49 protein-coding genes and 3 tRNA genes (1 of these 52 running past the window's edge) are annotated in these 57,671 nt (G+C 44.7%); 25 read left to right on the forward strand and 27 right to left on the reverse strand.

Features of this window, described 5'->3' with window-relative positions:
- Window positions 1-643 precede the first annotated feature (643 nt).
- The gene (locus tag B2P60_RS10860) at window positions 644-2,251 is read left to right on the forward strand and encodes an inorganic phosphate transporter (protein ID WP_193006544.1); all 1,608 of its coding nucleotides are present in this window, start codon (window positions 644-646) and stop codon (window positions 2,249-2,251) included.
- A 97-nt stretch (window positions 2,252-2,348) separates the two neighbouring features.
- On the opposite strand, the gene B2P60_RS10865 is transcribed toward B2P60_RS10860, so the two are convergent.
- On the reverse strand, window positions 2,349-3,917 hold the full coding sequence (locus tag B2P60_RS10865) for an aminotransferase class I/II-fold pyridoxal phosphate-dependent enzyme (protein WP_198334309.1): 1,569 nt from the start codon (window positions 3,915-3,917) through the stop codon (window positions 2,349-2,351).
- Window positions 3,918-4,312: 395 nt separating this feature from the next.
- Here B2P60_RS10865 and msrB point away from each other — a divergent pair, with 395 nt between their 5' ends.
- The 6 genes from msrB to B2P60_RS10895 all read left to right on the forward strand — a co-directional run bounded on the left by msrB (window position 4,313) and on the right by B2P60_RS10895 (window position 7,143).
- Window positions 4,313-4,738: a peptide-methionine (R)-S-oxide reductase MsrB gene (msrB, locus tag B2P60_RS10870; RefSeq protein ID WP_198334310.1), complete on the forward strand. Its 426-nt coding sequence runs from the start codon at window positions 4,313-4,315 to the stop codon at window positions 4,736-4,738.
- Between the two features lie 145 nt (window positions 4,739-4,883).
- Window positions 4,884-5,369 carry a glutathione peroxidase gene (locus B2P60_RS10875; protein ID WP_198334311.1) on the forward strand — a complete coding sequence of 162 codons (486 nt, stop codon included), beginning with the start codon at window positions 4,884-4,886 and terminating at the stop codon, window positions 5,367-5,369.
- Between the two features lie 224 nt (window positions 5,370-5,593).
- A tRNA-Val gene (locus tag B2P60_RS10880) sits at window positions 5,594-5,669 on the forward strand.
- 38 nt (window positions 5,670-5,707) lie between these two features.
- Window positions 5,708-5,784, forward strand: a tRNA-Asp gene (locus B2P60_RS10885).
- A gap of 208 nt (window positions 5,785-5,992) precedes the next feature.
- Window positions 5,993-6,604 (forward strand): DUF411 domain-containing protein, encoded by a 612-nt coding sequence (locus B2P60_RS10890; RefSeq protein ID WP_286741323.1) that lies wholly within the window; start codon window positions 5,993-5,995, stop codon window positions 6,602-6,604.
- A gap of 71 nt (window positions 6,605-6,675) precedes the next feature.
- Window positions 6,676-7,143: a DUF305 domain-containing protein gene (locus B2P60_RS10895; protein WP_226949494.1), complete on the forward strand. Its 468-nt coding sequence runs from the start codon at window positions 6,676-6,678 to the stop codon at window positions 7,141-7,143.
- Window positions 7,144-7,272: 129 nt separating this feature from the next.
- Here B2P60_RS10895 and B2P60_RS10900 read toward each other — a convergent pair.
- Window positions 7,273-7,348 (reverse strand) — tRNA-Asn (locus B2P60_RS10900).
- A gap of 260 nt (window positions 7,349-7,608) precedes the next feature.
- Window positions 7,609-8,811, reverse strand: a complete 1,203-nt coding sequence (locus B2P60_RS10905) for a pyridoxal phosphate-dependent aminotransferase (protein ID WP_286741325.1) — start codon at window positions 8,809-8,811, stop codon at window positions 7,609-7,611.
- 624 nt (window positions 8,812-9,435) lie between these two features.
- Here B2P60_RS10905 and B2P60_RS10910 point away from each other — a divergent pair.
- The 8 genes from B2P60_RS10910 to B2P60_RS10945 all read left to right on the forward strand — a co-directional run bounded on the left by B2P60_RS10910 (window position 9,436) and on the right by B2P60_RS10945 (window position 17,765).
- Window positions 9,436-10,173, forward strand: coding sequence for an SDR family NAD(P)-dependent oxidoreductase (locus tag B2P60_RS10910; RefSeq protein WP_198334314.1), 738 nt, complete (start codon window positions 9,436-9,438; stop codon window positions 10,171-10,173).
- A gap of 64 nt (window positions 10,174-10,237) precedes the next feature.
- Window positions 10,238-11,962, forward strand: coding sequence for an NAD(P)/FAD-dependent oxidoreductase (locus B2P60_RS10915; protein ID WP_286741328.1), 1,725 nt, complete (start codon window positions 10,238-10,240; stop codon window positions 11,960-11,962).
- Window positions 11,963-12,003: 41 nt separating this feature from the next.
- Window positions 12,004-13,002, forward strand: coding sequence for a DUF1365 domain-containing protein (locus B2P60_RS10920; RefSeq protein WP_286741330.1), 999 nt, complete (start codon window positions 12,004-12,006; stop codon window positions 13,000-13,002).
- Between the two features lie 72 nt (window positions 13,003-13,074).
- The gene (locus B2P60_RS10925; RefSeq protein ID WP_286741332.1) at window positions 13,075-14,547 is read left to right on the forward strand and encodes an SAM-dependent methyltransferase; all 1,473 of its coding nucleotides are present in this window, start codon (window positions 13,075-13,077) and stop codon (window positions 14,545-14,547) included.
- Between the two features lie 37 nt (window positions 14,548-14,584).
- The gene (locus B2P60_RS10930; RefSeq protein ID WP_230708594.1) at window positions 14,585-14,995 is read left to right on the forward strand and encodes a DUF2177 family protein; all 411 of its coding nucleotides are present in this window, start codon (window positions 14,585-14,587) and stop codon (window positions 14,993-14,995) included.
- Window positions 14,996-15,132: 137 nt separating this feature from the next.
- Complete coding sequence (locus B2P60_RS10935; RefSeq protein WP_193006244.1) at window positions 15,133-15,672, forward strand: acyl-CoA thioesterase; 540 nt, start codon at window positions 15,133-15,135, stop codon at window positions 15,670-15,672.
- Between the two features lie 220 nt (window positions 15,673-15,892).
- Window positions 15,893-16,999, forward strand: coding sequence for a cation diffusion facilitator family transporter (locus B2P60_RS10940; RefSeq protein WP_230708592.1), 1,107 nt, complete (start codon window positions 15,893-15,895; stop codon window positions 16,997-16,999).
- Window positions 17,000-17,048: 49 nt separating this feature from the next.
- On the forward strand, window positions 17,049-17,765 hold the full coding sequence (locus B2P60_RS10945; RefSeq protein WP_286741336.1) for a DUF2059 domain-containing protein: 717 nt from the start codon (window positions 17,049-17,051) through the stop codon (window positions 17,763-17,765).
- 176 nt (window positions 17,766-17,941) lie between these two features.
- On the opposite strand, the gene dps is transcribed toward B2P60_RS10945, so the two are convergent.
- Complete coding sequence (gene dps, locus B2P60_RS10950; RefSeq protein WP_193006241.1) at window positions 17,942-18,424, reverse strand: DNA starvation/stationary phase protection protein Dps; 483 nt, start codon at window positions 18,422-18,424, stop codon at window positions 17,942-17,944.
- Window positions 18,425-18,866: 442 nt separating this feature from the next.
- Between dps and uvrB the strand changes: the two genes are divergently transcribed.
- Complete coding sequence (gene uvrB / locus B2P60_RS10955) at window positions 18,867-20,978, forward strand: excinuclease ABC subunit UvrB (RefSeq protein ID WP_230708588.1); 2,112 nt, start codon at window positions 18,867-18,869, stop codon at window positions 20,976-20,978.
- Window positions 20,979-21,307: 329 nt separating this feature from the next.
- Window positions 21,308-21,679, forward strand: a complete 372-nt coding sequence (locus tag B2P60_RS10960; RefSeq protein ID WP_193006239.1) for a hypothetical protein — start codon at window positions 21,308-21,310, stop codon at window positions 21,677-21,679.
- Between the two features lie 74 nt (window positions 21,680-21,753).
- On the opposite strand, the gene B2P60_RS10965 is transcribed toward B2P60_RS10960, so the two are convergent.
- Together B2P60_RS10965 and B2P60_RS10970 are read right to left on the reverse strand one after the other, a co-directional pair.
- A complete protein-coding gene (locus B2P60_RS10965; protein WP_193006238.1) occupies window positions 21,754-22,143 on the reverse strand; it encodes a hypothetical protein in 390 nt (129 codons plus the stop codon).
- A gap of 253 nt (window positions 22,144-22,396) precedes the next feature.
- The gene (locus B2P60_RS10970) at window positions 22,397-22,912 is read right to left on the reverse strand and encodes a hypothetical protein (RefSeq protein WP_193006237.1); all 516 of its coding nucleotides are present in this window, start codon (window positions 22,910-22,912) and stop codon (window positions 22,397-22,399) included.
- A gap of 216 nt (window positions 22,913-23,128) precedes the next feature.
- Here B2P60_RS10970 and recJ point away from each other — a divergent pair, with 216 nt between their 5' ends.
- Complete coding sequence (recJ, locus tag B2P60_RS10975; protein WP_286741341.1) at window positions 23,129-24,940, forward strand: single-stranded-DNA-specific exonuclease RecJ; 1,812 nt, start codon at window positions 23,129-23,131, stop codon at window positions 24,938-24,940.
- Between the two features lie 30 nt (window positions 24,941-24,970).
- Here the strand turns inward: recJ and B2P60_RS10980 are convergent, their stop codons facing one another.
- From B2P60_RS10980 to B2P60_RS11005, 6 genes are all read right to left on the reverse strand, one after another.
- Window positions 24,971-25,636, reverse strand: coding sequence for a trimeric intracellular cation channel family protein (locus B2P60_RS10980; RefSeq protein WP_193006235.1), 666 nt, complete (start codon window positions 25,634-25,636; stop codon window positions 24,971-24,973).
- Window positions 25,637-25,722: 86 nt separating this feature from the next.
- Window positions 25,723-26,358: a trimeric intracellular cation channel family protein gene (locus B2P60_RS10985; RefSeq protein WP_286741344.1), complete on the reverse strand. Its 636-nt coding sequence runs from the start codon at window positions 26,356-26,358 to the stop codon at window positions 25,723-25,725.
- Between the two features lie 117 nt (window positions 26,359-26,475).
- Complete coding sequence (locus B2P60_RS10990) at window positions 26,476-27,630, reverse strand: multidrug resistance efflux transporter family protein (protein WP_286741345.1); 1,155 nt, start codon at window positions 27,628-27,630, stop codon at window positions 26,476-26,478.
- Between the two features lie 60 nt (window positions 27,631-27,690).
- Window positions 27,691-28,422: a 7-carboxy-7-deazaguanine synthase QueE gene (gene queE / locus B2P60_RS10995; RefSeq protein WP_286741347.1), complete on the reverse strand. Its 732-nt coding sequence runs from the start codon at window positions 28,420-28,422 to the stop codon at window positions 27,691-27,693.
- A 215-nt stretch (window positions 28,423-28,637) separates the two neighbouring features.
- Window positions 28,638-29,459, reverse strand: coding sequence for a 2,3,4,5-tetrahydropyridine-2,6-dicarboxylate N-succinyltransferase (gene dapD, locus B2P60_RS11000; protein ID WP_286741349.1), 822 nt, complete (start codon window positions 29,457-29,459; stop codon window positions 28,638-28,640).
- Window positions 29,460-29,607: 148 nt separating this feature from the next.
- On the reverse strand, window positions 29,608-30,558 hold the full coding sequence (locus B2P60_RS11005) for an alpha/beta fold hydrolase (protein WP_286741350.1): 951 nt from the start codon (window positions 30,556-30,558) through the stop codon (window positions 29,608-29,610).
- A 737-nt stretch (window positions 30,559-31,295) separates the two neighbouring features.
- On the opposite strand from B2P60_RS11005, the gene B2P60_RS11010 reads away from it, so the two are divergent.
- The 3 genes from B2P60_RS11010 to B2P60_RS11020 are packed head-to-tail and all read left to right on the forward strand — an operon-like array spanning window position 31,296 to window position 34,870.
- Window positions 31,296-32,318: a TAXI family TRAP transporter solute-binding subunit gene (locus tag B2P60_RS11010; RefSeq protein ID WP_193006230.1), complete on the forward strand. Its 1,023-nt coding sequence runs from the start codon at window positions 31,296-31,298 to the stop codon at window positions 32,316-32,318.
- Window positions 32,296-32,841, forward strand: coding sequence for a DUF1850 domain-containing protein (locus B2P60_RS11015; RefSeq protein ID WP_286741352.1), 546 nt, complete (start codon window positions 32,296-32,298; stop codon window positions 32,839-32,841). Before B2P60_RS11010 ends, B2P60_RS11015 begins: the two co-directional genes overlap by 23 nt.
- Window positions 32,813-34,870, forward strand: a complete 2,058-nt coding sequence (locus tag B2P60_RS11020) for a TRAP transporter permease (protein WP_286741353.1) — start codon at window positions 32,813-32,815, stop codon at window positions 34,868-34,870. The genes B2P60_RS11015 and B2P60_RS11020 overlap by 29 nt, the downstream gene beginning before the upstream one ends.
- A 100-nt stretch (window positions 34,871-34,970) precedes the next feature.
- On the opposite strand, the gene lipA is transcribed toward B2P60_RS11020, so the two are convergent.
- Window positions 34,971-36,014 (reverse strand): lipoyl synthase, encoded by a 1,044-nt coding sequence (lipA, locus tag B2P60_RS11025; RefSeq protein WP_286741355.1) that lies wholly within the window; start codon window positions 36,012-36,014, stop codon window positions 34,971-34,973.
- A gap of 165 nt (window positions 36,015-36,179) precedes the next feature.
- Window positions 36,180-36,590, reverse strand: coding sequence for a carboxymuconolactone decarboxylase family protein (locus tag B2P60_RS11030; protein ID WP_286741357.1), 411 nt, complete (start codon window positions 36,588-36,590; stop codon window positions 36,180-36,182).
- Between the two features lie 375 nt (window positions 36,591-36,965).
- Here B2P60_RS11030 and acnB point away from each other — a divergent pair, with 375 nt between their 5' ends.
- Complete coding sequence (acnB, locus tag B2P60_RS11035) at window positions 36,966-39,569, forward strand: bifunctional aconitate hydratase 2/2-methylisocitrate dehydratase (protein WP_286741360.1); 2,604 nt, start codon at window positions 36,966-36,968, stop codon at window positions 39,567-39,569.
- A 121-nt stretch (window positions 39,570-39,690) separates the two neighbouring features.
- Here acnB and B2P60_RS11040 read toward each other — a convergent pair whose 3' ends face one another.
- Window positions 39,691-40,488 carry an enoyl-CoA hydratase/isomerase family protein gene (locus B2P60_RS11040; RefSeq protein WP_230708571.1) on the reverse strand — a complete coding sequence of 266 codons (798 nt, stop codon included), beginning with the start codon at window positions 40,486-40,488 and terminating at the stop codon, window positions 39,691-39,693.
- Between the two features lie 287 nt (window positions 40,489-40,775).
- On the opposite strand from B2P60_RS11040, the gene B2P60_RS11045 reads away from it, so the two are divergent.
- Window positions 40,776-41,588, forward strand: a complete 813-nt coding sequence (locus B2P60_RS11045) for an alpha/beta fold hydrolase (protein ID WP_286741362.1) — start codon at window positions 40,776-40,778, stop codon at window positions 41,586-41,588.
- A gap of 122 nt (window positions 41,589-41,710) precedes the next feature.
- Here the strand turns inward: B2P60_RS11045 and B2P60_RS11050 are convergent, their stop codons facing one another.
- The 5 genes from B2P60_RS11050 to B2P60_RS11070 form a co-directional block, all read right to left on the reverse strand.
- Complete coding sequence (locus tag B2P60_RS11050) at window positions 41,711-42,787, reverse strand: HpcH/HpaI aldolase/citrate lyase family protein (protein ID WP_286741363.1); 1,077 nt, start codon at window positions 42,785-42,787, stop codon at window positions 41,711-41,713.
- Window positions 42,788-42,887: 100 nt separating this feature from the next.
- Window positions 42,888-44,087: a cysteine protease StiP domain-containing protein gene (locus B2P60_RS11055; RefSeq protein ID WP_286741365.1), complete on the reverse strand. Its 1,200-nt coding sequence runs from the start codon at window positions 44,085-44,087 to the stop codon at window positions 42,888-42,890.
- A 58-nt stretch (window positions 44,088-44,145) separates the two neighbouring features.
- Window positions 44,146-44,988 (reverse strand): HAD hydrolase family protein, encoded by an 843-nt coding sequence (locus B2P60_RS11060; RefSeq protein WP_286741367.1) that lies wholly within the window; start codon window positions 44,986-44,988, stop codon window positions 44,146-44,148.
- Between the two features lie 30 nt (window positions 44,989-45,018).
- Window positions 45,019-46,335: a phosphoribosyltransferase domain-containing protein gene (locus tag B2P60_RS11065; RefSeq protein WP_286741369.1), complete on the reverse strand. Its 1,317-nt coding sequence runs from the start codon at window positions 46,333-46,335 to the stop codon at window positions 45,019-45,021.
- Between the two features lie 158 nt (window positions 46,336-46,493).
- Window positions 46,494-47,636: an ATP-grasp domain-containing protein gene (locus tag B2P60_RS11070; protein WP_286741370.1), complete on the reverse strand. Its 1,143-nt coding sequence runs from the start codon at window positions 47,634-47,636 to the stop codon at window positions 46,494-46,496.
- Between the two features lie 337 nt (window positions 47,637-47,973).
- On the opposite strand from B2P60_RS11070, the gene B2P60_RS11075 reads away from it, so the two are divergent.
- A complete protein-coding gene (locus tag B2P60_RS11075) occupies window positions 47,974-49,254 on the forward strand; it encodes a TerD family protein (protein ID WP_286741372.1) in 1,281 nt (426 codons plus the stop codon).
- Between the two features lie 110 nt (window positions 49,255-49,364).
- On the opposite strand, the gene B2P60_RS11080 is transcribed toward B2P60_RS11075, so the two are convergent.
- The 3 genes from B2P60_RS11080 to B2P60_RS11090 all read right to left on the reverse strand — a co-directional run bounded on the left by B2P60_RS11080 (window position 49,365) and on the right by B2P60_RS11090 (window position 51,593).
- A complete protein-coding gene (locus tag B2P60_RS11080) occupies window positions 49,365-49,973 on the reverse strand; it encodes a TerD family protein (protein WP_193005139.1) in 609 nt (202 codons plus the stop codon).
- Between the two features lie 62 nt (window positions 49,974-50,035).
- Entirely contained in the window at window positions 50,036-50,788 is a 753-nt protein-coding gene (locus B2P60_RS11085; protein ID WP_193005138.1) for a TIGR00266 family protein, read from the reverse strand.
- Window positions 50,789-51,017: 229 nt separating this feature from the next.
- Window positions 51,018-51,593 carry a TerD family protein gene (locus B2P60_RS11090; RefSeq protein WP_193005137.1) on the reverse strand — a complete coding sequence of 192 codons (576 nt, stop codon included), beginning with the start codon at window positions 51,591-51,593 and terminating at the stop codon, window positions 51,018-51,020.
- Between the two features lie 327 nt (window positions 51,594-51,920).
- Here B2P60_RS11090 and B2P60_RS11095 point away from each other — a divergent pair, with 327 nt between their 5' ends.
- Complete coding sequence (locus B2P60_RS11095; RefSeq protein ID WP_193005136.1) at window positions 51,921-52,580, forward strand: 7-cyano-7-deazaguanine/7-aminomethyl-7-deazaguanine transporter; 660 nt, start codon at window positions 51,921-51,923, stop codon at window positions 52,578-52,580.
- A 446-nt stretch (window positions 52,581-53,026) separates the two neighbouring features.
- On the opposite strand, the gene B2P60_RS11100 is transcribed toward B2P60_RS11095, so the two are convergent.
- From B2P60_RS11100 to B2P60_RS11115, 4 genes are all read right to left on the reverse strand, one after another.
- The gene (locus B2P60_RS11100; protein ID WP_193005135.1) at window positions 53,027-54,091 is read right to left on the reverse strand and encodes a DUF475 domain-containing protein; all 1,065 of its coding nucleotides are present in this window, start codon (window positions 54,089-54,091) and stop codon (window positions 53,027-53,029) included.
- Window positions 54,092-54,318: 227 nt separating this feature from the next.
- Window positions 54,319-54,894, reverse strand: a complete 576-nt coding sequence (locus tag B2P60_RS11105; RefSeq protein ID WP_193005134.1) for a TerD family protein — start codon at window positions 54,892-54,894, stop codon at window positions 54,319-54,321.
- A 231-nt stretch (window positions 54,895-55,125) separates the two neighbouring features.
- Window positions 55,126-57,420, reverse strand: coding sequence for a bifunctional 23S rRNA (guanine(2069)-N(7))-methyltransferase RlmK/23S rRNA (guanine(2445)-N(2))-methyltransferase RlmL (gene rlmKL, locus B2P60_RS11110; RefSeq protein WP_286741373.1), 2,295 nt, complete (start codon window positions 57,418-57,420; stop codon window positions 55,126-55,128).
- A 114-nt stretch (window positions 57,421-57,534) separates the two neighbouring features.
- Window positions 57,535-57,671 carry the 3' end of a mechanosensitive ion channel family protein gene (locus B2P60_RS11115; protein ID WP_286741374.1) on the reverse strand. The gene runs 1,060 nt beyond the window's last position, so 137 of the gene's 1,197 nt are visible here — the last part of the coding sequence; its start codon lies off the right edge, out of view; its stop codon occupies window positions 57,535-57,537.

The raw sequence follows: 57,671 nt of genomic DNA on the forward strand, positions 1-57,671 counted from the left end.
ACTTTCGAAGTTGAGAGTGGGGTAGTGATTTATACAATTTCATAAAAAAAACGAGTAATTAACGTCCCAAGAGTCTATGCAAAAACTCTATTCCATGAGCATATCATGAAGAGTGGAGCCACGGTATTATCTGGGTCACACACGGGCAGTTACAAATATCGCAATATCATCATGCATTATGTGTTTATATTTAATATAATAGGCGCGTTATTGGCTTCTACTAAGTACTAAACCCACTTAGCAAGCAGAGTATGCTTGTCGTTAAACACGCATGTCTTAACAACTTGAACAAAGCTTGTTACAGTGCCAGTTATCAATACCAAAATTATCACTATAAAAAATCTAAGCCGCAAGATGCTGTAATCAGATGATTTGGCAATAGCACTTGCGGCTTTGTGACATGTTGAATGATGTTTTTTTACGCTATCTGCTGCCTATCAGTAAAATCAAATGTTAAAGAGTAGCTAAGAGCGCACGGGTAGGACATCAAAACAGTCGTGAGAAAAGACACTATTTAAAAAGCACGTTGCGCGTTTGCTATACGCCCTCTTAATGTCACATGCCATAATCAGCAGTATCAATAGCAACGCCATGTCATCAACCGCATATAATTTCAATCAGCTTACGCAGGACGTATCAACGTATGGGTATTAGCAGCAGTTCTACAGAGTCGACCAAATCAATCGGCTCTATGAGAGTAAATCTATTTTTTGCCATTTTACTGATTGCGATGACCGCCTACTTTTTGTGGTGGGGTCTAGATTACACAATGCGTCAACAGACGACGCTATTTATTGTAGCAACCGCTTTTGGTGTCTTTATGGCATTCAATATTGGTGGTAACGATGTCGCCAACTCTTTTGGTACGTCAGTCGGTGCAGGCACATTAACCATTCCCCAAGCATTAGGAGTGGCAGCGATATTTGAGGTATCGGGGGCCGTATTGGCAGGTGGTGAGGTGACCGACACGATTCGTAAAGGTATCGTTGATTTAGATGGTTTGTCAGTCACACCCAATCAGTTTATTTATGTCATGCTTTCAGCGCTTATTGCGGCCGCGTTTTGGCTGCTGTTTGCTACGCGCAAGGGGTTGCCGGTATCGACCACCCACTCTATTATCGGCGGGGTCGTTGGTAGTTCTATCGTTCTAGGGTTTGATTTGGGCGGGAGCGCTACAGCGTTTTCTACCGTTGATTGGGGCACCATTGGCACCATCGCTATTTCTTGGGTATTGTCGCCACTATTGGGTGGTGTATTGGCCTATGTGCTGTACGGACAAATTAAGAAAAACATCATTGAGTATAATGATAGAACAGAGGCGCATATTGGTGAGCTAAAAGCCAATAAAAAAGTCTTAAAACAAAATCATAAAGAGTTTTTGGATGGGTTGACAGAGTCAGAACAACTGGCCTATACGTCCGCCATGTTACGCGATCAAGAGATTTATAAAGACGATGACTGCGTCGTTGAAGACCTAGAAACTGACTATTATAAAAAGCTTTATGAAATCGAGAACGAGCGCACTAACCTTGATACCCTAAAAGCCCTGAAGCAATGGGTGCCTATCATTGCAGCATTGGGCGGGGCGGTCATGACTTCTCTAGTCGTATTTAAAGGGCTCAAAAACGTCAATAACAATCTGACGACGTTGCAGGGTTTTTTGATCATGGGGATGATTGCTGCGCTGGTTTGGCTGGCTACCTTTATCTACACCAAGACTATTCGTGGTAAACATAAAGAAGACCTTACTAAGGCGACTTTTATTATGTTTAGCTGGATGCAGGTCTTTACCGCCTCAGCCTTTGCGTTTAGTCATGGGTCGAATGACATTGCCAATGCCGTTGGTCCTTTTGCAGCCATTATGGACGTTATTCGTACCAATGAGATCGCTTCACAAGCTGCCGTTCCTCCCGCTGTCATGTTGACCTTTGGTGTGGCACTGATCGTCGGTCTTTGGTTCATCGGTAAAGAAGTGATTCAGACGGTGGGTACCAATCTAGCGAAGATGCACCCAGCTTCCGGCTTCTCAGCTGAACTGGCTGCTGCTGCTGTCGTTATGGGAGCGTCGACGATGGGTCTGCCAGTGTCGAGTACTCACACATTAGTTGGTGCAGTACTTGGCATCGGTATTGTTAATAGAGATACCAACTGGGCACTAATGAAGCCAATCGGCTTAGCTTGGGTGATTACGCTTCCTGCAGCCGCTACCATGTCTGCAATCAGTTATGTCGTACTCAAGCAGATCTTTTAAAAATGCAGCATCCCATAGATTTACGGGCTAACTGAATACCAGAAAAAACGCTTATTGGCATCATACCGATAAGCGTTTTTTTATGTTAGTTGTACGTTTAATCGGTACCAAATTGTTGGCGTTTTTTGGCAAAGAAGCGGTCTAAACGATCCATTGCATCTTCTAAGTCATGAAGGTTTGGTAAGAAGACCAAGCGGAAATGATCGGGCTTGTCCCAGTTAAATCCTGTGCCTTGTACCATTAAGACGTTTTCTTCAATCAGCAAATCCATCATAAAGTCCATGTCGTCTTCAATAGGGTAAACCTCAGGGTCCATCTTGGGAAAACAGTAAAACGCGCCTTGCGGCATGGTGCAAGAAATACCTTTGATGGCATTAAGTCGTGATACTGCCATTTCGCGCTGCTTATACAGGCGACCTTTTTGAGACGTTAAATCCTTCATACTTTGGTAGCCGCCCATCGCTGTTTGGATGGCATATTGACCTTGGACGTTGGAACACAGACGCATAGAGGCCAGCATATCTAAGCCCTCAATAAAGTCAGCCGCGTGTTGCTTGCGACCTGATACCATCATCCAGCCCGCGCGAAACCCAGCGATACGGTGCGATTTTGACAAACCATTGTAGGAGAGGACAAGCACATCGTCGGTTAAGGTACTCATTGGCGTGTGGGCCATATCATCATAAAGAATGCGATCGTAAATCTCATCGGCCATGATGATTAAGTCATGCTCTTTAGCGACTTCAATAATCTGTCGGAGTACGTCATCGCTATAAAGGGCACCCGTTGGATTATTGGGATTAATGACCACAATCCCCTTGGTTTTATCGGTGATTTTAGATTTGATATCTTCGATATCAGGGTGCCAGTTGTCGTCTTCATTACAGCGATAATGCACCGCTGTACCACCCGATAGATTGGCCGCTGCTGTCCAAAGCGGGTAGTCTGGCATCGGAATCAACACTTCATCACCATCGTTCATCAAAGCCTGCATGGTCATCACAATCAGCTCAGAGACCCCATTACCCAAATAAACATCACGGACATCGACCGCTGACAACAACCCCTTTGATTGGTAATACTGCAATACCGCCTTACGTGCTGAAAAAATTCCTTGCGAGTCAGAATATCCTGTGGCTTCAGACAAATTCATGGTCACATCACGCAAAATCTCATGAGGCGCTTCTAGTCCAAAGGGGGCGGGGTTACCGACGTTAAGTTTTAATATACGTTTACCTTCTGCCTCCATTCTATTAGCGGTCTGTAATAGAGGGCCGCGAATGTCATAGCAAACGTTTTGTAGTTTATCGGACTTTTTTATTGTACTCATAGAGTGACCACTCATAGGGTTGTTTTGTGAATGTTTGCGAGTATCAGAGGCTGTGTGTGCGACATTTAAATGAGGCGGGTTTTTATCATTAGATTGGTTTTGCCGCTCACCGCGTAATAGATATCCTTCGCTACAGCCCAAGATACGCGCTAGGGTTGGTAGCTTAGAGGACACAATGCCATTTGTGCCACGCTCCCAATTAGAAATCGCGCCGCGACTCACCTTGGCACCGGCTGCTGTCATCGCTTGGGCTAATTGCTCAGCCGTGAGTCCTTTTTCACGGCGCAACCGCACCAGTCGTTCCGCTTGCGTACTGTTACTATTGTCATCAGACATAGCGATCTAAGCCTTTATAATCAGTGAGTTTGTAATAGATAAGCTAAAGTACAAAATGTGCATCGTTTTATTTGAACACCAATGCAAGATATTATTGCATAATGAAGGCGATTGCAAGGCGTTATTCATTCAAAATTACTCACGAAATGCAAGTATAACTTGCATTTATAATTAGTTCATTACTGTCTCTGTCACGAGATACTGATAAAAACACAAGCTTAACGTAGCCAATCTCGCTTAAAATAGGGAAACCAAACAATATTGGCAGCACTCTTTGTGCATGTGACTTGAATAGTGAGTCGATAACCAGCAGATATACAGCATCGTTCTTATAATAAAATGACGATAAAACGGTTACAGAGATGAGATCATAAATACTCGAATAAGGATACATTATGCAAGACAATCAACTAAGCAAAGAAGAAATCAGCCAGTTAACCGAAGCTGACTGGAAAGAGCGTCTGAGCGCTGATGAGTATCATGTGATGCGCGAAAAAGGCACAGAACGTCCGTTTACAGGTGTCTATAACGATGCGACTGATGATGGTATTTACCGCTGTAAAGGCTGCGGGGCCAGTTTGTTCGACTCATCTAGTAAATTTGATGCCAGCTGCGGTTGGCCAAGTTTCGATCAAGGCATCGATAACAACGCGATTGAAGAGCATGTCGATAACTCGCTAGGTATGACTCGTACAGAAGTAACGTGTAGCAACTGCGGTGCCCATTTGGGTCACGTTTTCCCTGATGGACCGCGTGAGACCACAGGGATGCGTTATTGCATCAACTCTGTTTCTATTGATTTGGATAAGTCTGAGAAGTAGTATCGACTCTTGCAGTCAGTGACATAATGTTAGAGGGATAAAAGGGAAGCGCGTGAGGCTTCCTTTTTAGTATTATTTATACGGTGAATGAGGTATAAATGCTTAATAGACACCCCCAACAAATCAGTCAATTTAAGGATAAATGATGAGCCCTATTTATGAATTTACTGCTGAGCGCATGGATGGCACCTCACAAGCGTTTTCTGACTATCAAGGTCAGGTGTTACTCATCGTCAATACCGCGAGCAAATGTGGATTTACGCCGCAATTCGAAGGACTAGAAGCGCTGTATCAACAGTATAAAGAGCAAGGGTTGGTCATCATCGGCTTTCCTTGTAATCAGTTCGGTAACCAAGATCCCGGTAGTAATGATGAGATTGGCGCGTTTTGTCAAAAGAACTACGGTGTCAGCTTCCCAATGATGGCAAAGGTCGATGTCAATGGCGATGAGGCGCATCCACTTTTTAAGTGGCTTAAAAGTCAAAAGGGCGGTGTGCTCACCGATGGTATTAAATGGAATTTTACCAAGTTTTTGATTGGTAACGATGGGCAAGTTATCGAACGTTATGCCCCAACCACCAAGCCAGACGCGATCAAAAACGATATCGAGCAAGCACTCACCAATAAATAAGTATTGAACCTAAAAAAATATGGGTTTTTTATAAAAATATAAAATCAATAAAAACATATGCTTGCTAGAATTTTTCATAAAAATGCGTAAAATATCGCAAAAACTGGAAAATAGCGTTTGACAGCCAACTGTAAATCTATATAATACACACCCACAGCAACGGAGCTTAGTGACAAACTTAGGGCTCAGTTGATGTTGAATAAATTGCATAGCAATTGTTCGAAGGGTGATTAGCTCAGTTGGTAGAGCGTCTGCCTTACACGCAGAATGTCGGCGGTTCGAATCCGTCATCACCCACCACTTCTTAGCGAGTGGATAAATAAGCTAAGACGACCTAAGCAGCGGTAGTTCAGTTGGTTAGAATACCGGCCTGTCACGCCGGGGGTCGCGGGTTCGAGTCCCGTCCGCTGCGCCATATTTAAAACGAATTTAGACTATTAAGTTTAAGCAAGTTTCGCCTCAAACATTAGATTGTTTGAGGTTTTTTTGTGTCTGTAGATTTTATTAAGTGTTTGATTTATAATTATTTATTGTTTTTAGGCTGCTTTTGAGCTAGAAAGGAGCTTATCTCCACGTACTTTTTCTAAGGCTGTATTCCCCATTCAATGAAATGAGAAGTGTCTATGACTATTTTTACTACTATGTCTAATAGGAAGTCTTATCGCTATTTACCTACGTTTATTCAAGGGTCGGCTGTTTTTTTAGTAGCTGCTGTGTTATCAGCTTGTGGGCAGTCTGACATCGATAATTCTAATGGCAGCCCTGTTGAGGCAGAGACTACCCAAGTGGCGCAAGTGGTTGTAGAAAATCCAGCAGACAACACAGACCTGCTCAAAAATGTGTCAGCAACCATTTACAAAGATGCCAATTGCGGTTGTTGCAAAGAGTGGATAGAGCACACACAGTCGTATGGCTTACACTCGACTGTCGAGCATCCAGCAGATCTATTACTGATTAAAGATCGTTATGGCGTGCCTGCTGAGACACGCTCTTGTCACACCGCTATCACCACTGATGGCTATGTCTTTGAAGGTCACGTTCCAGCGAAGTACGTCGCTGAATTTTTGCAGAATCCACCGGCGCAAGCCATTGGACTGGCTGTACCGGGGATGCCTGTCGGTAGTCCGGGTATGGAGTATCAGGGTCAGTTTGCACCGTATCAGATCATGCAAATAAACAAAGATGGTACAAAGCAAGTATATGTTGAAGTGGAGTCGGCAGAGCAGCAGTTATAAGCTGATGTCTTCAAACCAAAAACACTTAATTGAAACTTCAATAAATTGGTAACATTGATGGAGACTGACCGATGAATCATGACGAGAAAAACCAGATGAACCCTTATGTGAAATTTACCCTCATGATTCTTACGTCTACTGTGCTGATGTATATCATGATGTATTTCAACACTTATGAATGGGATCATGTGTATTTCAGTGAGACTCGAGTTTACATGGCGCTATACATGGGGGCGGGTATGGCAGTGGTTATGCTGGCGTTTATGGCCAACATGTATAAGAAAACCAAGATTAATTTAATGATTTATGGGTTGAGTATCGTACTGTTTGCGGTAGGTATTTGGGGCGTTAGATCACAGCAAACCGTTGATCAGGTCGATTGGATGCAAGCCATGATTCCCCATCACTCGATTGCTATTTTAACCAGTGAGAGAGCGGATATAGAAGATCCTAGAGTAAGACAGCTCGCTGATCAAATCATCGAAACACAAAAACGTGAAATAAGCGAGATGCAGGCACTTATTGAAGATTTAAAATAGATGACGTGTCAGGAATAAGAGATTTGTCACAACACACCACCCATAAAAAAACCCCCATCAAAGTGATGAGGGTTTTGGCAAATGCCATAATTGAATCAAAGATGACTCAAGAAATTTACTACTAAAATGTGGCTCTCCAACCTGGGCTCGAACCAGGGACACACGGATTAACAGTCCGTTGCTCTACCAACTGAGCTATTGGAGAATAGGCTGTAAGACTTTAATTTCCTACAACGAGCCTTAGAAGTCTCTAATGAGTTCTTGCTAAGTGGGGCGTATTCTAGCAAAGATAAAAAATACGTCAAGCGTTTTTTTGCATATTTAGTAAAAATTGTCATTTTAATGATGAGATAGCAGATTTTTACTAAAAAATGGCTAAAACGTCTACAAAAAAAGACACCTTATAGAATATATAGGGTGTCTTTTTCTATAAAAAAACTTATAAGACTAAGTGTCCTTTATGACTTATTCGGCAACGTCTAAGTCAGCCACTGCTTTTTCGATACGTGATAAGGCGTCTTTTAAGGTGGCTTCATCGGTTGCGTAAGAGATACGCATGTAACCGCCAAGGCCAAATGCATCACCAGGGACAACGGCTACCCCGACTTTGTCTAATAACCATTCTGAAAACTCCGTACATGATGAGAGACCAGCGGCTTTGATCAGAGGTTTGATTTCTGGGTACACGTAAAACGCGCCATCAGGACGCAGACAAGTGATGCCTTTGATGGCGTTTAGGCCATTCACCACTAAGTCACAGCGCTGCTCAAATGCGGCTACCATCGGTGTGAGGACACTTTGGTCACCGCTGATTGCTGCTTCTGCTGCCACTTGGCTAATCGAGGTTGGGCATGAGGTGGATTGTGATTGTACCTTTTTCATGGCACCGATTAGCTTAGCAGGGCCGCCAGCATAACCGATACGCCAGCCTGTCATTGCATACGCTTTAGACACACCATTTAGAATGATCGCACGGTCTTTTAGCTCAGGTGCTGCATTTAAGATATTGTAGAACTTATCACCCGTCCAGCGGATATGTTCGTACATGTCGTCTGAGGCTACATAGACTTGTGGATGCTTTTTCAGTACTTCAGCGATGGCTTTTAGCTCATCTAACGTATAAATCATACCCGTTGGGTTAGAGGGGCTATTCAATACCAAAAGTTTGGTCTTGTTAGTAATGGCGGCTTCTAATTGCTCAGCGGTAATCTTAAAGTTTTGCTCAGCCGGGCATTTAACGATGACTGGCACGCCTTCTGCGATGATGACCATGTCAGGATAGCTGACCCAGTATGGCGCTGGGATGATGACTTCGTCGCCTGGGTTGATAAAGGCTTGGGCAAGGTTAAAGAACGACTGCTTACCACCGACCGATACTAGGATTTCGTTTGGCTCATAGCTGATGTCGTTGTCGCGCTTGAATTTCTCTATGATGGCGGTCTTTAGCTCTGGCGTACCATCGACAGCAGTATATTTAGTAAAGCCGTCATTGATCGCATCGATGGCTGCTTTTTTGATGTGTTCAGGGGTATCAAAATCAGGTTCACCAGCGCCCAAACCGATAATATCTTTACCCGCTGCTTTGAGCTCTTTGGCTTTATTGGTAATCGCTAGCGTAGGTGATGGTTTGATGTTGTTGACGCGGTCAGACAGTTGCAACTCGCTCATGAGAGATCCTTTTTACATTGGAGTGGGTTAGTGAAGACGTGTTATTGATTATATAAACTGTTAAGGGTTATTAAAACATGACGCCAGACAGCTTCACGCCTTGTCTTTTTAAGCAGTTATCCGTTCAAGGTAGTATCGTGACGCAAAAAAGTGTTTGGTTGAGGTGAGGTGTTCTCGCTTATTGTACTATTGCAGAATAGGCGTCGACATATTCCCCCCAACCGCCCTATTTTTCTTTTTAAAAGGGACGTTTTAAAAGGGACGTATTGTGATGGTAGTTAACGCTCAATAATCAGTGAGCATTCAGACCTCTACGCACTTTTGATCTTGGCATTGTAGCATGTGGTTATTGTACTGTCTTATAGGGGTCGTAACAGAAAATGACGAATTTCTTAGCAGGTTTGCCAGCGTGATGACGGACAGATTTAATAGGATGAGGGGCGAAGTGATTGCGAAACCACAACAATAAAATGGTTATTTTACGCTATTATTATTTAGATATATTACATAAAACGGAATTTATTTTAATAAAAATTAACCTGATATTCTAAGTAGAAGCACGAGTCATTAAAGCTTGGGTAAACGGTGATTTTTCCTATAAGTGTGACCAAAAGGAGGTTGATCATGACAGACTCTTCTAAAAAACTGCATATCCTTATTACTGGAGCGACCTCGGGCATTGGTAAGCAGTTAACAAAAGACTATCTCTTAGAAAACCATCACGTGTATGCCGTTGGCCGTGACGATGAGGCGTTGGCTGAACTGAAGTCGCTAGGGGCAGACACCATCGATTTAGATTTAATGAATCGAGAGAAAGTGCTCGCAGCTTTTGACAAAATCAGTGAGGTAGATTTGGCGATTTGTGGGGCGGGTATGTGTGAGTATTTGGACATGCCAAATTTTGACAGTGCGGCGTTTATGAGAGTCATGTCAGTGAATATGGGCACATTATCACATGCCGTTGAGGGCGTGTTGCCAAAGCTGATTGCCTCAAAAGGCCGCTTGGTTGGCATTGGGTCCGCATCTGCTTATGTGCCTTTTGCGCGGGCTGAAGCGTATGGCAGTTCAAAGGCCGCCATCCATTACTTGATGAAAACCCTGCAGATTAGTCTCGCTCCGTACGATGTGGCGGTCAGCTTAGTGGTGCCGGGTTTTGTCGAAACCCCTATGACCAAACAAAATGACTTTCCTATGCCGTTTATTCAGACTCCAGAGCAGGCAAGCCAAGCCATACGCGATGGTATCGAGAGTGGCCATGAGGTTATTGAGTTTCCGAAAAAACTGACTTTACCGTTAAAGGCATTGGGTACGTTGCCGGACTTGGTCTGGCAGCAAGTTAGTGAAAAGCTCAATAAAAAGTGAGGCTCTACAGTAATTTAAAGGACGACTCACCAAGACATAGCTACCCATATAGGAAGGACACTTTATGCCGTTTATTCGTTTCAAGCGTGCAAATAATCAAAAGACCGCGCAAAAACATACGCATACTGCTGAAAATTGTGATGATATCGAAACGGAAAAGCGTGTTGCTATTATCGGCTCAGGTGTCTCAGGACTGACTTGCGCCCATTATCTTGTGGCGCAGCATGATATTACGGTGTTTGAAGCCAATGATTATATCGGCGGGCATGTCAACACCATCGATGTCGCGCTACAAGATGGCAAAAAAGCAAAGAGCAGCAAAGTAGAGAGCAGTGCGATAGATACAGGATTTATTGTTTTTAATGAGCGTACGTATCCCAATTTCTTTCGTTTGCTTCATGAGTTACAAGTGCCGTTTCAGGCAACGGATATGAGCTTTTCGGTAAAGAATACGGTGCGTGCCTTTGAATATAACGGTCATACACTCAACACTTTATTGTCGCAGCGAAAGAATGTACTGAATCCAAAATTTTGGCAGTTTATAAAAGAAGTCTTACAGTTCAATAAACACATCAAGCAGCTGCGTCAAGCTTATGAAGCTGCTCGCGCGCACGGGCAAGAGGGGAGTCGTTTCACTGAACAAACTCTCGGTAGTTATCTGGTAAAAAAACGCTATGGTCATCTGTTTACGGATAACTATCTACTGCCCATGGTCTCGGCTATTTGGTCAACCAGTCTGGATGAAGTCCAAGATTTTCCACTGGTGTTTTTTGCGCAGTTCTTTGACAACCATGGTTTGCTTGATGTGGTCAATCGGCCGCAGTGGTTTACGATCAAAGGCGGCTCAAAGCAATATGTCAATAAACTGATTCCACGTTTTATCAAAGCGGGTGGCAAGGTGCGAGTCAATAGCCTAGTACAATCTGTAGTACGTGATGGCGAACAAGTGATTTTGACGGTGCAAAGTAAAGGTAATGTTGATAATCGTAGCGAAAACTTTGTGTTCGATGAAGTCATCTTTGCTTGTCATGCAGACACCGCCCTCAATATTTTAAAAGATGCCAGTACGGATGAATCTAAAGTATTAAGTCACTTCCGCTTTACCAAAAATACCGCGGTACTGCACACAGATACCAGTGTCCTACCCAAAAAACCACTAGCATGGGCAAGTTGGAACTATTTAATCGAGGAAAAATTGTCAGGCCACGTGACAGAAGAGAGGCAAGCTTCTAATATCGCCGGAAACGTGCAAATATCGAGTAAGCCCGTACTGACCTATCATATGAATATCTTGCAGCGCCTGACCAAAAAGCATAATTATTTGGTCACTTTGAATCACCAGATTGATGAGAGTCAGGTAGTCAAGCGTATCGACTATAGTCATCCAGTGTTTGATCTAGCGATGATTGAGGCTCAAACCAAATGGTCAAGTATCTCTGGCAATGGTTTGCATACGCATTTTTGCGGTGCATACTGGTTCAATGGCTTTCATGAAGATGGCGTACGCAGTGGATTACGTGTCTGTCAGGCGCTCGGTCTTGATATTGATATAAAAGTTGAAGCCGATCCATCTCATCTGCCGGATGCCGATAGCGCCCATACGCCATTTCGCTATAAGGACTTACCCGTGAAAGCAGATACAAAGCCACGCAAACTTCATAAACGTCAGGTCACGACGGCGACTACCAATCAAGAGCTGATTGAGTATGTGGCGCATTTACAGTCTGCGACCATTGATAGCGTTCAAACGAGAAGCCGAGGGTTATTTGGCCGTCGTAAAGGGCGGTAATTTTGGGGTTAAAATCAAGCAATACTATCGAAGAGAGCGTTATGTCTAGTAAAGTCCACTCGTCTAACACCTCCGTGCCCCATCAGTTGTTCCACGGCACAACATGGCACAGCAGGCTGCTGCCAAGCGTACATAAGTTTAGTTACCCTTATCGTTATTGGGGGATCAATATTAGCGCCTTAGCGGCAGGACAGGCGCTCCCTGACATCAGTACGGCAGCCATTGGTGAAAGTAAAATCCTGAAAAAATTAAGGTTAACCTCAATTCTGCCAAAGAGACTATTAGCAATACAATGGTCGTTATTTTCAGCAAAGAAAAAGGCTTTGCAGCAGTTTTGTCCTGATGACTATTTGCAGGGAATAAATAGCCTAAGTAACAATAACAATGCTGATATCAATAACCAGTTGGATCAGGTTCAAGCACTTAAGTATCGTTTACAACAAGTATTTATCGCTCAAATGGGCAGTGCGCCGTTAGGCGAGACGGTCGGACTTGTGGTTTGTCGCAATGCTGGCCTCTATTTTAGCCCAGTCAATTTTTATTTGGGTTTTGATAAGCAGCAGGTACCCACCCATTTGTTGGCTGAGGTTTCTAACACGCCATGGGATAAGCGTCATTATTATGGGTTTTTGTTAGAAGGTGAGCGTACTGAGTTTTGCCACGATAAAAACTTCCATGTGTCACCCTTTAACCCTATCGATCAGCTCTATCGTTGGCAGGTCACCATAAAGAGTACGACAAAAGACGAGGCAAAAGGGCAGCCGAACAATGGTTTGCAGGTTCGTATTGCTATTGATATCAGTGATGAGCGCGGTGACGTGTTAAAAACGGGGGTAAAGATGTCAGGTATAGCTTTGACTGATGCCTCTGTCCGTCAAAGCTTGCGACAAAACCCCCTCATGAATATAACGTCTTTATCGCGTATCTATTGGCACGCTTTTAAACTTTATGCGATCAAAAAAGTGCCGTATGTAAACTATGATGAAAAGCTGGTCAATAGCCAACAGCACCCAGCAAGCACTCAAAAAGCTGACTCTTAACGATGGAGAGCTCAAAGAGTATCAGAAATAAAACACGTGACTACAGAAGGCCTATACAAGGATGAACACACAATGCCAGCACGACCAACCGACCGCGCACCCAGCTCAGCATTAGAGAAACTGTCCGTACGGCTGAACAAAATAGCCAACGAGAGCGCTGTTTTGCGACCCATGAATGAGGGAATAAATCAATTGGCAAGAAAACTCATATTTCGAGCCCTAAAGCACATTCAGTTCGGCAGCCTTACCTTAATCGAAGCATTTGGTGAACAGGCACCTACTACAAGCCGCTTTGGTAGTGTGTCATCTAGCGTTGCTAGCACCTCAGCGGTTGGTCGTCATCCATTACACGTCACCTTGATGATTCATGACAGCGCTGTGTATCGGCAACTGTTACTGGGTGGCTCTATAGCGCTGGCAGACAGCTATATTAATGGCGAATGGGATACGGATGATTTAACGGGATTGATTCGCTTGGCAGCGCGTAACTTGGCAGTACTCAATAAACTAGAGAGTCGATTTGCTGGCGTGAGTAAAGCATTTGAGAAAGCGAAGCATCAACTGCGTAGTAATGATAAATCTGGCGCCAAATCCAATATCCTAGCGCATTATGACTTGGGTAATGATATGTATCAGCGCTTTTTAGACGATACGATGATGTATTCTGCGGCCGTGTATCGTACGCCTGAGATGACACTTAGCGATGCGCAGCAGTACAAATTGGCGCTTATATGTCAGCGTCTACAACTTACCCCTGATGATCACGTTATCGAAATTGGGACGGGTTGGGGTGGTTTTGCTATTTATGCCGCCCAGCATTATGGTTGTCACATAACAACAACGACCATCTCTGATGCGCAGTATTGTGAGGCGAAGCGCCGAGTCAAAGCCGCTGGACTGTCTGATAAAATCACACTACTTAAGCAAGACTATCGTGAGCTGACAGGGCAGTACGACAAACTGGTCAGTATTGAGATGATTGAAGCGGTCGGGCATGAATATTTACCGACTTTCTTTGCCAAGTGCAATAGCTTGCTCAAACCCACGGGACTAATGGTATTGCAAGCGATTACCTTCAATGACCAAAATTACCAAGACTACATAAAATCGGTCGATTTTATTCAGACACATATTTTTCCTGGTGGCTGTCTGTTATCCAACCAAGAGCTAAACACGCAGTTTACTGAGCAGACCGACATGGTCATCAAACAGCTACACGATTATGGCTTTGACTATGCGCACACGCTGAGGGATTGGCGTACCGCATTTATGGCGCAGCGTACAGAAATCGAAGCGCTTGGTTATGATGACGCCTTTATTCGTTTATGGAACTTTTACTTTTGCTACTGTGAAGGGGGCTTTTTAGAACGGACCATTGGCGTGGTACAAGTGACTGCAGTGAAGCCTAACAACATTGACACGATGCACTTCTCTGATGGGTCTTTCGATGACAGGGTGAGTGAGGAGCAAAGCTGTCGCCTTATGGATCAACTTATGAACGATAATGACCAAGATGCGTTCAACCAACATGCGCTACCTTTATAAGTGGTGCCGACAATAATCTTAATACAAGGATGTGGTTATGGGATACGTATTTGTCTATCTTGCTGCTGTGGTCATATTTTTGGGCGTTGATGCGGTTTGGTTAACGACTATGAAAGGGGCTTTTTATGAGGCACGTATCGGTCACTTATTGGCTGATGAGCCAAATATGGTCGCCGCAGGTGTGTTTTATATGTTTTACATATTGGCGCTTTGTATATTGATCCTGTACCCACAAATCAAAGCGGGCACTTCAATCGGTCATATTTTCTTACTCGGTGGCTTAATTGGGCTGATGGCTTATGGGACGTATGACTTTACCAGTTTGGCCCTGTATAAAGGCTTTACCTTAGACACAGCGTTAGTTGATTTTGCTTGGGGTGGTATTTTAACAGGCTCAGTTAGTGCGATGGTTGCTTGGCTTGCTTACCGCTTTCATTGGTTGACCTAAAGGGCTGTCACCACGATCAAGTTGAAAATTTACATAACTTAGACCATTAGTCGACAGATGACTGTTTGAGCTGTGTCGGACGCTACTGTATAACTGATACTCATAATAAATAAGTTTTAGACAATTTGAGGATCGTTATGCCGCAATATAATACCAGCTCGACTGCCAAAAAAGCCCCTTTAAACCATGAGCTATATATGTCGATACTCATGACACCAGATATGGCGAACTTCATCGGTAACGTCCATGGTGGGGATTTGCTAAAGATGCTTGATCAGGTCGCTTATGCCTGTGCCAGTCGCTATAGCGGTAACTACGTAGTGACCTTGTCTGTGGATCAGGTCATGTTCCGTGAGCCTATCTATGTTGGTGAGTTGGTGACTTTTGCCGCAAGTGTCAATTATGTAGGAAATACCTCAATGGAGATTGGCATTCGAGTCGAAGCAGAAGACGTCCGAGCCCGCACAGTGCGCCATACCAACAGTTGTTATTTTACGATGGTGGCTATTGATGACAATGGCAAGCCGACACCTGCGCCACCGCTTAATATTAAAAATGAGATGCAGCAGTGCCGCGCTGACGCCGCGCTGGAACGTAAAAACTTGCGTATGGAAAGCTCACATCGTCCAAGCTGCGATTTTGGAGAGGGAGATATGATCGGAGAGCGGGATCAATAAAAGCCAGTTTGCATAGAACGGCAAACAACGGCTTAACAGACAGTTTGTCCACCGCGAATCATCTAAAATTACTCCCCACACCCTAAAAATCTACTGACGCTTTATCTAAGAATACGCGAACTTTTATGTCAGGCATTGGGACCGCTAAAGTCAGTCCTACGACATAGTCAGTCTGTTTTGAAGACAGTGGTTAAACAGATGTTATTTTACTGAGGCTATTATGAGTTTGAAGCCATCAAAAGACAATTTACCTAGTCCTGCTACTCATCAATCCACGCCGCACACGAGGCGTTCTCGTGGTATAAGCCAGATCAACATTGACCGCACTTCTGCTGCTCTGACTCATTCGGACTCTAATGGTTCTTCTGAAACCGTACCAAACAAAGATAAGCAACACTCTGGCTCATTGGTGACGGTGTTGATTGCCGTTGGGGCAAACCTTATCATTGCGATTGCAAAAACCATCGCCGCATTCATGACTGGTTCTGCTTCTATGATAGCGGAGTCCGCTCACTCTTGGGCCGATGCAGGCAATGGCACATTATTAATTGTCGCTGAAAAAAAAGCCGTCAAACCGGCGGACGCAAACCATCCGCTAGGCTACGGTAAAGAATCCTACGTTTGGTCAATGATTGCCGCTTTTGGCGTTTTTATGGCAGGCTCTATTGTGTCTATTTATACGGGCATCACTGAGTGGAACGCACCAGAGAGTGAGACCAATTATACGATTGGTTTTATTATATTGGCCGTAGCTTTTGTCCTTGAAGGATTTTCTTTAGTACAAGCTTACCTCCAAAGTAAAAAGCACGGTGAAGCAATTAATATCAGCGCCATCGGTTATGTGGTCGATACGTCAAACCCAACACTACGCGGCGTATTTTTTGAAGATTTGGCTGCTGTGATTGGTTTGGTTATTGCTGCGGCAGCGATGGGCATGCATGCTTATACAGGTCAGCCGTTTTGGGATGCATTAGGTTCTATTATCGTGGGGCTACTACTAGGCGTGGTGGCTATCTTTCTGATCAGTCGTAATCGGGATTTTTTGGTGGGGTATAAAGTATCAGATAGAATACATACCTACGTATTGAGTGAGCTGCTCAATCATCCAGACATTGATAGCGTCTCGTACCTACATTTAGAATGGGTAGGTCCCAAAAAAATATTTATGGTGGCGGCAGTAGACATCGCGGGTAATCAAAAAGAAAAAGAGATCGCGCAAAAATTTGAAGACATTGAGAACCAGTTCCGTGCCAATCCCCTGTTTCAAGAGGCTATTTTAACACTCTCGGCACCCAGTGCTGACGTACTGAATTTATCTAGCCGCTAAATCACTAAAGTAAAAGCACGACTGACATGCTTAATAGCGAGAGTGTTCTATGAGATACCGTCTACAGGCAGTTATTAAAAACACGAGTATGTGTCTGCCCATCACGCAAGTATTGAGCAGGGCACTATGGATGGCGCTGATAGTAGGCAGCCTGACACAGGCGAATGCTGAACTGATTATTCATAGCGAGCCTACTCAGCAGCAAGTAGTGACTTCTGAGCAGACAGAGGCGTTTAATAGTGATGTCTTTAAAATGTGGGTGGTTAATCGGAGTCATAACATGACTGCACCGACGGATGCGTCTGTCATTAAGTTGATGCAAGTGATGCACATCGATGAGCAAATAAAATCTATCGTCAAAGGGCAAAAAGCCACTATCGAAGCCATTCACGAACAAGCCCAAAATAGAAAACATTTACCAGAAAATAAAGCGTCAAGTACGCGCCAGCGTGAGCTGCAAGAACAAATACAAAATGTTTTGGGTCAATACAGCAAAATAATGACCGAGAGTATTGGTGAAGCAGCTAATGAGCAAACATTGACCCAAGCTTACGTCAATGCGGCGAAGACTTATTACACGCAGGCAGAAGTCGATGCCCAGATCGGGTTTTACGATACGGTAATCGGTCAAAGTATTTTAGCCAAGCAGCCACAAATCACGGCAGATTTTTTAAAGCAATCACTACCTGACGATACCAGCAAAGCTGAAGGGCAGTTAGAAGCATTACTGCCGCAGATGAAACAAATTATCAAAGGTATCTTTTAGTTGAAGTCTGAAAGGTTTACACGTGATTTTCCGGAATTCGGCTAGTATCAGGCGTTAAAAGTCAGACGTTAAAAAAAAGCTCAGACGCATCTAAAAAAGGCCGCCTATTTTAGGCGACCTTTTTTGTGTTTTATCTTTTATCACGCTCAACTTTCAATAATTTAGATTATGAAAGCTTATTTCTTTGGCGCGTTGGCACCAATGAACCACGCATCTTTATCGATGATACGGCTTACTTCTGTCAGTACGTCAGCGGTATCTTCGTCTCCGGCTTCGCCTGCAGTATCGATCGCTTCGCGTAGTGAGGCGGCGATTGTTTTATAGCGGTTGGTAAGCTCACGGACATGTTGATCGACTTCGGTAATATCAGTAGGATAAGTTTCCAAAATAGAATCTTCAACCACACGCTTTGAGATCCCATTTGCTTTGCCGCCCAAGATAACAATACGTTCAGCCACAGTGTCATAACCCTCTGTCAAACGCTCATAAGTATCGTCTAATAGCTGATGCACACCGATAAAGCCTGTGCCTTGTAGGTTCCAGTGGCATTGCTTACTGTCCATGCTCAAATCAATTAGATTTGCTAAGTTAGCGTTTAGCAGATCAACCATTTTTTTGGCAGTTTCATCATTAATACCACTTGCGTAACGTTCTCTCATATTTTACTCCGTTATATCGTTATTTTATTGAATGGATGTCTAGCTTGTTTTTATTGATATTTTACGTCGGTACTGCTTGTTGATTCGTTATAAATCATACCAGCTTAAATAGGGTATGAAACCCTTAAGCGTTATGCTTTGTTAGGTGGTCGTGTAATGAGTTTGTTAACCATGAAAAGCTTTGTAAATGGAGTGGATGCTATGTGCGTTTTATATAACTATCTTAGGCACACTTAGCAGTAATGCTTTTATGGATAGTGCACTTATAAAGGGTGCTCTTATAAAGGGGGTGCTTATAATTATATAATTAAGAGTCACTTTATATGCTTAGATACGGGTTCGTATTTTCCACGGCAAGTCATAGACAAAGCTCGTAATCATCCTTTAAAAATCGATATTCAGACCCCATATTGTTATAAACTTTCAAAAGAAGTAAGCCATTATGCGAATGCCTGAACCGCGCTCGTCGCGTCAGTTAAACCAGTTGGCCACTCAGCTCCAAGGCGAGGCTGAAATTAGTGGTGTTAATGCGTCAGGGACGCAAATATCGAGTCGTGCCTTTGAGATGGTGACGGATTTTGAACCAGCAGGCGATCAGCCCCAAGCGATCAAAAAGCTCGTTGGCGGTATCAATTCTGGAATGGATGAGCAGTTGCTACTGGGTGTGACTGGTTCTGGTAAAACCTATACAATGGCGAAGGTCATCTCTGAGTGTCAACGGCCGACCATTATCATGGCGCACAACAAGACGCTCGCCGCGCAGCTATATGGCGAGTTTAAGTCATTTTTCCCCAATAATGCGGTCGAATATTTCGTCAGTTATTATGACTACTATCAGCCTGAAGCTTATGTCGCCGCTAGTGATACTTTTATCGAAAAAGACAGCGCCATTAATGATCACATTGATCAGATGCGCTTGTCAGCCACGCGTGCCTTGTTAGAGCGCCGCGATGCGATTATTGTCGCCTCGGTATCTTGTATCTATGGTTTGGGTGATCCAGAAAGCTATCTAAAAATGCTACTACATGTGGTCGTTGGTGATCAAATAGATCGTACGGCGACGATTAAACGTCTGGTCGAAATGCAATACACGCGTAACGAGCTGGACTTTGGCCGTGGTACGTATCGCTTGCGCGGTGAGCTACTCGATATCTATCCTGCTGAATCTGAGCAACTGGCTGTACGGGTGCACTTATTTGACAATGAAGTGGAAAAAATCACATGGTTTGATCCGTTAACAGGCAAGACCGTACGTAGCGTGCCCCGTATTACGATTTATCCAAAGTCACATTATGTGACACCGCGCAATAAACTAGAAGCGGCGAGTCATACGATTCGTGAAGAGTTAGAGCCGCGTTTGGAGTATTTCCGTGATAACAATAAGCTGGTTGAAGCGCAGCGCCTTAAAGAGCGTACGCAATATGATCTTGAGATGATTCAGCAGCTTGGCTACTGTAACGGTATCGAAAACTACTCGCAGCATCTGTCTGGTCGTCCATCAGGAGAAGCGCCGCCGACGTTGTTTGATTATATTCCAGAGGATGCGCTGCTATTCCTTGATGAGTCACATGTGACTGTCTCGCAGATTGGGGCGATGTATAAAGGCGATAGATCCCGTAAAGAGAACTTAGTCAATTATGGGTTTCGTCTACCAAGTGCGATGAATAACCGTCCCATGAAGTTTGAAGAATGGGAACGTATCAAACCCAAGACGATTTATGTGAGTGCGACGCCTGCGTTGTATGAGTTAGAGCATAGCGAACAAGTCGTCGAGCAAGTGGTACGTCCCACGGGCCTGATCGATCCTGAGATTGAGATACGTCCTGTGTTGACGCAGGTCGATGATGTGCTATCCGAGATTACCAAGCGCCGCGAAAAAGATGAGCGCGTACTGATTACCACTTTGACCAAACGCATGTCAGAGGACTTAACCAGTTATCTCAAAGAATATGATGTCAAAGTGGCGTATTTGCATTCAGATATCGATACGGTTGAGCGTATGCAGATTATTCATGAGCTGCGCACTGGCGTCCATGATGTCTTGGTGGGTATTAACCTATTGCGTGAAGGCTTGGATATGCCAGAGGTGTCATTGGTTGCTATATTTGATGCAGATAAAGAGGGATTTTTGCGTTCTGAGCGCTCCCTCATTCAGACCATTGGTCGTGCTGCGCGTCACTTAAATGGTAAGGCCATTCTCTATGCCGATCGCATCACACCAAGTATGCAAAAAGCGATAGATGAGACGGATCGTCGCCGTGACAAGCAGATTGCTTTTAACCTTGAGCATAACATCACGCCAAAAGGCGCGCGCCGTAGTATCACCGATAAGATTGATACAGGTGAGAGCTTGGATGCCAATGACAATCAAGCCATTCCAGTTAAGAGTAACCTGCCTGATGTCGATATTAATATCTTGCGTAGTCCGGATTTATTGGCCAAAGAGATTAAGCGTTTGGAAAAACAGATGCAGCAAATGTCGCGTGACCTAAAGTTTGAGGAAGCCGCAAAAACACGTGATAAGGTGCTTGAGCTTAAAGCGCATCTAATCTAGCCGTTTAGTTTGGATAGTATTTAGAAGTAAAAAAGGTGAGTTGCACAGTGTTTGTGACTCACTTTTTTTGTGTCAATGTTTTGTAGGGCTTAAAAGCTGGCTTGTATTTGAAACAGCACCCGATATCTATGAAGAGAACGAATATTGACAGTACATTTTTACTAACATCAAACGCAGTTTTACATATCCCACCTTAAAAAATGCCTACGTATCTTATAGGCTAAATACATAAGGCACGAGCGACAAAGCATACAGATAAATGCTAGACGTGGATTACAAAGTCAGGCGTGCTAACGTATTTTATAAATTTTTAAGTGAAGGAACGGTCTATGTTTGATATCAAATCGTTTTTTAAACGAGAAGTAGAAAAGAAGCTCATTGATGTAGATGATTATATTTTTATGCCTGAGCGCGTCGAGATGGAGCTTGAAGGTGGTCTACTAAACTGCGTGTTAAATAGTGATGGTCGTGTCGATATTTTTTATAGCAAAGAAGGGGTGACAGAAGTCAGCTCAGCATCACGTAAACATCCTTTTACCTCATTTGAGACTGAGCTGAATCATGGTGTTTATGATGATGTCATCGATGATCTGATCAAAGAAGTGAGCAAAATTATCGATGGCTCTTCCAAGTATTTTCGTCGAAATAAGGTATTACCTTCCACAGCCGCTTTACCTTCTAAGCCACCTACTGACCTATAGTATGAGCGGTATTCAAACTTGTAGAAAAAAGGGAGCGTTATATTTCACGTCTCCCTTTTTTTATTTTTAGCGGCTTATTTGGTAAAACTTGCGTAGCAGCTTTGTAGGGACTTTGCGACGACTCTCGCTACCAGCTGCGTGCGATATTGCGAGTCTATAGCCGCATTTCCCAGTTCCACAATGGTGACTTGCTGCGGTGCTTGCTCACTGACACAGCCGCAAACATTACTCTTTACCGCTTCCTCCTGCGTCTCAGTCATGGCCACACTCGCAATACGCCACGCGTTTTGTTTCTCAATTTGGCTACGGCACTGATTGTCAATGGCTGCTTTAAAGACGTTCATACCAATCTCGTTTGCTGTACCGATAGCATTACCTGTACTGTTATTAACACCACCTGTCGTGGTACAGCCAGTTAAGGCAAAAGTAGCGAGTAAGAGGGTGGAAGCAACGTATTTTTTCATAGGAAAGTCCTTTAAGTTTTTTGAGTGGAAATCAAAAGCGCGCTGTTTGAAAACGTTTGTGATTATTGCATATTTTTAACCGCGTTATTCATAACTTACACAGGAAAAACGATAGGACTTATGATGTCATCCTGATTAAGCGTCAGTCTTAGCAGTCTTAGCAGTCTTAGCAGTTTTAGCGTTAGGCAACAAAAAACCAGTTAAGACTCAACATCTTAACTGGTGAACATGATGCAGAACTGACTAACTGGGGTTAGACATTTTTACCGTGTTGCTTTTTTTGGATGTCTTTGGCCAATTTATAGCAGTCATTGATGTGGTCGTTGGCGATTTTCTTAAAGATGGTGTAACCCATCGTTGCGGCAACCAGTTGTCCGCCTAGTGGAACAAACTTCGTTACTTGTTTGGCTGCGATACGACCACCGAAAGTTTGAATGGTTTTTTTGACGAGGCCACGTGTCGCCATGAGGCCCGCAAAGTCTACCGTACGATCCTTAACCGCACGCCAGTGGACTTCTTTTGATTGTAAGTCAATCGCTGATTTGCGATCTTCAATCAAACCAAAACGTTCACTGATCTCAGGGACAAGTTGAGTAAGCATGCCCGCATCAACTGCGACATCAAAAAATGGCACCGGTACAATAGCCACCCCAGCTGACACTCTAGCACGCTTCTTTACTAATTTTTGGCATTCTTTTTTGACTTTATCAAGGTCTAGATTTGGATCAATGGTGTCTGGTAGTTTTTCAGCGAGTGGTGTCGTTTTCATAGGATTTCCTTATAAAAAATTGATTAAAATAGAGAACAAATACTTCAGATGACTCCTATTCTATGGATTTATAAGCGTCATACAATCATAGCTTTGTAGCAAAATGCAGAAAATTACGTCACTATGCACCGTTTTTGTAAGTACGAGGTGATCTTATGGACTGAGACGTTAAAAATTGTCGTTGTGAGCCTCTCGTAAAGCCAGTAGAATACGTCCATGCTAAATTTAACTCCCCGCTATATCCATACTCGCATTGACGAGTTGCCTGTCGCGTTGCAACCACTTGCTGCCCAATCATTAACGCTTGCTCGTCTGTACGCAGGCCGCGGTATCACTGAACTTACCGAGCTTGATACGGGACTATCTGGTCTGTTGCCCGCTGAGATGCTGCACGGTGTCACAGAAGCGGTACGTCTACTAGATGAGGCGATTGATGCCCAACAGCGCATCTTAATCGTTGGTGACTTTGACTGTGATGGCGCGACCAGCACGGCGCTGATGATGCGCGCGCTCACAAAAATGGGCGCGGTGGTTGATTTCTTAGTACCGGATCGCTTCAAATACGGCTATGGTTTGACACCAGAGATTGTTGAGTTGGGTATCGAAACTTATCAGCCGGACATGATAGTGACGGTAGACAACGGCATTTCTAGTCATGAGGGCGTGGCGCGCGCGCAGGCAGATGGTATAACGGTCATTATTACTGACCATCATCTAACGACGAAAGAAACACCGCCTGCAGAGGCCGTGGTCAATCCCAATCAGCTTGATTGCAGCTTTACCAGTAAGGCGCTGGTTGGGGTAGGCGTGGCCTTTTATGTGCTCGGGCGACTGGCCAAACTGCGCCGTACAGCTGGCAAGTCTACGGTACAAGTCAGTCAGTACTTAGACTTAGTGGCGCTTGGTACGATTGCTGATGTTGGTGTGCTGGATAAAAACAACCGTATCTTAGTGCATCATGGACTTGCTGCTATTCGCCAAGGACGTTGCTGCTTAGGCATCTTAGCCTTATTAGAACAAGCCGGACGTGACCCCAAGCAATTACACGCACAGGATTTTGGTTTTGTCTTAGGTCCGCGTATCAACGCTGCTGGACGTATGGATAACATGCGTATCGGGATTGAGTGTTTATTGACTGAAGATTGGGGCACTGCGCAGCGTCTAGCACAGGAGCTTGAGCAGCTAAATCGTACCCGTCGTCAAGTAGAAGGCGAGATGCGCACACAAGCTGACAGTATTGTTCAAACATTGGCTGATGGTGTTGATACTGACACTGATGAAAGTCGCGATGTTATCGTTCAGAGTAAGCCTGAGAAAAAAGCCGTCAACGATCATAAGCGTAGTATTGTTTTGTACCAAGATGACTGGCATCAAGGCGTGATTGGCATTGTCGCTGGTCGTTTAAAAGAAAGTCATTATCTACCCAGCATTGTTTTTGCGCCAGCAGACACACAGCGTACGGGCGATGACGATGCCATCAAAGGCTCAGCGCGTTCTATCGCTGGCGTGCATATTCGTGATGCGATTGAACAAGTCGCTGAGCGTTACCCCGATCTTATCAGTCACTTTGGTGGACACGCGATGGCCGCAGGCTTGACCCTTAAGCGCGGGAATTTTGAGGCATTTGTAGCAGCTTTTGATGAAGTCATGTCGCAGATGAATGATGACGTGTTTGCAGAGCAGAAATTCACCGATGGCCCATTACAAGCGAGTGACTTTAGCTTGTGGTTTGCAGAGCAGTTAGCTGATGCCAATATTTGGGGGCATGGTTTTGCGCCGCCGATATTTGATGGCGTGTTTGAAGTGTTGAGTTTTAAGGTGTTAAAAGACAAGCATCTCAAGCTATCGCTGCGTTATCCTGATGTACAGTATCCGATTGAGGCGATTTATTTTAATTTTGATAGCAGCGTTTGGGATTACCGCGCCAAACAAGTGCATGTGTTATTTCAGTTGGACATCAATGAATGGAATGGCAAACAAAGCTTGCAGCTGATGGTCAAAGACTTGGCGGTGGTAGAAAAGACCTAAGAGCTTCATTATTTTTAAAGTGAAGTGCTTTTAATACTTCCATTCCAATGTCGGAAACTGCCAATCATAGCGTATCGCGAGCATGCGTAAGGTAAAGATCGTACTCATAGTCGCGATATCCGTAACCCAAGCGGTCACACCAAGATGGTGTAGGACAAAATAGAGAATGCCGCCAGTCAATGCAGCGGTAATATAAATCTCTTGCTGTAACACCAGCGGAATCTCGTTGCAAATCATATCGCGAATGATGCCGCCCACCACAATGGTAATGACACCTAGCAGTAAGGCCACCGGAACATTTGCCCCCATGCCAACGGCAACCTTGATACCAATTAACGTAAAAGCGGACAGGCCAATGGTATCTGAGAGTTTGAGGAATTTATCGACGCGGCGAGAGTTAGGGTGAAAAAATATTTGCATCACTAAAGAAGATATAGTGATGACGGTAAGGTAGCTCATGTCTACCATCCAAAATAATGGATGACGATTTAAAATGACGTCTCGCACTGTGCCGCCACCGATAGCGGTCACAATGGACACCAGTAAGCAGCCGAACACATCAAAGTTTTTGTGCTTGGCCAGTATTGTGCCCGACACACTACAAGCGACAATGCCGATCATGTCAAACAAGTAAATCAAAGAGCGCGGGTCAAAGGTGGTGATCAGTGCTGCAGGGTCCAATGCGATAGCCAACATGCGCAAATCTCACTCATTGTGAATATTATCAAGCGGTAGGGGGAGCACTAAGCGTAAACCCATTCTACAGTGGTGTTAAAGGCCTTTTAAGCCACCAAGCGAATAGAGGGCAGATGCCAATCAAATCTAAGCGCTAGCATCCGCACTGCAAAGATAACAAATAGCATAATGAACTCATTGATACCAGCGTTGACACCGAAGGATTGTAAAAGTAAATATGTGACAGATCCTGCAATGCTGGCAGTGATATAAATCTCACGCTGTAGTACCAGCGGTATCTCATTACAGATAATGTCGCGTAGCAGACCACCGACAATGGCCGTCCAAACACCCATCATAATAGCGATGATAGGGGACATGTCCTGCGTCAATGCCACCTTAAAGCCAATCACACTAAAAGCTGCCAGTCCAATGGCGTCAAAGAGTTTAAGGGCATTATCAATTTTATGATACAGGTGAAAGAACATCTGTAGTATCAGTGATGTCACTGTAATGACGATCACATAATTGAGATCCGTCATCCAAAATAGTGGATGACGATCAAGCGCCATATCACGCAGCGTACCACCACCGATGGCATTGACCATAGAAACCAAGATGCAGCCTGAGATATCCAAACCTTTGTGTTGAGCCAGTAGCGTCCCTGCTATCGCGCAAGCAATCACGCCCACCATGTCTAACAAATATAATAGAACATCAGGAAAAATCAAATCATTAACCATGGTTATGTTGCCAAGTAGCGCCCATCAAAGTGGCTTGAGTATGTGTTTTAAATGGAACGTATATTGAAAGGTTATACCAATAGGGTAAAAAGAAGCGGCTCAGTATCAGGCCCCTGTTTACCCATCTTTTGCAAACAGTATGAGTCCTACGATAATCAGTCCGATCCCAATCAAGCCCATGGCCGATGGTATGGTGTTGTTGAGCAATAACATACCCCCAATTAAGGCGAATATCACCTCACTGGCTTGTGTTGCATCAACGCCAGCCACTTCACTTGACGTTTCTGCTTTTTCGCGAGCATACAAAAAAATACTGGTTGCTGCTACTCCGGCCAATAAAGCGACAAGTAACGTGTTGAATAGTTGGGAAGTGTCTGGCAAATCAGGGCGCACTATAATGCCTAAAACCAGCCAAAATGGCAAACTCCCAAGCGTCATTAACCACACTTTGTTAAAAGCATTTTGCAGTAAAGTGGTTTCAATCGCTGGTATGCGCGCGATAAGATGTTGTAAAAATGAGTTAGGCAAGGCTTGGTTAGAGGAGGTGAGACGTACGGGGCCGGCTACGTCTGGCATATGATCTATGTCAGTCGATAAAACAGGGGCTTCGGTGATCAGTGCGCTGGTGTGCTCGCCGATATCACTTTGCTGAATAGGCGCTTCTTTGGTAGACCGCAGCTCAGCGCTACGATGACGTGCATTATAAGAGACTTGCCAAACCAGCTGATTGCCAATGGGATAGCTAAAGGCTGCTACTAGCGCCGGTATGGCACCGTATAGTAGCATGTCTGTCATGGGCGCTGCCTGACTGTCCAATAACGAGGCAGCGTGCAGACCTTCACTAACATTCACCAGCACCACCCCGACAAACACTAACAGCGCATAGACAATGAATTTTTTATCAAAACGCTGCCCAAACGCCAGTAATACGAGTAGGCTTGCGACCACTGTAAACATAAAAGTCGCGGCAACAACCCAGCCGGCAACATGGTCAGCAGCGTAGCAAATACCCGTATAAAATATACCAAAGCCAATACTGCCAGTAATGCACCAAAATCCCCAATGTTGACGAAAAATAGCCATCAGCGCCTTGATACGACCAGCGCCATGCTGCATCCCAATAAGGGCTGTGAGAATCAACCACATAAAAGCGTAACGTAGGCTTGCAGACCAAAACCAGTGCCCACCAGCCGCACTCATAAGCTCGTTTAGGACAAACGTTGAACTAAAGAACGCACCCGCCAATAAGCCCAATAAAATGAGTTTGATCATACCTACGCCCTTATCCTTGGCTTATTATTGATTAATAGTGGCTGTTTAACTTTTAGTTTGCTATTTTCCTTTGGCGTCTGCCCAAATGATTTTGTGCAGTTGCAACTGAAAGCGTACGGGCAGGGCATCAGCCAATATCCATTCTGCAAGGTCGCGCGCCAAAACGGGCACATCGGGGCCAGTGTCTTCATTGATATCATCTGCGACATTGAACATTGGAGAAAACCACACCGTGCCCACCAATTCATTGAGCTTGTGTTCAGACAGTTTGGTTTTCGCCCAGTTATAATCCTCACGATTCATGATGACAAACTTAATCTGGTCATGCTGTGTGAGGTAGTCGAGGTTTGACCATAAGTTTTTATCAGCTTCACCTGAGCTTGGTGTTTTGAGATCCATCACTTTACTGACGGCCGCTGGTACATTTTCTACCGTGAGGGCGCCAGCTGTTTCAAGGGAGATCTCATAGCCATCGCTTAGCAAGCGTTTGATTAAGGCAATGGCGTTCGGCTGAGCCAACGGTTCGCCGCCCGTCAGACAGATACGTTTACAAGGATAGCGTTTGATCGTCGTTATAATGGTGTCCAATGATTGACGCTCGCCGCCCGTAAAGGCGTATTCGGTATCGCAATAGACACAGCGTAGCGGACAGCCAGTGAGGCGCACAAATATCGTTGGTAAGCCTGACGTTAGCGCTTCACCTTGTAATGAATAAAAGATTTCTGTTAAACGCAGACCCGCTTCAGGGTCAGTGACAGGAATGGTAGATGTGCGTAGTAGTGACTCACTCATAATATTTTCAAATACAGTTAATGTTGACAACGCGATTAAGCATTCGTCACTCTTAATAAAAGACAGTTTATAGATCGTACCGTGCTAGGTTTCAATAAAACCAAAATAAAAGGCGGATTATAACGTAATGCCTTGTATTAAGCTGCAAAAAAGATGCGGGAGTCATTCTCCAGCATCTTTTTTTGTTAAAAATAAAAATCGTACTTGGCAGGGGTTTAGTCCAAACGCAACAACTCATTGACAGCGGTTTTTGCACGGGTCTGTGCATCCACTTTTTTCACGATGATAGCGGCGTATAAGCTGTGCGTGCCATCTTCTGAAGGTAAGCTACCTGGTACCACAACTGAGCCTGCTGGTACGCGGCCACGATGAATCTCACCCGTTTCGCGGTCATAGATGCGCGTAGATTGACCGATATAGACGCCCATAGAAATAACAGCGCCTTCTTCTACGATCACGCCTTCAACGATCTCAGAGCGCGCACCGATGAAGCAGTTGTCTTCGATGATAGTCGGATTGGCTTGTAATGGCTCTAATACACCACCGATACCAACGCCACCTGATAAATGCACGTTTTTACCGATTTGAGCACACGAGCCAACCGTTGCCCACGTATCTACCATCGCCCCTTGATCGACGTAAGCGCCAATATTGACATAAGATGGCATGAGTACAGCGCCTGCTGCAATGTATGAGCCTTTACGAGCTACCGCTGGCGGGACAACACGTACGCCCGCTTCTTTAAATTGGGCTTCAGTCCAGTTGGCAAACTTAGTGGGTACTTTGTCATAAAACTGCACATGCTCACCAGCTGCTTGAACGTAGTTGTCGTTGAGACGGAACGAGAGTAAGACAGCCTTTTTTGCCCACTGATTGACGACCCATTCGCCGTCCTTTTTTTCTGCGACCCGTAAGCTGCCGTTGTCTAGTTGCTCAAGCACTTGTTCGATAGCATCACGCACGTCTTGTGGCATATTGCTTGGGCTATACTCATTGCGTTTTTCAAAGGCTTGTTCGATGGTTTGCTGTAATGACATAAAGATTCCTAAAATAAATGGAAGGTAAGTGACAGTAAATATTATAGTTACAGGATAGGTGTGACTTGGACTAAAAACTTGCTTGCCGTATTGTCGCTAATTTGGCGACTTTTAGCAAACGAGTTACACGCAAACGTTGTTGCTAATCTCAACTATCTGACGCATGGCTCTCTAACCACGCCAAGACATCTTGATAGACGATTTGGTTGTCTTTTTCATGTAATGGCTCATGGCGCATGTTTGGATAGAGCTGAATATCAATGCGGCTAAAATTTTGCTTGTTTAGACGGGTGACAATTTTACGGACCCCTTTGCCCATGTTACCAATGGGATCCTCTGTACCGCTGATAAATAGCATAGGGAAACTTTTAGGAATTGTTACCGCCCAGCCTTTATTCAAACTGGCTTCCATTAAAGCAAACAAGGTCATAAAACCGTTATTGGTAAAATCAAAACCAGTCAGTGGATCGGCTTCATAGGCCTCAATATTCGCCGTATTTGCACTTAACCAAGCAAACTGTGAGGAAGAGGTGCGGTTTTCAAGTTTGCTGTTGAGTACCTTATTCATTGTACTGGCAAACACAGTGTTTGGCTGTCTGGGCGCTACTTTTGCCAGTATTTTATTGACCGGCAGGAGCACTTTGGTTAATGGGTTGGCATCGGCTGTACCCATTAAGATAGCCCCTGTGAAATTGTGGGCGTGATGTTTGAGGACGTTGCGGACAATAAAGGAGCCCATAGAGTGCCCCATGACAAAATGGGGGACGTTAGGATGACGCGCCTTTAAGCTATCGGCCATGACTATGACGTCTTTTAATAGCGATTGTACAGGATGTTCCTCACCGAAAAAGCCTAAATCTGCTTCTGTTTTAATGGTTTGGCCGTGGCCTAGATGATCATAAGTTGCCACTGCGACACCATTGTCTGCTAAAAATTGCGCAAAATTTGCATAGCGGCCGCTGTGTTCTGCCATACCATGCACGATCAGTAACGTGGCTTTTACCGCGGTGTCTTTATGGCTTGGTTCAAAAAAATCATGATGCAAGTAGTGAATGTTATCAGAGGAGAGGATGTGGTCGTTACTTGTATCGGTGTTCATAGCGGTTTCCTTGAAAGGTTTTAAAGGCTTATCATTTTAATTGGTTGTAGGTATTGTGCTTTTAAACAGCTAAACAGTGTTTAAAAAGTCAGCGTATTATACGACGCTTATAATAAATGTTGGTATTGGGCGCTGGTCATTCATTTTACCTTGTTTGAGCGTTTTTCGTCGTGTGCGCACAAATACTGTTTTTGGGGCCACACGTTTTTAGCGCCATAAAGGTGATAAACAATGTAGCGACAAAGCGTTATTGGGTCAATGCTATTTAAGACAATTGTGCTTGCGCCATTGTTTGTATGGCATCTATTTAACTTGTGTGCCACTGATCGCCACGCTTTTAAAGCGCCGCTCGCTTAACACCCATAGAGTCAAACAAGCGTCAATTGAACCATAAAATTGAGTTATTCTAAATACGCCATGTGTGGTGACGTGCTGTGAAAAACTAGTCTTGTTGCTGCTTACCTTGTGATAAAGGTTTACAACCTACCTGAATTTTGCTTAAATGGTTTAACTAATGAAACGTAGTTCCGCTTGGCAGAACAATACAGTTGGTGATTGAGTAATAATGGGTTTTTTGGCTCAAATGTTCCTAAATATGAGGGATAAGCGTAAAAACAAAATAGTCTATGGTTTGTTTACTACAAAAATTGCTATATTATTACTCGTCTGTAACGCATTAATAGTGACATATTGATGTAGCTGGCAGGACTAAATCGACTACTTCAAGGATGAATTCAATGCTCAATTCTTTAAAATCTTCCCTACTTTTATCAGCGATGCTAAGTGCTACGTTAGGACTTACTGCATGCTCATCTCCAAGTTCAGAAAGCAGTGACAGTGCGGCGACAGATAGCTCGGCCACGGATGCCGCCGCCACTGATCAGCTGGATACTAAGTTTCTCACCATCGCTACAGGCGGGGCATCTGGCCCTTACAATATTATCGGTACGTCGTTATCAGAAGTCTACGTCAAAACCTTTGGGGTGAACTCAAAGACGCAAACCACAGGCGCTTCAGTAGAAAACGTCAATCTACTGACCCAAGGCAAAGTCGACATGGTATTGGCGCTGAGTGATGTGGTCACAGACGCGGTCGAAGGCAAAAACAACTTTGATCAGCCGATCAACAATATCCAACAGCTGGCTGTTCTTTACCCGAACGTGGTGCAAATCGTCACAACCAAAGATTCTGGCATCAAAAATATTGAAGACTTGAGAGGCAAGCGCATTGCAGTAGGCGATCAAGGCTCTGGCACAGAAGTGAATGCACGAACTTTGTTAGAAGGATTTGGTATTACTTATGATGATGTCACGGTTGACTATTTAGGGTTTTCTGAAGCTGCTGATGGCATGAAAGCAGGTAAAATTGAGGCGGCCTTCTTTAGTAGTGGACTTCCAAACTCGTCGCTCATGGAGCTAGAGCAAGGCTTAGACTTACAGCTGATCACCATTGACCAAGACAAGCTAAAAGAGATCATCGCGACCAAACCGTACTTTAAAACTTTTGAGATTCCTGCGGGCACTTATGGTAATGAAACCGCGATTCCAACCGCTGCCATCATGAATGCGTTGTTGGTCAGCTCTGATTTGTCTGAAGATGATGGCTATAAGCTGACCAAAGCGTTGTTTGATAATTTAGAAGGGCTAAAAACGGCTCACCAAGCGGCCAATGACATCAGCTTAGAAACCGCTCGTGACGGCATGGTTGCTCCTATCCATCCTGGCGCGAAAAAGTACTATGATGAACAAGCCGGCAAGTAAACAGTTAAGGTGGTTAACTGGCGCAGCATTCATTGCGGCGTTGGTTTTTCTTATACTGTGGATGGGCTTGGCAGGTCAGCCTGTGACTGAAGTGCGAGTGGCAGGCACTGAGGGAGAGAATGACAAAGTTTGTTATTTTACTGAGCCTGATTTTCAACTGCGCTGGATTCATTCTGTAGAAAAACAGTGGTGGGAGGAGCAGTACCAACGTCAGAGCGATGGTCTGCTGCTGACCACCACTTATTTTGAAGCTTTTGGTGCCGGGACACCTTCTACCGAAATGCTTGCGCCCATACAAAAACCTGGCTATCTGGGTTATCAAATCAACGAAAAATTGCCACGCCTTAATTGGGTCGTATCGAGACTGACCAAAGGTGAGATTGACTATGGCAACCACCGTGTTTTGATTCATGAGTGGGTGCCAGACTATTCTGAAGTCGTGATCATGCCTCAATCGTATGGTTTAATTGATAGATTTAAAAAGGACTTGTGTCATGAACTCCCAAGTGACGGATCACAGTAATGATTTACCCATACACTCCAACACCGACTCTGAAACTAATGTTGACGCTGAACTTGAGGTGCAAGCCCATAATAAAGCGATATTGGAAAAGTATGATCGAGAGTCGATCACGCGGCACATCACTCAAGGACCCGTAAAATACTTTATCGCTGGTATTTGTATACTCTATTCACTTTTTCACTTATATATCACCTTTAACCCAATGCCCGCATTGCTACAGCGCTCGGTACACGTGGGCGTTGGTTTTGCGCTGATTTTTTTGATTTTTCCAGCCAGTAAAAAAAGCAGTCGCAAGCGGGTGGCATGGTATGACTGGATTTGGTTTGCGTTGTCCTTGTCTGGCATGACTTACTTGATTTATGAATACCAAAATATTGTCACCTCACGTGGGGGCATGGCAAATTCGACTGATGTGATATTTTCGCTGATTACCGTGATTTGCGTGTTAGAAGGCAGTCGCCGTATTACTGGTTGGATTTTGCCGATATTGGCAGGGATATTTTTGGCTTATCCGTTTGTCAGTCATTTAGAATTTATGCCGGATAGACTGTTGACTCGTCCTTATGATATGGGCGATATTTTTGGTCAATTGTTTCTAAAAACGGAAGGGCTGTACTCTGTCGCGATTGGCGCATCGGTGACCTTTATCTTTTTGTTCATACTCTTTGGTGCGTTCTTAGCGCGCTCAGGCATGGGGCAGCTGTTTAATGATTTAGCCCTAGCCATCGCGGGTCATAAAAAAGGTGGCCCAGCAAAAGTAGCTGTTATTTCTAGCGGCTTTATGGGCAGTATTAATGGCTCAGCCTTGTCAAACGTGGTGAGTACGGGTGCCTTTACCATTCCTTTGATGAAAAAAGTTGGTTATCACAAAGACTTTGCGGGTGCCGTTGAGGCAAGTGCGTCTGTTGGTGGACAAATATTGCCACCAATCATGGGTGCTAGTGCGTTCATTATGGCTGAGACGACAGGCTTGCCCTATAGCACGATTGCGCTTGCGGCCCTACTGCCAGCCATATTGTACTATCTGGGCGTGATTGCACAGGTGCATTTTCGCGCTGGACGTCGTGATTTAAAAGGCATTGCTAAAGAAAACTTGCCTGCGGTAAAAGAGGTGTTAAAAGCGCGTGGGCATATGTTACTGCCAATCGTCTTTTTGATTTTCTTGTTAATTAGAAATGTGCCCGTGGGTTATGCGGCCGCTTATACCATTGGTTTTACCGTGGTGATTAGTATGCTGCGTGCCGAAACTCGTATGAGCTTTTCTGACATCTTAGGCGCTTTAGAAGACGGCGCTCGCCAATCGCTTGCGGTAATGGCTGCTTGTGCGGTCGTTGGTATTATCATTGGGGTGGTGAGTTTGACCAGCTTTGGTACAGTGATGACGTCATCTATTGTGACGCTTGGGGCAGGATCGCTATTCTTCACGTTGATCTTAACCATGTTAGCGTCTATGGTATTGGGCATGGGGCTGCCGTCGATTCCGGCTTATATCATTACTGCAACCATGGCAGCACCTGCACTGGCAGGGTTTGATATCCCGATTTTATCAGCGCACATGTTCGTCTTTTACTTTGGTATTTTTGCCAATATTACCCCGCCTGTGTGTTTGGCAGCGTTTGCTGGCGCGGGTATCTCTGGCGGTGATCCGATGAAGACAGGGTTTTTATCACTCAAGCTCGCCCTAGCAGGATTTATCGTGCCGTTTATGTTTATCTATAACCCAACGATGCTGATGATAGATCCAACGGATCTGGCAGTAACGGCCAAAGATTTCCCACTGCCGCCTATTATCGATATTATCACAGTGGTGGTGACTTCGATTACTGGCGTGATTGCGCTCAGCTCAGCGCTTGAAGGGTACTTTAAAGGAAGTATGAACACAGTAACTCGCGTTATTTTAACGATTGGCGCGCTGTTACTGATTTATCCGGAGATTACCACGGGTATCGCAGGTGGTGTCATCGTCGTTGCTGTTGCGTTGTTTAATATAAAGACGAGTAAGGCAGCAACACCGACGGTGAGTGTTTGATTTTTAGATGTTGATCAAGTCAAAAAAAAGGGTGAATAACAATGAGCTGTTATTCACCCTTTTTACGTTTGTCAGCAATGTTTTACGGTCAAGCTATTCATTAACAGCCAAGTTTACCTTCAGCTTCTAGTGCCTTTTTGCTGCGAATAGGCGCAGGACAGTCTTCACCGTAGTACTGGCGATCAGCGAAGTAGCTTGAGCGTACCATTGGGCCCGCCCAAATGCTAAAGAAGCCAATCTTTTTGCCGTAATCCATATACCGCTGGAACTCATCAGGATGCACGTAACGATCAACTGGTGCATGATTTTTACTTGGTTGTAAATACTGACCAATGGTAATCATGTCAACGTCATGTGCTTTTAGATCATCGAGTAGGGCATAAATCTCTTCTTCAGTCTCACCCAGACCCACCATAAAGCCGCACTTGGTGGCGATATCCGGACGACGCGCTTTATAAATCTTGAGCAAATCGAGTGAATGCTGATAGTCAGAACCCGGACGGAAGGCTTTGTACAAACGTGGCACCGTTTCGATGTTATGGTTAAAGACATCTGGCGCGGTTTCGGTCAATAAGTCTAGCGCGATGTCCATACGACCACGGAAATCTGGCACGAGTATTTCAATCAAGCAGTTTGGACTCAATGCTCTTGACTCGTTCAGTACTTCTACGAAATGGGCCGCACCGCCATCTTTGAGATCATCACGATCGACAGAAGTAATCACGGCATACTTGAGCTGTAGGCCTTGAATGGTCTCAGCCGTATGACGCGGCTCATCGGCATCTAGTGCATTGGGGCGGCCATGTCCGACATCACAAAACGGGCAGCGACGCGTACAGATATCACCCATGATCATAAAGGTCGCTGTCCCATCTGCAAAGCACTGCGGCAGGTTAGGGCAGGCGGCTTCTTCACAGACGGTATAAAGTTTTTGTTCACGCAAAGTTGCTTTAATGCGAGCCACTTCGGCAGGTGAAGACATTTTTACCCGAATCCAGTCAGGCTTTTTCTTTGCCTCGACCGTTGGGATGACTTTAATTGGGATACGTGCAACTTTGTCATAGCCACGTAGCTTTTCGCCTTGGATGGCTTTTTTTGGTTTGGCCTTGGCAGCAGGGACATGCGTTTGTACGGCAGTTGTCATAATAAAGTTATCTCTTAACCCTTTATATTATAAGGGTTTATGTAATGAGCAGAATGTTTTATGAATGGCGTTATTATAGCAGAAATTTGGCAGTTGATTTTCAAACAATATCGTTAAGATTATTCTCTTGTTAAGACTACTACGATTACTCTAGCGACCATAGTTTTAAATATCTATGTCAATTCCCATCTCATTCAGTACATCTATGGCAGCGCGGAAAGCCTCTTGGGTGGCGGGTGCACCGCAGTATGGCAAGCTGTGCATCAGCACCTCTCTAATCTCAGCGACACTAGCGCCATTGTTGATGGCGCCGCGTATATGACCTTTCAACTCATTTGGACTTTTTTGCGCAATTAAAAAACCAATGGTGATCAAGGAGCGATACTTACGCGGTAAGACGGAATCATCCTGCCACGTGCTGCCCCATGCATGCTCGATGATCCAGTCTTGTAGCGGCTGAGTGAACCCTGTTGCCCCATCAAGTGAACGCTTTACATGCGGCTCACCCATGACCTCAGTGCGTACCTGTAGACCATTTTCATAGTTGGTCGAGCGGTTTTTAGTATTATCATCCATATCATCGTCCTTTTTATTTTTTAAAAATAGCTAAGAGTACACTGACATAATCGCTATTATGTATCGATGCCGGTGCAAAAAGCCACGTAACCTTCATATGGTGTCTACTCACTTAGAAAGCAACTGCTCATTCATAACGGCAATCAGTAGTATGTCAGTTGCCACAAGTGATACAGGCATATTATGGATGGCACTATTTTTATAATAAATGTCCGATATGGCTCTATTATGAGCCTTTTCAGAGCTGAGCCATTAACATTTAGAGCGTTTTAAGCTATGATTGCACGGATAATTATTCCCTATAGTATATAGACGAAGGCTGTCATGCTGACTACCCACGTAATGTGCTAAACCCAACTGACGAGGACGACTATTGTGTTAGAAGCTTATCGTAAACATGTCGAAGAACGTGCTGAGCTAGGAACTGTACCCCTACCATTGAACGAAAAACAAGTGGTAGAGTTGGTTGAACTGATAAAGAACCCACCAGCAGGCGAAGACGCGTTCTTAATGAATCTGCTAGAAAACCGTATCCCTGCTGGTGTTGACCAAGCGGCATACGTTAAAGCGGCATTCTTAGCGGCTATCTTAAAGGGTGAGACATCATCACCACTTATCAGCAAGAAAAAAGCGGTTGAAATTCTAGGCACTATGCAAGGTGGCTACAACGTACAGCCACTCGTTGCCGCACTAGATGACAATGAAGTTGCTCAAGACGCTGCTGAAGCATTGAAAAAAACGCTATTGGTCTTTGACGCGTTCAATGACGTGACGGAAAAAGCCGAAGCAGGCAATAGCATTGCCAAAGAAGTGATCCAGTCTTGGGCTGATGCAGAATGGTTCTTGAACCGCGCTGAAGTACCAGCAAAAACCACTTATACGACGTTTAAAGTCACTGGCGAGACCAACACGGATGACTTGTCACCTGCGCAAGACGCATGGAGCCGTCCAGATATCCCATTGCATTCACTAGCCATGCACAAAAACTCTCGCGACGGCATCAATGCTGATGAAGAGGGCGTTGTTGGCCCAATGAAGCAAATCGAAGAGCTGAAGCAAAAAGGTCATCAGTTAGCCTATGTTGGTGATGTGGTTGGTACCGGCTCTAGCCGTAAGTCTGCCACCAACTCAGTATTGTGGTTGATGGGTGAAGACATCCCTAACGTACCAAACAAGCGCGGCGGCGGTCTCGTACTTGGTAACAACATTGCACCGATCTTCTTCAACACGATGGAAGATTCTGGCGCATTACCAATCGAAAAAGTAGCCGTTGATAACCTAAACATGGGTGATGTATTTGACATCTATCCGTATGAAGGCAAAATCACTAAGCATGATTCTGACGAAGTATTGTCAACGTTTGAATTAAACTCACCAACACTACTTGATGAAGTTCGTGCTGGCGGCCGTATTCCATTGATCGTTGGTCGTGGTTTGACGAACCGTGCTCGTGAATATATGGGTCTTGGTCATTCTGACGTATTTGCTAAGCCAGAAGAGCCAGCTGATACTGGTAAAGGCTTCACCCTAGCACAGAAAATGGTTGGTAAAGCATGTGGTCTAGAAGGCGTACGTCCAGGTATGTACTGTGAGCCTAAAATGACGACTGTTGGCTCTCAGGATACGACTGGTCCAATGACGCGTGATGAGCTAAAAGATTTGGCATGTTTGGGTTTCCAAGCAGACCTAGTGATGCAGTCATTCTGTCATACTGCTGCTTATCCAAAGCCAGTTGACGTTGAGACTCAGCACACACTACCTGACTTTATCATGAACCGCGGCGGCGTAAGCTTACGTCCAGGTGACGGTATCATTCACTCGTGGTTGAACCGTATGCTACTTCCAGATACCGTTGGTACTGGTGGTGACTCACATACTCGTTTCCCAATGGGTATCTCGTTCCCAGCGGGTTCTGGTCTAGTTGCTTTCGCAGCTGCAACTGGTGTAATGCCACTTGATATGCCTGAATCTGTTCGTGTTCGTTTCGTTGGTGAGCGTCAAGCTGGTATCACCCTACGTGATCTAGTACATGCTATCCCTTATCAAGCGATCAAAGAAGGTTACTTGACCGTTGATAAGAAAGGTAAAATCAACGAGTTCAACGGCCGTATTCTTGAAATCGAAGGTCTAGAAGATTTGACCGCTGAGCAAGCGTTCGAACTATCTGATGCCTCAGCTGAGCGTAGTGCTGCTGGTTGTACCATTACCTTGTCTGAAGAGTCAGTGACTGAGTACTTAAACTCAAACATCACGCTACTTAAGTGGATGATCTCAGAAGGCTATGGCGATGCACGTACCATCAGCCGCCGTATCGAAGCCATGCAAGAGTGGCTGGCTAACCCAAGCCTCATGCGTGCTGATGATGATGCAGAATATGCAATCGACATCACTATCGATATGAGTGAGATCAAAGAGCCTATCCTTTGCTGCCCGAATGATCCAGATGACGCAAAAACCCTAGCTGACGTGGCTGGCGATACCATTGATGAAGTATTCATTGGTTCATGCATGACCAACATCGGTCATTTCCGTGCCGCTGGTAAATTGCTACAAGACGTGCCAGCAGGTAGCCTCAAGACTCGTCTATGGATTGCGCCTCCAACTAAAATGGATGCCCGCCAGTTGATGGAAGAAGGCTACTACAACATCTATGCACAAGCCGGCGCGCGTACTGAAATGCCTGGTTGTTCACTATGTATGGGTAACCAAGCACGTATCGCACCGAAATCTACTGCGGTATCGACCTCAACCCGTAACTTCCCGAACCGTTTGGGTCAAGGCGCTAACGTATACCTAGCGTCTGCAGAGCTTGCCGCTGTTGCCGCCGTACTTGGTAAACTGCCGACTAACGACGAGTATCAGCAGTATGCTGGCATGCTAAACAGCATGGGCGATGAAGTGTATCAATACATGAACTTCGACCGTATGGAAGACTATACGGAAGAAGCAGACAAGATCAACGTTGCTCAGTTGACCTAATACCTGGTCTGAAAACGTTTTTAAGTTTTACAGTTCTTATTTAAATAGAAACCCCGTATCGTGATGATGCGGGGTTTTTGTATCAGTAGTTTGAAGTGAGGTGTAGGCTTTAATGGTTAAATCACTTCCCCTGATAAACTGGCTTACGTTTCTCTATAAACGCCGTAACTCCTTCTTTAAAGTCATCGGTTTTTGCCAGCATGGTTTGCTGATCGACTTCCATATCTAGGGCTTCATTCAGGCCCATATAAGCATGGGTATTAATCATGTGCTTCATCGACGCTAGGGCTTTACCAGGCAGATTGCTTAAACGCGTTGCCAGTGCATGTACACTCGTATCTAAATCCTCTACACTCACGACTTCATTCACCAAGTTTAAGCGAGCCATATCGTCAGCTTTAAGCTTATCACCTAGCATCACAAGCTCGGTGGTTTTTGCCACGCCGATTAATTGATTCAGCAGATAGATACCACCAGCATCTGGAATCAGTCCAATATTGATAAAAGCTTGGACGAATTTTGAATTGTCAGCGGCGATACGAAAATCACAAGTGAGCGCAAGATTCATACCAGCCCCAGCGACTGCGCCTTCCAGTTTAGCAATAATGGGCTTATGAATATTACGCAGTTTTAAGCTGACTTCTCCGGCACCTTCTACCATGCCTTTTAGTTTATTTGAAATGACGTCCTTGTCTAAACCCTCAGACAGCATCTCTTTAATGTCACCACCGCTTGAAAAGTTGCCGCCAGCACCTTGCAAAATAATAACGCGAACGTGATCATCGGCCTCGGCTTTATTAAGCGCTTTTAACACGCCAGCTTTTAGGGGGGTGCTAAAAGCATTTAGGCTTTTTGGATCATTTAACGTGATGGTGGCAATGTGGTTTTCGCTTTTGTACTCAACGAGAGGGTGTGACATCTGATATTTCCTTATTTTAAATAATGATTTTTTGACGTTGCGGTGTAAAAATTGACGGTAACAAGTAACGCAGTGCTGATTACTATAGCAGCTTGCTATGATTATAAAAGCAGGTTTTGTGGGCGCTTAAGACACATCAAGAGGCTGGTTTAGTGCGATAAATGACACTAGAAGTTAATGTTTGCCTGCATACAGGCAGCAGAGGCATGAAAAAGGCTATTACCAAAAGCGTTATTGGATTGTGCTAAAATGTTGACATCTTTACTCTCTCAAACAAGGAAGTGGTTATGCCGACTATCAAGATTAATAATGCGGATATTTATTATGAGGACAGTGCGCCAAATGACGCGCAAAAGCCAGTGATGGTGTTCGCTCACGGTCTTTTATGGAACTCGCGGATGTATGACAAGCAAGTTGCGCACTTTCAAAAAGACTATCGCTGTATCGCTTTTGATTTTCGGGGTCAAGGCCAGTCGCAGATCACCAAGTCCGGCTATGATATGGACACACTAACGGAGGATGCGCTTGGGTTACTTGCGGCGCTTGATATTGATAAATGTCACTTTGTTGGGTTATCAATGGGCGGCTTTGTCGCACAGCGTATCGCGCTTAAGCGGCCTGAGCTGCTGCAATCGCTTATCCTTTTAGAAACCTCTGCTGACCCTGAAGATCCCAAAAACGTACCGCAGTATCGTAAGCTGGTAAAAGCCATTCGCTGGTTAGGTATCAAGCGCGTGAGTAACAAGGTCATGCCTATTATGTTTGGTAGTACTTTTTTGGCAGACAAGTTGCGTAAATCTGATCGTAAACAGTGGCTAGCGATGCTACAGGGTAATCGCAAAGGCGGCGTGATTAAGGCGACGATGGGCGTCATTGAGCGGACAGGCACCTATGAGCAGCTTGGTGACATCACGACGCCGACGCTCATTATCGTTGGTGATGAAGATGCCGCTACGCCTTATTCGAAGTCTGAGCGTATGCACTTTGCAATTGCAGGCTCAAAGCTTGCGGTTATCAAAGGCGCGGGTCATACATCGACGGTAGAAGAGCCGGATCAGGTAAATCGAGTGATGGGTCAATTTTTAGAAAATTGTGTGTAAAGTACTTAGTAATACTCTTTAGCTTTTAGCACCCAATGCTGAATAAAAAAGCCGCTATCAAAGAGTGATAGCGGCTTTTTTTGCACCATTTGTTATACATATTATTATTAACTGTTTGATCACTACAGTCGTGAGCTGTATTCGCTATTGCCGTCATCAATGGTGCCAAACACCTCGGCTCGGTTCACCACTTCAGTTGCCCAAGCGCGGTGCGTGGCAGGCTCTAGCATGGTATTGTTGTATTTAAACACCGCCTTGGCCTCGCTATGGAGTATCGCTTGCGCTTCATCCAAGGTGCTAAGTGGTACACAATAAGCTTGCTGTACCAACGCGATTTGGCTTGGGTGAATGACAGTTTTGCCGACCAAACCCAAGCTGACATCACGGGTCAACTCTTGCATAAACAGCGTGGGCTGGTCCAAATATTCAAAGACTGGCGCCGTCAAATAAAAACCATGCGGGACAAAGCAGCCAAGCAGTTGGTAGGCAAGCGTGCCGATAGGGGTGTCATAGACGATGCTGTCTTTAGGACGTCGCAGGCGCAGGGTGGCAAACAAGTCGTTGCCACCAATCCGCAGAGCAAAGATTGGCTGACTAAAGGCTTCTTTAAAGCCAATGGCAAGCTCTTGGTTGTGATGTGGGTTAAATAATGCGGCGGTCTCAAGTGTGGGCATTAACAATTGATCCGCACTCAGGTTTTGGCACGCCATTCGCCAATTGGATAAGCTGAACATATCAACTTTTGGCATGACGAAGCCGTCGATCAGATCGATATGGGCGTAATCTGCCAGCTGCTGTAGCATCATCGGATTGCGTGGACGTATAAACACTAATGGACGGGTCGGGTGCTGGGCTTGCGGCTTTGATTGTAGGCCAGCTTGTCTTGCTGGATTACTGATGCTATCCACGTGCGTCGCCCACGTATGGAGCAGCGTCTGCAAGCGCTCAAGTGCTAACTCAACGTCACTATGACTGACCGCATCTTCTAGACAAATAATAATACTATTAATCGTTGGTAATTTATCACGCTTAATGACTTGCCAAATATCTTGGCGAGTCGCCGGCATGTATAGACTGGCACCAAGCTGATAAGGATGATGGGTGTGCAACTTAACCATCGCATGACGCTCAGTAATCAGATGAGCATAAGACTGAGTATGGTTATAAAGGTTTGATTCGTGGGTTAGCATGTCTGACATAATTGGCATCGTAAATAGTGATAAATGAGTGGCTATAAAAGGTAGGATGTATGGTCTAAGAGACATGACTCAGTGGTGCTATTAAGTCACTTACACACCCCTATAAGCGTACTGTCGATTCATTATTTTTGGTACGTTGTTTGATGAGAGTAATGGCTTGATAAGGGAGTATTTTATCACCTAACACACTCATAGTGATGTTTCGCTGTGTACATAAATGTCTTAGCAGCACCGTATCGGGGTGATTGGCGGTTGCCAGTAAGATACGTTCAGGGTCACGGCGTAATATGGCTCGTGTTGCCTCGGCAATGGTCGGCTTAATACGGTTGCGATTGCTGATATTGTACTCTAACGCCAGCTTATCTATTAAGTCAGCGGTTTGGTAGCGCGGTTGCGGAAACATTGGCAAGTATTGGCATGTGTTAGATAATTCTCGCCGTGCTGCATCAATATGATCGACAAAGGCTAAGCTATGATCTGACTCAACTAAGTTATCATAAAAGACACTGCGATGTAGCCCCATTTTTGGGTCGGTATACAAGCTGCGTGAAATCAATCCGGACACCGTACTATTTAACAAACCCGATGGAATCAACCAGTCCTCCTCGCTAGCAGCCAGCCAAGCGACGCCCGCCGGATCAGCAAGGGTTAATAAAGGAGTCACATCGACACCTTGATGAAAAATATTGGCAAAATTGGGATGAGTAGGATCTCGAAACGCTTCTAAGCTACGGGTCAATTCTTGATAAATGGCCCCTTTACCTGTCCAGCCATCGACGAAGACAATAGGACTGTCTGGGTAGGCTGCTAACAATGTTTGTAAGGCTGTTGGGTCAAGACCACGGTCACGAATGATACTGATACCATAATGCACACTTGGTAGAGAGTAGCCACTAGCTGTGTCGGCAAGTGCTCTTTGTAATAATACGCCAATCGGCAAGCCTGCTCGCACTAAGCTGATTAAAACTAACGGTTGCTCATCAGTTACTTTTCGCTGAAAAACATGATGTAGGGTATAGGCTAAATTTGCGATATCAGTGGCTGTTCTCGTCGCCCCTTGCTCTAGTGCCTGTATGTAGAGCTGCTCATGCATCGCACTTGGTGCCTGCTCTAAGGTCAACATGTCTGAATAGTGACGTTGTCCACTTTGAATCAGTGCCTCTTTTTGACTGACGGGCACATCAGCAACCGCATCTTTATTGACAATATCAAGCAGGACGGTCACATCGCTGGCAAGATAGCTGCCTGAGCCGTAATTTTTTAGAGGGGCGCTTTTTGTGTTTGTGTTATTTAAAGTCATAGTAAGATATCAGCACTCATTGGAGAACAGTAAGGTTGCACGGTTGATGTTAAACAAACTACTCAGCATGACGTTGCTCATGCAACTGACCACGACTGGGCATACCGTACCAATCAAGCAGTTGCAAAAATGGCAGGTCAGCTAGGCTGTCCCCAAAACCAAAGCTCGGACGTTGATTGTCTAAATGGTTGGTTAATAAAAACTGCACGGCATGACGCTTATGAACCGCGTGTGGCAATATTGCCAGATTATTTGCGTTCACATGCACATAAAAGTGCTCATCAAAATCTGGTATTAACGTTGGCAGTTTCTGAGCCAAATCTGCCAGTATTTGATGGTTTTTTTGCGCATGTTTAATCGCCAAATAAATGGTCAGAGGGTCATGGTTAGCGCCGCTATCAGAGACGTCATTAAAGCTGTCAACGTGCGGTGTCAGTACCAAGTCATTAAAAGGATCACTGGCATTTTCAGAGTGCTTACCAATCAACGCTGTCAGCTCATATAACTTGCCTTGGATCGGAGCAAGGGCGTCATACATATGCTGCTGCCAATCGTTTAGCATTTGCCCGTTAGACGTTAAAATAACCGCGCCGTGGGCCAATACTTGCCAACTGGCAAAGGGCAGCTTAACACGTTTGATTTCACTACGGTCACGGGCGGTGACGACGATTAAATCAGTACTAGCGAGTAGCCAATTAAAGAAAGTGGTTTGACGCTGACTCATGAAGCTTAATGGCTCACCTTTTTTATTAACAGTGGCGCAAACCAAGTTTTCAGATTCAGCCGTTGGTAATTTCCACGCATCAATTTTACGCTGGGTTTGGAATAGGGTGTCGTCCAAGTCCATAAGCGCGTATGGTTTGGTGATGTTTGGATTGGATTCGAAAAATGGGGTGGTCATAAAAGTGTCCATAGATAATAGGGCGGAAAATCAGAGTGGGTGTGAGATGGAAGGACCCACCACCAATACGTTATTCAAGCGTTTCCACATATCGTCGACACTATCTGCTGCTGTCTCCACACACAGTACAATCAAATCCCATTCATTTGGTTCAACATTGTAAGCAAAATTGGTCATGCCAAGACCGTAATTATCGCTAAAGCTTAACATTGTCGTAATCGCGCCGCCAAGGGCAATCGGCGAGCGGGTCAACGCGCTAAATTTCACCATAGGGGTGGTTGCAGAGTCTTGCTGTTGAGCTTGTGTCTCAAGCCATTCTGCTAATAAAAAAGGTAACCAAACGAACTCGTTACTTCCCAGTACTAGGACTCTCTTTGGTAACTGAGCGGCATCAAAGCGTTCTTGATGACTAAATTTTGTAAACGCGGTTTGAAACCTCAAAAGATACTCAGCAAAACCATCTGTACTATTTAGCGTTGGAAAACGTCCCCAATTGCCCGTATCACCTAACGCCTGACTACCAGCCTCGGTCGTATCAACCGCTGGCATCGTAATGGGTTCAGGGTTAGGGGCATCCGTCCATTGCCAAGCGCCAGACAACAGGTGATGACGATGAAAGTCAACGCCCGCTAAGCGAGCAGCCATGCGCTCAGGCAACGCGCCCTCCAGCGTTGTGTCCGTCGTTGTGTCAGTGCTTTTTTGATCTAATGACCAATCAACCAAAGTGGTTAGATGTACTTGCTCTAATTGCGTGAGTCCAGCGTTACGTAGCGCAGTGACGACATTCACGCAAGTATTGCCGGTCGACGCTTCGTCATCCACCATAATTAGGGTTTTGCTAGCGAGTAATTGCTCTTGAGTATGGGTATCTGTACTTTGATAAATCAAATGCTGGCTGGCGTGACTGTGGTCTTCGTTAAATGTGGTCAGTAACGTATCGGTGCTACGGTCGTCATGTTGGGCATGACGCGTAGAGTTCAATAATAAAGCGTTAGGATAGCGCGTTTGTAGGGCTTGATGGACACCAGCGGATAAACCAACAGCCGTCTCTGCCATACCAATGACTAAAATGGGCTCAGGCAAATCACTAGGAACTAGATTTGCTAAGTCAGTAAAAGCATGACGCATCGTGTGAGGTGCGACTGGAATATGACGACCTAAGACTTTTGAGACGAATAAAAACGCCCGTTTTGGGTTAATACGCTGTGCAAACCCAAGCAAGTCTTCTAGTTGATAGCTGTCTTTTTTATCCGAGTCATTTTGCGCCGTTGCTTCGTTGGTCTGATAGGTCAAATCAAGAGTGCCGCGAGGTAAGGTAATGGTTGTACTCTGTTGCTTAGCTGACATTCGTATTCCTTGCGCTTTTAATTTTATATTGTTATCAGTTTTTAAGGTTGATAATCCACCAACCATAGCCCAGCGCCGCTTTTTTATTTAACGGCGGCGTGGTCAAAGTGAGCGTTTTGGTGAGAGCGTACTCTGATAACGTTCTTTAAGTCATTTGCTTAATAGGTGTTATTTTCTTCAATTTTGACACTCGTCATAATTGAGCGTACTTGGCAGGGCGTAATTTGCTGCCTGATATCAACCAGCTTCGGTTTATCGGTCAGTCCTAACCAATAAGAAAAACCGACTTGTGTTAAATCCACACCGCTGTGAATCGTATAACCAATGCCGCCGGAAGGACGGCTATTAATCTCCAGCACACGATGTTGACCATCATCATCGGCTTTGGTTTGTACACTCACGATGCCATCACAGCCAAAGGCTTTAATCAATGGAATGACGACATCCATGACGGATTGCTCGTAGCTGATATGCTGAATTTTCCCTGTTTTATAGCGTGTGATGGCGGCTAAAACGTCACCATATTCGCAGACCACATCGATAGAGTACTCTTGTCCAGATAAATAAGGCATAAGTAGCATAGGGATAGGGCGTTCATGAACCATTAGGCTGTTTGCATAGGCATTTTTAAACTGAGCCGTACTGATTTTTTTCTCTTCGGTGAAGTATAAATGCTCAAAGCTGTCATATTGCTCAGCCGCCTCTTTATCCGAATCAAGTCGCCAAAACCCTTGTGCGAAAATACCAGTGACGGGTTTGACACATAACGGCTGATGGCCATGTTCGGCCAGTAGAGCCTCAAGCTGTACCATATTATCAAAGCGCCAAGCATCAGCGACGGGGATGTTGTGCTGATGACAGTGTTGCATAAAGGCAAACTTGTCATCGATCGACTCCAGTGCCGATACGCTGGTTGCGCCCGTCAATAGACGAATACCTGCTGCGGCAAATGTTTCGCGGTGCGCTTCATAATCAATACCATTGCGACCAGTCAGCAACACCTTAACCTTGCTCTGCTGGGCTTGCTCCAATACGAACTGCCAGCGAGGTACAGCAGACTCACTGGTCGGCAGTGTGTCGTCGTCTATAGCCGCTTTATGTGGCTCACGATAAGTGCGATCAGCGAACTCAAAAATCTCAGGTCTATCATGACGGTGTGAGGCGATAATGGTAAACGGGGTATCAGAGTGGGCTTTTAACGTTTGTAGGCTGGCCAACATATCGCGCTGGCTTGACTGACCTTCAGCCAACCAAGCGGCTGTTGACGTTATATGATTGCTATCGTTAGCAGGGTTATCCATAGTGCTCTCTTGTCATCAGTTTTAGATATCATTGGATAACTCAGTGTCGTCATCGCAAAACCATTAGCAATATAAGTAAGACCCCAATTTGGCTTAGCAAAGTGGAAAAAACCAAGCCTTAATACTGCTGATAGCATGGACTATTATATACAAATGCTACGCGTTATAAACATTCCTAACAAAATAGCCTTAAGTATTTATACAGCGATTTCTTGACGGTTTTTAACAGCTCGTTGAATGGATAGGTAGATTAAAACAAAAACGCATCCGTGCTACTATGTGACGATAACCGGCATCATAAATACAGCGATATAATAAACCACTGAAAGGACATATCATGAGCCAAACCGAACCTCAAAAATTAATCGCAGGGGCCAATGCGCCACTACCGACGGATAATATTAGCATTCGTATTTTAAGCCAAAGCGCCATTGATTGCGCTGCTTATCGCCTGACTACTGACGGTAAGGTACGTGGTGATGGCGACATGATTTTTTATGGGCAAACCCGTAGCGATGACGGTAGCGTTAGCTTCCGAGGCCATGATAGCGATGGATTTTTTGATATTAATTTACCAGCGCAGCCTGCGAGTATTGAAAAAATAGCGCTCGCTTTTTCTAGTGCCCAAACGCTAGCGCAAGTCGGTGATGTAGATATTCAGGTATTGCAGGGCAGCCAAGTACTGATGACTTGTCAATTAATTGCTACTGGGCGTAACGAAAAAGCGATTATCTTAGCTGAGTGCTATCGCCGGCAGGGCGGCTGGAAGTTTCGTTTTATTGCTCAAGGTTTTGAGGGCGGGCTAAAACCATTGTCTGAGCACTTCGGCGTTGACATTGCCGACGAAGCGCCAGCTCAGCCTCAAGCTCAAAACCAATCACAGAATCAGTCTCAACCTATCAACACGCAGCGTCCAATCAATACCCAAAAAGCGGGTAGTGCCTCACCATCTAACACGCCACCGCCGATCCCAGCCAGTCCCTCAATCAATTTAAGTAAAATCACTTTAACCAAAAATCAATCTAGCATCAATCTTAAAAAGCGCGATGATTTTGGTAAAATCTCTGTCAACCTAAACTGGAATCAGCGTCCAGAGGTGGATAAGCAAGCACCTAAAAAAGGGCTATTAGGCGATTTGTTTAAGTCGCATAAAGCAGGGGGTATCGATCTTGATGTCGGCGCGATGATTCATCTGAAAAACGGAGAAAAGACGCTCATTCAAGCGCTAGGCAATCGTTTTGGCAGTTTGCAATCCGCGCCTTATGTTTGCTTGCGTGCTGATGATAGAACGGGACAAATAAGCGGCGGTGAGTGGCTCGATATCAACGGTCAGCAGTGGTCGCAGATTGAGGAAGTCTTTATCTTTGCCTTTATTTATGATGGCGCGCCAAATTGGGCGCAAACAGATGGGGTAGTAACCATTCATGTGCCAGAGCAGCCACCGATTGAAACGCGTCTAACAGAAGGGACAGGCAATTTGCCGATGTGTGCCATTGCGCGTTTGGTCAATCAGCAGGGCAGTATTAATGTTGAGCGTATCAATCAGTACTTTCAGGGGCATCAAGAGATGGATAAAGCCTTTCATTGGGGGTTTAGCTGGAAGCGTGGACGTAAATAGCTTTTAATAGTGTTCTTTTACACAAACAATCAGCCCGTCTAATAGTAGACGGGCTGATTGTTTATAGATCTATGAATGATAGCTCTATGAGCTGTCTTCAGGCAAGCGGCTTAAGCGTGCGGTGTGATAGCCGGCATTAAGTCATGGAAGGTACGACCAGAAGCCGTCTCACCAATTGCATGCATTTTCCATTCATTATTGTGGCGATACACTTTTGCCATAATCATCGCCGTGTGCCCGCCTTGCGCCGACAAGTTATAGCGTGCGACCTCAGCGTTATTATTGGCGTTAATAATACGACAGAATGCATTTTCTACCGTTTCAAATGTCTGCCCAGTAAAGCTATTAACGGTAAATACGAGCGATACAACGTTAGCAGGTACTTTTGAGAGGTCAACGTTGATGACTTCATCATCACCATCACCGGCACCAGTGCGGTTGTCACCTGTATGAACGATGCTGCCGTCTTTTGATTTGAGCTGACTGAACCAAATGGCATCGATGGCTTGTTTGTTACTATCGAACATGATGCAAGAAGCATCCAAGTCGATAGAATCGCCGCCGCTACCACCACCAAATAACTTGCCTAAGAATCCCCCTTTTTTGTCTTGTGGGCCTTGTGCAACATCCCAGCCTAGACCCAGTTTTACTTGGGTAAGCTCGCCGCCAGCTTCTTTGTTGAGGGAGATTTTTTGTCCCTTTTGTAAACTAACTGCCATGTGATACTCCTTATAATAATTGTGAATTGAGAGCTGAGTAAATCTAGAGTTACGAAATACAGTTATAAAATATTATCTAAAAAACCACCACCGCCGCCGCGTCCGCCTGAGCTAGTGCCTAAGATGCTTTGTAGCCAGCCTTGATAACTGTCACGATTGCGCGAACAAATAATGACCTTACCTGTACCTGAGAAGTTCAGTACCATCCCTTCGCCACTGGTGACCGAATTGATAATATTGCTCATGATGCCTTTTTTCTTACTGGTCGATACGGACAGCTTATAATCGAGGTTTGAGTCCCAACATACCACATGACCGTTGTCGATAATCACATCTTTATCAGGGGTCACCTCAATCTCAAACAGCGAGCCAAAACCTGACACAACTACTTGACCTTGACCTTGTGTCTGCATGACCATAAAACCGCCCGTATCCCCAAACACGGCTCCGCCTAAGTTACGCTGAATATTGGCTCTGATATCGACGCCTGTCTGGGCGGCAACAAAGGCGCCATCACTCAACGTATATTGCTGTTTTCCGACATCGATGATTTGCATGTCGCCGTCCAGTGTCGGCGCAAGCAAACAGTCGCCTTCACCATGCACAGCTTCGATCTGCTGCTGAAACAATGACTCGTCGTTAGCAAAGCGGCGCATCAATGACTGCATAAGGCCACCTTGCAGTTTACCTTTTAGCTCAAGATTAGACTCCATCATGACCATCGCGTTGGCTTCACAATAGATTGAATCGCCTTTTTGTAGATTGCAGTGCAAAAAAGGTTCAATGGTACCGATTAAGCTAAACGTTGCGGTCATGAGTAGCCAGTCCTTATTCTAATGTCTGTAATATGGGTGCTTGATAGATAGGGTATTAAATAATGGATTCTTTCAACGTCTTTTCTCTGCTTGCTGAAATTTGCGTGAACCAATTACATCGAAAGCCATCAAACGCTTCAGTAGGGCGCACTTGATGGCTTATCTACAGTGCAATCAGACGTCTGATTGCACTCACTAATTTATGAAACGATAAAGGGTAATTTTAGCGTTAAACGTTGACGCCATAAGAGGCCGCTAATGGACCAAGACCGCCACTGAAGCCTTGACCGACCGCGCGGAACTTCCAGTCGCCACTGTGACGATATAATTCGCCAAAAATCATCGCAGTTTCGGTACTGCCATCTTCTGATAAGTCGTAACGAGCAATTTCAGCGTTACCAGTGTCGTTTATAACGCGGATGTAAGCGTCACCAACTTGACCAAAGTTTTGGTTACGGCCTTGACCTTCATAAATGATAGCGCAGATCGCTACTTTACTGACATCAGCTGGGATGTTAGCAAGGTTGATTTTGATTTTTTCGTCATCGCCATCACCTTCGCCAGTACGGTTATCACCAGTATGTTCAACGGCACCGTTGTCTGATTTTAAGTTGTTAAAGAAAATGAAGTCTTGGTCATTACGAACTTTACCAGCTTCATTGACCAAAAAACCAATCGCATCCAAATCAAATTCTTGGCCATCAGTGGCACGTGGATCCCAGCCAAGACCGACTGTAATATTGGTTAAACCTGGCGCTTCTTTTGATAAGTTTACGTTGCCGCCTTTTGTTAAGCTAATAGCCATAGAAATATCCTTTGGATTAATAATTGAGTGGATTGAATTATAAGAAAAACGAACTAAAAATAGGTCAGTGAGTAGCGTATGAACCTCAGTGTTTAAATAAATATACCCGTACGCCGTGCCCTGTCTATCGTTACGTTTTACTATACTAAGCGTTTGCTTAGTAAGCAAGTCGTATTTTGTGTGACTATATGACATCTATCTTTCTGTTTATAACAAAGTGATGTTGATGTTATTGATATAACAGACGTAGTTTAGTTATTTATCTGAATATGATTTATAATAGCGCGCTCAGGTTCCCTCTACCCTGATGTAAAAAAAGGCCACTTTATGACTATTAGTACTGTTTTGACAACCCCCATTGAACCCATTCGCTATAGCCGCGCTCTATTTTGGCTGGTCAGCCTGCATATCTTTATCATCGCTAGTAGTAACTACTTGGTGCAGATACCTGTGGAGCTGTTTGGCTTTATCACCACATGGGGCGCGGTCACTTTTCCTTTTATCTTTTTGATTACTGATTTGACCGTGCGTGTCTTTGGTCAGCATTTAGCAAGACGCATTATCTTTTTTGCGATGCTGCCTGCGCTGGTGATTTCTTATTATTTTTCAGTGGTGTTTTCAAATGGTCAATTTATTGGTCATGAGCACCTGTTAGATTTTAATCTATTTGTCTTTCGCATTGTGCTTGCAAGCTTTAGTGCTTATGTCGTCGGTCAGCTGTTAGATATCCAAGTGTTCAATAGATTGCGCCGTCTTAGCGTCTGGTGGATTGCGCCCTTAGCATCGACGTTTATTGGTAATCTGGTCGATAGCTTTTGCTTTTTTGCCATCGCTTTTTATAAGAGCCCAGACCCTTTTATGGCGTCGCACTGGGTTGAGATTGGCGCGATGGACTACTTGTTTAAGATAGTGATGGGCGTGTGTATCTTTTTACCGCTATATGGTGTGGTATTGGCAAAGTTGCAAAAAATGCTGGGAGGGAAGTAAAGATAATAAGGTGAATATAAGTAAATGGCTAATATAGTCAATCCTAAATAAAAATAGCACACACTATGCCCCATGCTACGGGTATTGATTTCGCGCAGCCTCTGTCGGCGTAGGCACAGCACGCAAGGGAAATTAATACCCGTAGCACTGTACCTATTTTAAAGTGTGTTAACTATACTGCTTTGTATCGTTAGAAAGGACTGCGTTCACGGTTATAAAAAGTCATCTTAAAGCAGCGTTTTCAATAAGTGCTAGAGAGTTGTCAGAAGTAATAGATACGATAAAAAACACTTAGTGTGCAAACGCTATATTTATCCAGATACCTGTGGACTTCAAAAACGTATATAAAAACAGGTCATACCAATTGCTTGATATGACCTGTTATGAATAACGCTTTAAGTTTAAGGAAAAAAGTGGTCACTTCAGTACTTCAGATTATCTAAACACTAGGTAATCGACTTTGCTTCTTGCTTACGATGTCTAAGTGACGCCCATAACGCTAAACCAATAAAGGCAATACCGATAAGACCAGTGATCAACTCAGGTACGTGGAACTTCACAGATAGGAGCATAATGATTGCCAAGGCACCGATGGCATAATGCGCGCCATGTTCAAGATAGATAAACTCATCCAGCGTTCCTTTATCGACCAAAAAGATAGTCATAGAACGTACGAACATCGCACCAATGGCCAGACCCAGCATAATAACGATAACGTCATTGGTAATGGCAAACGCCCCAATCACACCATCGAAACTAAAAGAGGCATCAAGCACTTCTAAGTATAAGAAACCAATAATACCGCCTTTCATAATGGCGCTAGTTGCCGCACCAGTACTATTGCCCTGCGCATCCAATTCTTCTTCAAGATCGCCCTCAAGCATACCAGAAACTACTTGTACACCTAAATAAACCAAGATGCCCCAAACTCCCGCGATCAACACGGCAGAAGCTTGTTCAGCGGTTGCCCAAGACACTGAGATCATTAAGACGATAAGCGCAACGAAGACGCTCATAGCATCCACTTTGCCCAGCTTGGCTAAACGGCTCTCTAGCCACTCAAACCAATGCACGTCTTTGTCATCGAACACAAAGTTTAAGAAGACAAGTAGTAAGAAAATACCACCAAAGGCTGAAATTTCCGCATGGTGCGCCATTAATCTTGCTGAATACTCTTCAGGATTGTTCAATGCCAAATCGATAACCTGCATCATGCCAAGATCTGCCGTGACGGCGACGATGACAATAGGGAATACCAAACGCATACCGAATACAGCGATCAAAATACCAACAGTTAAAAATATTTTTTTCCAAAATTCGTCCCAGCCCTTAAGGACTGAAGCATTGACCACCGCATTATCAAACGATAATGAAATCTCCATGACGGCCAAAATAGCGGTAATAGATAAGGTGGCTAACATGCCGCCAATACCGCCATGTGAATATCCCCACCATGCCGCTACCGCTAAGGCAATGGCCGTGAAGATAAAGTCTAAATAAAAATGTCTCATGACACATCCTGTCTGGTTGCGTAAAGCTAAGGTCGGTCTAGTATAGACACACACCACAAAAAAGCGGCTATTGCTAACCACTTTTTATACATAAATTCAAATGAAACATAGCGCATTATTGGTCATTTGGCTACCAATAATTGTGGCTATTTTGCAACTATAAATGTCGTAAAATTTGGATAAGTTAGCTGTGCCAATAGTCGCTTAGACATCAGTAGATAAGTGATCTAAATGTCAACGCCATACTGCTGACACATGGCTTGTAAGCCGCCTGAATAGCCTTGACCAACGGCACGGAATTTCCACTCTCCGTTATGGCGATACACTTCGCCGAACACCATTGCGGTTTCAACAGAGTAGTCTTCTGCCAAGTCAAAACGCACGACTTCCGTACCCGTATCTTCGTTCACGACGCGAATAAAAGCGTTGGCTACTTGACCAAAGTTTTGATTGCGAGCAGCAGCCTCATGGATGGTCACGGTGACGACAATTTTATCGACATCAGCAGGTACTTGGGTAAGGTTTACTTTGATGAGCTCATCATCGCCATCCCCTTCACCAGTACGGTTGTCACCAGTGTGCTCAACCGCGCCATTGTCAGATTTCAGTTGGTTATAGAAGATAAAGTCGTGATCGCCACGCACTTTGCCAGCCGTGTTTAATAAAAAAACACTCGCATCAAGATCAAATTCAGCACCGGAGGTCGCGCGTTCATCCCAGCCAAGACCGATCAGCAGCTTGGTTAAATTTGGGTCGGTTTTCGTTAGCGATAAGTTACCGCCTTTATTCAATGATAAAGCCATGGTGTTGTCCTTGTTGTTAGCGTCAGTGAGTTATTTTATAAAATATTCGACATAAAAATAATGAGAACAAAAGCAATGAGCCATCATAACAACAAAAAGTGACCCAATCAAAGCTGATTAGGTCACTGTTATGTTTCATATAAGTTGAGTATTCACGCTAAGGTGAAGCCGCCAAGGCAGCGTTCATTGGTATTTGCACTCAGCTAAAAACGCTCATTCACCAATGCCCACTTACAAACTTTGGCGATGACGAATCTCAAAACTTTGATGTATGGGTTTTTTGATATTAAAGTCAAAACCTATCGTTTTTTGGGTGATATCAGTGATGTCGTAGCGTTCGATCAGCTGCTCATCTAACTCAAAACGCGTAAAGTTATTAGAGAAATACAAGACACCATCAGAGGTCAAACGGTTCATTGCACGATTGATAAGGGCAGCATGGTCGCGTTGTACGTCAAAGGTGCCTTGGAATTTTTTGGAATTAGAAAAGGTCGGTGGATCAATAAAGATAACATCGAATTGCTCGGTATTGTCTTTAATCCACTCAAAAATATCGGCGGCAACGAATTGGTACTTATTGCGGCTGACATCCAAACCATTTAACACAAAGTTTTGTTTGCCCCAATCCAGATAGTTTTGTGACAAATCCACACTGGTGACTTTTTTAGCGCCTGCCAGTGCCGCATGCACACTCGCTGTACAAGTATAAGCAAATAAGTTCAATACTGCTTTACCGCGGCTGTTGTCTTTAATACGGGCGCGCATATTGCGATGGTCAATGAACAATCCTGTGTCGAGATAGTCAGTAAAGTTGACATAGAAATAGGCACCATCTTCACGAGCGACATAAAATTTGCCACGCTTTTCTGTGCTGCCTTGTTTGCTGTATTGATCATTTCCAGATTGACGCGCTCGTGTTTTGATAAAGATTTGCTCGCGGTTGATATCGAACACTTCACGAATGCCCATTAACGCTAAATTGAAGCGTTTCTTTGCGGTCTCTGGCGGAATGGTTTTGGGCGGTGCATATTCTTGTACATGGGCATAGTCGCCATAAAGATCGATGGCTACCTTAAAGTCAGGCAAATCAGCATCGTATACACGAATATTGCTTACATTGTCTTTTTTCGCCAATTTTTTTAGTTTCGCAAGATTTTTTTGCAAGCGGTTAATGAAGTCTTGGCCGTCTTCCACTGCAATCTCACGCTTCTCAAAGCGACTGACAAGGTTGCCAGTCTGTCCCGCTATCAACGCCCCATAACGGAAATACACAGTGATGGCACCATTGTGACAGCGCAAGGTTTTTGGGTCTTTAATAGGTAAGATATCGACTTGTTCGACGTTGGACGCCAATATACCAAGCATCGGATCGATTCCGCTACCTGCAAAACTGTCTTGTAATATAAGCCCCAGCGCATGGTATAGCGGCTTAATCATCTCTTCATCACCCAAACGCTCACCATAAGGCGGGTTGGTGATAATAAGAGGATTAGTCAATCGACCATCATCGACCAGTGGCTTTAGAACCGTACTGAGTTGATCCAAGGCACGGGTCTCAATGTCGAGTAGCGGTAGCAAATCTTGCAACCCTGCAGCGATGAGGTTTTTTTCTGTCGCGATGATGGCGCCGCTGTCGGCATCGAAGCCCAAGATCAGCGGTAAGGTATCGGGTTGCTCATTGGCAATCTCTAACGCTTCACGAAAACGTGTCTGGGCGTCATCAATCATCTCTTGCCACAGCGCCTCATCATGATGTTGCCATTGGTAAAAACCAAATTGATTGGCCGCTTTATCGATACCGACTGCATAATCGCAATGCATGAGTAGCGCTTCAATAATAAAGGTCCCAGAGCCACACATCGGATCGACTAAAGCATTATAAAAAGGCGCATTGCCTGCTTCATTTTTTTTATGCCAGCCGGCGCTATAAAGTAGGGCGGCCGCCAAGTTTTCTTTTAACGGCGCTTCGGTCATCGCGACGCGATAGCCTCGGCGATGCAAACTGGTGCCTGACAAATCAAGATACAGCTCAGCTTGCTTGTCATTTACGGTCGCAAAGACAGAAAAGTCTGGGTTTTTGCTGTCGACGTTAGGACGGCTGTCGTAAACTTCATTAAACGTATCAGCAATCGCGTCTTTGACACGCAGCATTGCAAACTGTTGACTGACAGCGACGCGCTTATCGACGGACAAACGAATCGCAAAGGTTTGCTCCAAACTAAACTGCTCAGTCCAATTGACTGATTTTGCCAAACCATAAAGCTGCTCGGCCACATCGTATTCCATATTGATGTTTTTGCGTTTAATGAGCATTAGTACCCGCGAGGCCACACGTGACCACAGACAGATAGTATATAGATCGCGTAAGTCACCCGTTACTGAGAGACGGCCCGTACTTTTGATTTCGCTTGTAATACCAAAACTTGTCAGTTCAGTCTGTAGCGGTGCCTCAAGCCCATCGGCACAGGTGATGATAAGATCAAGCGATAACGCTGATGAAGAGGCGGGGGCGGTTGCTAGGGTCATACGGATACCTGTGGGCTAAATGGACAAAATGCAAAAAATAAAATAGACGGTTTAACCCGTAATTTTACCATAATTCAGGGTAGGATGGTTCAAAATGAGGATAGGCTCTACGCTCTACTGTTTTGACGCATCATTCTTGGTCAGTGGCAGTGAGTCTGTTACCACTTGAGTGGTGGTCGCAAAAGGTTTGGTGGCGATAGGGTACTCAACGTCTTTTGGCATGAGCAAACGCATATGCGGGTAGGGAGTAG

Origin of the sequence: Psychrobacter sp. UBA3068, assembly GCF_002366815.1 — a bacterium.
GTDB classification, from domain to species: Bacteria; Pseudomonadota; Gammaproteobacteria; order Pseudomonadales; family Moraxellaceae; genus Psychrobacter; species Psychrobacter namhaensis.

What these genes read in the sequence shown, in the direction of transcription:
- B2P60_RS10860 (WP_193006544.1), top strand. Translation starts at nt 644, where the DNA reads ATGGGTATTAGCAGCAGTTCTACAGAGTCGACCAAATCAATCGGCTCT.
- B2P60_RS10865 (WP_198334309.1), bottom strand. Translation starts at nt 3,917, where the DNA reads ATGTCTGATGACAATAGTAACAGTACGCAAGCGGAACGACTGGTGCGG.
- msrB (WP_198334310.1), top strand. Translation starts at nt 4,313, where the DNA reads ATGCAAGACAATCAACTAAGCAAAGAAGAAATCAGCCAGTTAACCGAA.
- B2P60_RS10875 (WP_198334311.1), top strand. Translation starts at nt 4,884, where the DNA reads ATGAGCCCTATTTATGAATTTACTGCTGAGCGCATGGATGGCACCTCA.
- B2P60_RS10890 (WP_286741323.1), top strand. Translation starts at nt 5,993, where the DNA reads ATGACTATTTTTACTACTATGTCTAATAGGAAGTCTTATCGCTATTTA.
- B2P60_RS10895 (WP_226949494.1), top strand. Translation starts at nt 6,676, where the DNA reads ATGAATCATGACGAGAAAAACCAGATGAACCCTTATGTGAAATTTACC.
- B2P60_RS10905 (WP_286741325.1), bottom strand. Translation starts at nt 8,811, where the DNA reads ATGAGCGAGTTGCAACTGTCTGACCGCGTCAACAACATCAAACCATCA.
- B2P60_RS10910 (WP_198334314.1), top strand. Translation starts at nt 9,436, where the DNA reads ATGACAGACTCTTCTAAAAAACTGCATATCCTTATTACTGGAGCGACC.
- B2P60_RS10915 (WP_286741328.1), top strand. Translation starts at nt 10,238, where the DNA reads ATGCCGTTTATTCGTTTCAAGCGTGCAAATAATCAAAAGACCGCGCAA.
- B2P60_RS10920 (WP_286741330.1), top strand. Translation starts at nt 12,004, where the DNA reads ATGTCTAGTAAAGTCCACTCGTCTAACACCTCCGTGCCCCATCAGTTG.
- B2P60_RS10925 (WP_286741332.1), top strand. Translation starts at nt 13,075, where the DNA reads ATGCCAGCACGACCAACCGACCGCGCACCCAGCTCAGCATTAGAGAAA.
- B2P60_RS10930 (WP_230708594.1), top strand. Translation starts at nt 14,585, where the DNA reads ATGGGATACGTATTTGTCTATCTTGCTGCTGTGGTCATATTTTTGGGC.
- B2P60_RS10935 (WP_193006244.1), top strand. Translation starts at nt 15,133, where the DNA reads ATGCCGCAATATAATACCAGCTCGACTGCCAAAAAAGCCCCTTTAAAC.
- B2P60_RS10940 (WP_230708592.1), top strand. Translation starts at nt 15,893, where the DNA reads ATGAGTTTGAAGCCATCAAAAGACAATTTACCTAGTCCTGCTACTCAT.
- B2P60_RS10945 (WP_286741336.1), top strand. Translation starts at nt 17,049, where the DNA reads ATGAGATACCGTCTACAGGCAGTTATTAAAAACACGAGTATGTGTCTG.
- dps (WP_193006241.1), bottom strand. Translation starts at nt 18,424, where the DNA reads ATGAGAGAACGTTACGCAAGTGGTATTAATGATGAAACTGCCAAAAAA.
- uvrB (WP_230708588.1), top strand. Translation starts at nt 18,867, where the DNA reads ATGCGAATGCCTGAACCGCGCTCGTCGCGTCAGTTAAACCAGTTGGCC.
- B2P60_RS10960 (WP_193006239.1), top strand. Translation starts at nt 21,308, where the DNA reads ATGTTTGATATCAAATCGTTTTTTAAACGAGAAGTAGAAAAGAAGCTC.
- B2P60_RS10965 (WP_193006238.1), bottom strand. Translation starts at nt 22,143, where the DNA reads ATGAAAAAATACGTTGCTTCCACCCTCTTACTCGCTACTTTTGCCTTA.
- B2P60_RS10970 (WP_193006237.1), bottom strand. Translation starts at nt 22,912, where the DNA reads ATGAAAACGACACCACTCGCTGAAAAACTACCAGACACCATTGATCCA.
- recJ (WP_286741341.1), top strand. Translation starts at nt 23,129, where the DNA reads ATGCTAAATTTAACTCCCCGCTATATCCATACTCGCATTGACGAGTTG.
- B2P60_RS10980 (WP_193006235.1), bottom strand. Translation starts at nt 25,636, where the DNA reads ATGTTGGCTATCGCATTGGACCCTGCAGCACTGATCACCACCTTTGAC.
- B2P60_RS10985 (WP_286741344.1), bottom strand. Translation starts at nt 26,358, where the DNA reads ATGGTTAATGATTTGATTTTTCCTGATGTTCTATTATATTTGTTAGAC.
- B2P60_RS10990 (WP_286741345.1), bottom strand. Translation starts at nt 27,630, where the DNA reads ATGATCAAACTCATTTTATTGGGCTTATTGGCGGGTGCGTTCTTTAGT.
- queE (WP_286741347.1), bottom strand. Translation starts at nt 28,422, where the DNA reads ATGAGTGAGTCACTACTACGCACATCTACCATTCCTGTCACTGACCCT.
- dapD (WP_286741349.1), bottom strand. Translation starts at nt 29,459, where the DNA reads ATGTCATTACAGCAAACCATCGAACAAGCCTTTGAAAAACGCAATGAG.
- B2P60_RS11005 (WP_286741350.1), bottom strand. Translation starts at nt 30,558, where the DNA reads ATGAACACCGATACAAGTAACGACCACATCCTCTCCTCTGATAACATT.
- B2P60_RS11010 (WP_193006230.1), top strand. Translation starts at nt 31,296, where the DNA reads ATGCTCAATTCTTTAAAATCTTCCCTACTTTTATCAGCGATGCTAAGT.
- B2P60_RS11015 (WP_286741352.1), top strand. Translation starts at nt 32,296, where the DNA reads ATGATGAACAAGCCGGCAAGTAAACAGTTAAGGTGGTTAACTGGCGCA.
- B2P60_RS11020 (WP_286741353.1), top strand. Translation starts at nt 32,813, where the DNA reads ATGAACTCCCAAGTGACGGATCACAGTAATGATTTACCCATACACTCC.
- lipA (WP_286741355.1), bottom strand. Translation starts at nt 36,014, where the DNA reads ATGACAACTGCCGTACAAACGCATGTCCCTGCTGCCAAGGCCAAACCA.
- B2P60_RS11030 (WP_286741357.1), bottom strand. Translation starts at nt 36,590, where the DNA reads ATGGATGATAATACTAAAAACCGCTCGACCAACTATGAAAATGGTCTA.
- B2P60_RS11040 (WP_230708571.1), bottom strand. Translation starts at nt 40,488, where the DNA reads ATGTCACACCCTCTCGTTGAGTACAAAAGCGAAAACCACATTGCCACC.
- B2P60_RS11045 (WP_286741362.1), top strand. Translation starts at nt 40,776, where the DNA reads ATGCCGACTATCAAGATTAATAATGCGGATATTTATTATGAGGACAGT.
- B2P60_RS11050 (WP_286741363.1), bottom strand. Translation starts at nt 42,787, where the DNA reads ATGTCAGACATGCTAACCCACGAATCAAACCTTTATAACCATACTCAG.
- B2P60_RS11055 (WP_286741365.1), bottom strand. Translation starts at nt 44,087, where the DNA reads ATGACTTTAAATAACACAAACACAAAAAGCGCCCCTCTAAAAAATTAC.
- B2P60_RS11060 (WP_286741367.1), bottom strand. Translation starts at nt 44,988, where the DNA reads ATGACCACCCCATTTTTCGAATCCAATCCAAACATCACCAAACCATAC.
- B2P60_RS11065 (WP_286741369.1), bottom strand. Translation starts at nt 46,335, where the DNA reads ATGTCAGCTAAGCAACAGAGTACAACCATTACCTTACCTCGCGGCACT.
- B2P60_RS11070 (WP_286741370.1), bottom strand. Translation starts at nt 47,636, where the DNA reads ATGGATAACCCTGCTAACGATAGCAATCATATAACGTCAACAGCCGCT.
- B2P60_RS11075 (WP_286741372.1), top strand. Translation starts at nt 47,974, where the DNA reads ATGAGCCAAACCGAACCTCAAAAATTAATCGCAGGGGCCAATGCGCCA.
- B2P60_RS11080 (WP_193005139.1), bottom strand. Translation starts at nt 49,973, where the DNA reads ATGGCAGTTAGTTTACAAAAGGGACAAAAAATCTCCCTCAACAAAGAA.
- B2P60_RS11085 (WP_193005138.1), bottom strand. Translation starts at nt 50,788, where the DNA reads ATGACCGCAACGTTTAGCTTAATCGGTACCATTGAACCTTTTTTGCAC.
- B2P60_RS11090 (WP_193005137.1), bottom strand. Translation starts at nt 51,593, where the DNA reads ATGGCTATTAGCTTAACAAAAGGCGGCAACGTAAACTTATCAAAAGAA.
- B2P60_RS11095 (WP_193005136.1), top strand. Translation starts at nt 51,921, where the DNA reads ATGACTATTAGTACTGTTTTGACAACCCCCATTGAACCCATTCGCTAT.
- B2P60_RS11100 (WP_193005135.1), bottom strand. Translation starts at nt 54,091, where the DNA reads ATGAGACATTTTTATTTAGACTTTATCTTCACGGCCATTGCCTTAGCG.
- B2P60_RS11105 (WP_193005134.1), bottom strand. Translation starts at nt 54,894, where the DNA reads ATGGCTTTATCATTGAATAAAGGCGGTAACTTATCGCTAACGAAAACC.
- rlmKL (WP_286741373.1), bottom strand. Translation starts at nt 57,420, where the DNA reads ATGACCCTAGCAACCGCCCCCGCCTCTTCATCAGCGTTATCGCTTGAT.